Below are 57,611 nucleotides of genomic sequence, written 5' to 3'. Positions count from 1 at the left end.
CCTACTTTGATAATTTTTTTAAAATTGTTGAAATTGATTCTTTCAACAAGAATATAATATCCATCGGACGCTCCGATTTAAACGATGTAGTGATTGATTCATCCTGTATTGATGAAAACCACTGCTCCCTGAAAAAGGAAGACAACCAGTGGTACATCTATAATCACAGTAAATCGGGGATTTTTGCAATGGAAGCACCATAAGCAAAAAGAATCTTATTCCCTATGATACTTATGTAATCGGAAATTCACCCGAAACCATGAGCAGAGCTGCCATTATTGTAAAGCCAGAAGATCCCTATGACAATGTTCTGGAAAACTTCGAAATAAGGGGAGTTTCAGAGATCACCATAGGAAAAAGCGAATCCTGCAATATAGTTTATTCGGACAAACTGGTCTCAAGTGAGCATGCCAAGATATATAAATCCATAGACGGAAAATATCATATTGCAGACCTTGAGAGTCTAAACGGTACCTTTTTGAACGGAAAAAGGTTTATGACAGCGCTTTAAATCAAGGTGATATAATCCATATCTGCGGATATAAAATAGTTTTTGAAGGCTCTTTTATTTCTGTGTACCACATGGGAGACGGAGTGTATGTTAACGGTCTTAAGGCAGCCTTAAAATCAGCCAAACCTCCGTATCCTTATATACAGCGTTCTCCAAGGCTTATGCCTGAAATGCCGGAAGGCGAAAAAGCAATACCCAATCCCCCGTCGGCAGCATCCAAACCAACTATATCATGGCTGGGCATTTTATTGCCTCCGATAATGATGTCTATTATATCAATTATTACGGCCGTTATTGGCAAATCAACCCATATGCTGCTTTCGTTTTCAATGACCTTTGTATCAGTAATTGTATCAATATCTCAATATATATCTCAAAATAAAAAATTTAAAGACGATACCGAGTTGAGAAGCAAAAAATATGGAGAAATCATCCACTCAATACGTAAAGAACTTGAAATAGCCCGGGAACAGCAAAAAAAAGGTATGCTTATTATGAACCCCGACCCCACCGAATGCATCAGACGTGTTGAAACCATAGACAGAAGGCTTTGGGAAAGAACTCCCCAGTTCAATGATTTTCTTTCGGCGCGGATAGGTATAGGAACCGCACCCTTGGCGATCAAGATTAATGTTCAAAGCCAGCCGCTTAGTATTGATAGTGACCCTTTAATGTCGGAACCTCAAAAGCTCTATGATGAGTTTAGTCTGGTTTCGGATATACCTGTTTGTGTCCCTTTATTTTATTCGGGTACAGCAGGAATAATAGGCTCAAGAAGTGAAGTTTTAAAAAATGTCAGAGCTTTAATTATGCAACTGGCAACCTTTCATTCCTATGAAGAGGTAAAAATTGTGCTGGTCTATCCCAAAGAGGAAGCCGACGAATGGGAATGGATTCGCTGGCTGCCCCATGTATGGAATGAAAATCGTCAAATCCGTTTTCTTGCAAATGATAAGGAAATGGCACACCAGTTATTTAGTTATTTCTATGATATAATAAAAGAGCGGGAACAGCGTACCAGCCATGATAAGAAGGATACACCTCCAACTCCTGTAAATTTACCCCATTATGTATTCATTCTGGCCGACATTCGTTTGATTGAAGATGAGCCGATTATGAATTATTTGGCTCACAACAATCAAGCCCTTGGTGTATCAACCGTTTATCTTTTTGATAGAATTGAGTATCTTCCGAAAGATTGCCAGGCCATCATTGAGCTTGCTCCCAAATCCGGCCATATGCTGCAAAGAAGCCAGGGTTCTTCCCCTATGCCCTTTTTACCGGATACAGTGTCTATAAAAGATGCCGAGCAGTTTTCAAGAAGAATGGCTCCAATACGCATAAAAGAATTGATGATTTCAACAAGCTTGCCTTCATCAATAACCCTTTTGCAAATGTATTCCGTCAGAACTGTCGAAGAATTAAATGTGCCGGAGCGTTGGAAAAAGAACAAGGCTTTCCGCTCATTGGCGGCACCCCTTGGAATACGCACCGGCAATGAGTTAATTTCCCTTGATCTTCACGAGCGCGGACAGGGACCCCACGGTTTGGTGGCAGGTACGACCGGTTCCGGTAAAAGTGAACTTTTACAATCCTTTATAATTTCTTTGGCAATAAACTTCCATCCCCATGATGTGGTTTTCGTGCTGATAGATTATAAAGGCGGAGGAATGGCAAATGCATTTCTTGATTTGCCCCATTTGGTTGGAACAATTACCAACCTTGGAGGAAATCAGCCAACCGTGCCCTTGTATCCATTAAAAGTGAACTTAAGAGGAGACAGACAATTTTTGCCCAATACGGGGTAAACCATATAGACAGCTATCAAAAGCTTTACCACAGCCAAAAAGCTAAAGAACCTCTTCCACATCTTGTCATAATTGCGGATGAATTTGCCGAATTGAAAAGCGAACAGCCGGATTTCATGAGGGAATTGGTAAGTACCGCAAGGGTTGGACGAAGCCTTGGTGTACATCTTATTCTTGCAACTCAGAAGCCGGCCGGAGTAGTTGACGATCAGATATGGAGTAACGCGCGCTTCCGTATTTGTCTTAAAGTTCAGGGACCTCATGACAGCCAAGATGTCATCAAACGCCCCGATGCTGCAGATATCAAATTGCCCGGAAGAGCCTACATCCAAGTCGGAAACGATGAAATATTCGAGCTTTTTCAGTCCGCATGGAGCGGAGCAGGATACACTCCCGATGCCAGTGAGGAAATCACTGCGCAAAACGATATTTCGGAGGTCGCTATAAACGGCAAACGCCACCAACTTTATACAAGATCTGCATCACAAATCAGCAAAGCTGAGTTCACTCAACTTCAAGCTGCTGTTTCTCATATAGCAGGTGTGGCACAGCATGAAAATATAAACCGTCTTAAAGGGCCATGGCTTCCGCCTCTTCCTGAACAGCTTTATCTTGAAAGTCTTCTTGCTGATGTAAAGGGATGCTGGGACGGTGAAAAGTGGACAAAGGCAGATACTTGGCTAAATCCCGTCATCGGACTATTCGATGACCCGGAAAATCAGCTTCAGGCTCCTTTGACAGTTGACCTTGGAAAAGAAGGACATTTAATCGTATACGGTTCGCCGGGATATGGTAAAACCACATTTTTGCAGACATTGATTATGTCCTTGGCATTAAACTACTCTCCTTCCGATGTAAATATCTATATACTGGATTTTGGAGTAAGAACTTTAGGTTTATTCTCCGGGCTCCCCCACGTTGGAGGAACAGTAACGGTTGACGAGGAAGAAAAACTGAACAAGCTCTTCAAATTCCTTATAAAAGAAATGGATACCCGCAAAGACCTCTTCTCCGACAAAGGGGTCAGCAGCTTGACAGCATATAGGGATGCCTCCGGAGAAACTCTTCCGGCAATTGTAGTTGTCATTGACAATTTCTCCGCCTTCTCTGAAATATACTCCGAACACGTGGATTATATTATTCAAATTTCCCGAGAAGGAGGCAACCTTGGCATACATATAGTAGTGACAAGCAGTAGTACATCATCAATCAGTTACAAATTGAGTTCCAATTTCAAGCTGGCTGTCGCCCTTCAGATGTCCGACAAAGGTGACTATTCGCTTATTGTGGGAAGAACTCAAGGTTTGGAGCCAAGCCCTGTAAACGGACGAGGCCTGATAAAGGGTAATCCTCCCCTTGAATTCCAGACAGCCTTGCCAGCGGAAGGTGAATCGGAAATCGAACGGACAATTAAACTTAAGTCGATTTTAAATGCAATATCCAAAAGCTGGACAGGACCTAAAGCCAAGCCTATTCCTGTCATGCCCGAAATCGTGTACTACAAAGACCTTATCATAAGAGATGAGGTTAAAAAGACCCTTGCCCGCAGGCCTGCGTGCATACCTTTGGGAATCGAAGAAAATGATATAGAGCCATGCTTCGTAGACCTTTTGGAAACACCCCATTTGTTGGTACCCGGAGATATTCAAAGCGGTAAAACAATATTCCTTCAAGCTCTGACCATTACCCTTGCTCTTAAATTTTCTCCGGAAAAGCTGGCAATACACATCTTTGACTCAAGCTCTATGGGGCTTTACGCACTAAGCCAGCTTCCCCACACAAAATCCTATACTAACGACGGGCATAATATAAACGAGTTTGCAGAAGCTCTTCAAAATGAAATTGACAACAGGAAATCCGAACTTAACGAGGAAAGAGTTCGGGCAGGAGGACTGATTAATGAAAAAGAGTTTATCTTGAGCCGTCAGCTCACTCTTATCCTGATTGACGACTTTAACGACTTTTTGCAGTATGCGGATCCTATTACCAAAGACCTGTTTGAACGACTGGCAAAAAAAGAACGAAATCTTGGTATAAGTATTGTTATGGCAGGGCATACCCAGGATATCGGTTCTAGCTGGGAGAGCTTTGCAAAAGCTTTTAAGGACATGCAAACAGGTGTATTACTGGGAAGTATCTCAGACCAACAGGTGTTTTCCGTCAGACTTCCCTATGGAACAACTGAAAAGGCAATAAAACCCGGTGACGGCTATCTTGTTAATCGAGGACGTTTTTGCAGAGTTAAGACAGCTATGCTGGAAAGCAATATTTTAAAGGCATGGATAACACAGATAAATAAAAGCTACAGCAAAAAAGACAATTCGTCTGTCGAATAAGGTAGTCGGATTGCTAATAATAGAATTATCTATTGATTTTTACTTATTTTTCTGAGATAATAGTATTGTTTGGTACAGTCTTCATATAGTCGAAATTTATACCAAAATGAAGTTTAAAGGGGGATAATAATATGGCAAATGTTATTCGTATTACACCTGTAGAAGTTAGAAACTCAGCTCGAAGAATAAAGGATAAAAGTACAGAAGCAAGGATATTTCTCGATACTGTTCAAAAGGAAATAGACAGTCTTAAGAGTATTTGGGAAGGTAAAGCTGCTCAAGCTTATGTAGATCAGTTTATTGCATTGAGAAAAGAGCTTGAAGGAAAGCTCAATAAATGTCTTGAAGATCTTCAGTTATCTCTGAATTCAGTTGCTGATGCACTTGAGCAGGCTGATCAGGAGATAGCAAATAAACTTCGCAAATAATACTTTTTTTAGTTACATAAATACACGGGATTATATAAGGGGCATCAAGCCCCATCGTTTTTTCCTCTTTCATTTACCCCAAGAGGCCAAATCGTAAAGGGGCTATGTAAAACCTGCATAGCCTCTTTTTTAAAGTGAGGATGTAAAGTATGAACAATGTAATTGTAACAGTTAAATGCAAAAATAAAAAAGAAACTCGTGATTTGGAACTGCCCACTGATATACCGGCAAAGCATCTGTCATCGTTAATAGCTTACGCTCTTCGCCTTGACGATGACCTAACCAGTGTTACTTCGAAGTTTCATTTGTATGCTGAGCCTTTAGGACGGGTTCTTAGAGATGATGAAACACTTGAAGATGCCGGAGTGTGGGATGGCTCCACCTTAACAATTCTATAATTAATATATAATCGTAATATTGTTTGCTTTATATAACTTTAGTATGAAAGGACAAGCCATGTATAGTGAAAAAAATATAATACTTCGGGCTTCAGCTGCAACAAATGTTGGCTTTGTGCGCAGCATTAACGAAGATAATTTTTATCTTAACGGCATCTATTTTTCTCCGTCTACCACAGAAAAGACAGTTCTTTTTGACATAAATGAAGCCGATTCTTTTTTCCTGTTTGCCGTAAGTGACGGCATGGGCGGAGAAGCCTTCGGTGATAAAGCTTCTCTTACTGCCATGCTCGAATTAAAAAAGGCCCATAACTTTATCAAAAACAATAATAACGGCAATATTGAAGGTTGCGTCAACAGAATTAATTCCTATATTAAAAACACCAACAATCTAATATATAACTTGGGAGTTGAATATGGTGCAAGAACAGGAGCAACCTTTGCTGCCCTTTTGATATACGGCGGCCAAGCAAAGGCACTGAACTTGGGCGACAGCCGAATATATCATGTGAGAGACAATGAAATAATCCGACTTACCAAAGACCATACAGAAGCTGAAAGACTCATAAGACTGGGCATTTTAAGCCTGAAGAAGCATCGAACAGCCCAAGTAAACACTTGCTTTACAAGTTTCTCGGCATACCTCCGGAAGAAGGAATTGTTGAAGCGGACGTTTCGGAAAGCTTTTCTCTTGAAAAGGGGGATGTATTTCTTCTTTGCACTGACGGCCTTACAAATATGGTTGAAGATGAGTTCATAAAGAGTACTATAAATACCGAGAACGATCCTTCTAAAATCGCACGAACACTTATAAACGAAGCACTAATAAACGGAGGTTCTGACAATATAACCTGTATTGTTGTCAAAATTGAAGATATCTTAATGTAAATCGGAATATAATTACACATTTCATTGTCTATATAGCGTATTTGATGCTATAATTTTATAGAAATATTATAAGCAAATTCCTTGGAGGTCCGAAAAATGCACGTTTCTTTTGATGATTATATAAAAAAATACGAGCTTGTGGGGCGCATGGCGTGTAGAATCCTTTATCGGCGAAGGAAGCTATGGGAAAGTATATAAGATTTTTAAAGAGGAATGGGGTTTTAAATACCAGTCTGCCTTAAAGCTTATAAGTATTCCCACCCAAGAACAGCACCGCGAAGCTGTTGCAACCATCGGCAATGATGACAATTCCTTGGAGCAATATTTTCAAAGTGCTGTTAAAAACATCGTTAACGAAATACATATGATGTATACCTTGCGCGGAAATACAAATATAGTAAGCTACGAAGACCATTTGGTACAAAAAAGCAGCGAGCGTTTCGGATGGGATATACTTATAAGAATGGAGTATCTCACAACACTTAATAAATACATATCCCAAAACGGTCTTACCCGAGCCGGTGTAATAAATGTTGCTCTGGATATCTGTTCTGCCTTGGAAATCTGTGAGCAAAAGAAAATAATCCATAGGGACATAAAAGACGAGAATATATTCGTTACCTCCGACGGTAAATTCAAGCTCGGCGACTTCGGCATTGCTAAGGAACTGACACGAATCTCGCTGGCTTCCTCTATACGGGGTACTCCTCTTTATATGGCACCGGAAGTCTACAGAGGAAGGCCATATGATTCAAGGTCCGATTTGTATTCCTTGGGTATTGTAATATATAAGCTTTTAAATCACGGAAGATTTCCCTTTATGCCTCCCTATCCTCAGGAGCTTAAGTATAAAGACAGCGAAGCAGCTTTGGATAAAAGGCTTTCCGGCGAGGCACTTACCCCTCCCCTTCAGGCCGGTGAAAAGCTCTCGCAGTTTATATTGAAAATGTGTGCTTTTGATCCCGATGCAAGATATTCCTCTGCCACAGAGGCGAAAAAGCGCTTTACGAGATTTTGTCGGAGATGAGCTATGAAGAACACTCATTTTGGGTTATTTCACCATCTGCTGCTGATAATACTGTAATGGATACTGAACTTATGCAAAACTCCCCTTCACAACACGATGTGATTATGCCGCAGATTAACAATGCAAACATGAACGATAAAAATATGGACGATGAGTGTATGGATACTGTATTGCTGGATGTTCAAAATCAGCCGGAAGCACCGAAAAAAACATTGGACAGAACAGTCAGTATCTTTGGAAGTTTACTAAGAAGAGAAATGGTTTACAACCATACGGGAAACCAATCCGGCAATATTTTAAACGGAGGACTGGTATGTACTCAAGGATCCTGGCTTTATTTTTCCAATGCCGGTTCCGACTTTAACATCTACAAAGTAAAGTTTGACGGAAGTGACCTTCAGAAGGTAAACAATGACGAATCCTGGTTTCTTAATGTTTGCGGAAACTGGATTTATTACACCGACCCAAACAATAATGACAACATATTCAGAATTGACCTCGAGGGAAACGGTAAGACCCAACTCAACAACGACCGTTCCTGGGACATGACAGTTAGCGGGGATTGGATTTACTACATAAATGAAAGTGACGGTTACAAGCTATATAAAATAAAAACCGATGGTACCGAAAAGACTAAGTTGAATAACGACTTCACCCACAGCCTGTTTATTAAGGATGATTGGATTTACTACAGCAACAAAAGTGACGGGGGTAAAATATACAGGATAAACACCATGGGCAAAGGCAGGACAAGAATTGTAAGTGATGAAGCAGCTATATCAATGTTTACGGTGATTATATTTTTTACTGCAATAAAAGTGACGGATTTAAGCTGTATAAAGCAAGCATTGACGGCCGTTCCAAAAACAAGCTGAATGATGATATATCCTATAATATAAATGTGTCAAACGGCTGGGTCTACTACTGCAACAAGAGCGACGGCGGAAGCATTTACCGAATCAGAACTGAGGGCACAGACAAGACAAAGCTCAACAATGAAAACTCCGAATTCATAAATTTGGCCAACGAGCACATATATTATAGCAGCAAAACCACTGGCGGCAAGCTTTATAGCATGTCTCTAGGCGGAAGCAATCGGACAAAAATAAGTATGGATAAAAATAATAATGAGGATAATGATGAGGGCTGGTTTTATCTATAAACCTGTCCTCTATTTCCTCACTTATAAAAGCATTAGTTTTCCATGCGGGCAAACATCGTTCTTTCTCTTACTAGCTCAAAGGAATTGTCCCCTACAAATAGCTTTAAGTAATTTCTTTTAAATTTGTAGTTCGTTGTGACAATAATATGGCACTTATCGGGGTTTTCCTTGTCATATTGGAATTCAACTACAAAATCATTGTATCTTTCATTTTTTGATTTAAAATATACTTTATTATCATCATTATCTTTCAAATCCTCATACTCCAACTTGAGGGTGGCAGCAAAAACTTCGCAAAAAACACTGATAAAGTTTTCGTCTTCGCTGTCCATATCAAAATTAAACTTTTTTTCCAGATTCCTGATATCCGTCAATTTAAAGCCGGACAATCGTGCAGATTTTGCTGCCGACTCTACGGCAGAATCTATCTGTGCCTTCTCCGCAAAAATCTCAACCATTTCAAAAAAAGGCTGAAATAGAATTGACGCAAGTACAATAATCAGGACCATTATCGCCAAATTTTTCATAAAACCACCTTTTTGCCTTTATATCGGGTCCTCATCTATATATAGAGAATCAATACTTTTATCAAAATACAGGCACGTTGTCTCAACCGTAAAAGATACAGGCCAGTCACGCTCTACTTTCACAAACCCCATATCCATACGAATAGGATACCTCGCTGTTATAGTAATACTAAACTGAGCCCCTCTCTGCAAAATCCCAGGTTCGAACTGTCCTTCTATGTCACTTAAGCTAATAGGGTTCTCTTTGAAGAAGGGCTTTTTATTCAGGTTTTCAATTATCATCAATGCCTCATCTTCATCAATATAGTTGTGCTGCGCCGCCAATGTTGATAAGTTATACGTTTCATAAGCCAAAGTCATGTACCAGGGAAAGAAAAAAATGAAATTTGTTGTTATCAAAAATACAGTGCAAACCAGGAGTACAATTACTATACTTTTTGCAAAACCCGTCATAGAAAATCACCCGGTGGTTCTATTGACATAGCCGGGTATAACCTCCTTGCATACAATTATTAACAATTAACCCATAAGTTTCTGTATCTGCTCCCATAAAAACTCCCACACAGTGTTTACCATTTCATTCAATAATCCATTCCTCAATATGCTAAGAATAAGCCCGATAACCACAATTACCGCTACAGTAATAGCAATCTGCTTTACTCCGAACTCTCCCCTCTCATCTTTTACAAACTTTTTGATTGAATTTTTAAGTAAATCCATATTTACTGTCTTCTTCATTTGAAATAACCCCCTCTGGTTTTAATTATTTTTTATATATGCTTTAAAAACTCTAATAATCTAATTTTAACTAAATAATTTGATGGCATCAACAAACATAAAGTAATAGTAAATTACAACATAAATCACCAATACAAGAATCAAAACAAACTGCATTCTTGCATTCTTTTGTTCCCTTCTGTTTAGCTCATCCTCTAAGGACACGACTCTTAAGTCGTAAAGCTCATTTTTTAAATATGTCATCTGAGAGATATTGTCATATCCCCTAAGCCTTGTTTCCATTATATCACAAAACTTGATAATATGTCTTAACGGAACACGTTTTTTTAACTGCTTTAATGCGTACTCCTCTCCATACTCAACGTTATCCAGAAAAACCTCTAGCTCTGCAGCCATATCCTCATTGGCATTAGGAAGAAAGTCTTTCACCACATCCGCCAAATAAATATTAATAGATCTGGCATACTGATAGTAAAGCATGTTGTAAAACGAAGGAAAGTCTGCCAGTATATTATTGTTCTTTTTTTCTATCATCTTTTCAAGTTCATCAACCGGATAGAGCCATCCCAATACAATAAATATCAAACATCCATAGCCAATTAGAGTATTAATATTCATGGCAATCATGGATATGCCTATGGCACCTATTACATACAAAACCTGTTTTAACCTTATCTCTTCCGGTGTTATTCTTAAATCCAGCCTTTTAATCAAGAAATTGTATTCATTTCTCTTTACATCACTAAGCAAAAGCTTGTTTGAAAATCTCCTTAGCACTATATCTTTAAAGTACAAATACTTTTCAGCTTTCTTCTGATCCCTCTTCCTCTTAATAAAATCTCTGGAATGTTCCTTTCTTCTGCGGGTCATGGGCCTAAAAAGAGGGTATATTAATGTAAATGCAAGATAAATTATCGCTGCCAAAGCACATAGTTTAGAAAATATTACCATTTATTCTCCCCTCCAAAACTTCCTATGTCGGTCTGCAACGCCTGACATCTTGCAAAGCTCAGACAGATGGAAACTATGGTAAGGGTAAGAATAAAGCGCCCCGGTGTGCTCTCCAGCAAGAAACTTCTCAACTCCGAAATTGTCATTGAATAAGCGACAAATATAACTATCAATGCTGTTTTCATTATAAAATTCATATTCATCTTTTTAAAGATTCTATTCTTCCTGGCGTTTATTTCCCTTAAAGCAGCATTCTCTTCAACAATATCAAGAAAAATATCGGCCATACCCTTACGTTCATTGTACTCGAAAATAACCGCTTTTTTAGCAAAGTTGTCAAACTTCGGGCCCAACTGGCGGTTTAGTATTTCCATTGCCCTTTTGAAAGAATAACCGTAGTTTTCGCAGTTTTCCACGAACTGAATGAAAAACGGTCTTATGTCGGCATTAATATATTCATCAGACTCCAAAACCTTTTTTATTGCCACAAGAACTCCGTCCCTTGCCAAAGGACAAATCAAGTCCTCGGCATCCATAATACTTTCAATCTTAGCCGCTTTTATGTTCCTTGACCTCATGGTAAAGTATGTAACCGCACCAACCAACAAGGAAACTGCAACCAATGCTGACAGCGTAACATCCTTTAAAAAAAGCACGATTACCAAAACTAATATGGCAAAAAGTATGCTGATAAATGAGTTAAATCCCTCCAACGTCAGCGGCAGATTATAATCGAAAATTATATTCTCTACTACCCTGTTATATTTTGAAATAATGTTGTCATTTGTTTTAACAATTTTATTTCTTTTTATTCTCTCAAGGTATTTCTTAGTGTTATGATTGGCAATGGCATCTATTATATATGTAAAAAGATTCTTCAAATCACTAAGAAGCCTGAGGTCCAGTAGCGTATTCAGTATAATTAACAGCACTAGCCCAATAACTACACTAAATATTGCATTTAATAGCATCTATATCGTAAACCTCCTCTTCATCGGGATCAACCGGAAGCGTGAGGAACTCAAATTTGCTTCGCTTAATTCCTGCTTTCATCATTCTGTCAATAAGATCTTCCGATATACAACCTACCCTTTTGTGCTTGCCTATTATTGCTCTAACCTCACCTGTAACAGGGTCATCATCAACATCCTCAGGAATGAATTTATATATCTGATTTATAATAGGCTTTAAGCCATCGGAACCTCTAATCTCCGAAATTGATGTAACTTTACGGGTTCCGTCCGCAAGCTTTTCTTGGAATATGACAAATTTAACTGCGTTACATATATTTCTCAATGCCAATTCTGCAGGCTCTTTGGATTTTATAAGGTATGCGGTGAGGAACCTGTAAATAGCCTCCTTATCGCCTTCAGCATGCAGGGTCGTGAAGAAATAGTGACCGGTCTGTGCAGCCCGCAGAGCAGTTTCAAACTCTCCGGGAGAACGAAGCTCACCCGGACCTATCCAGTGAGGAGACTGTCTCATGGCATTTATCAATAGGTTTTCCATTGTTGCAGGGCTGCTGTCATCATCATCGGGAACGCACTCATACTGAAGCACGTCATTTATAACTCTTTCATTAGGATCGTCGTTTTTATGCCTTAGGAGTCTGTATTCTGCAGGGTTTTCAATTGTTATAATACGGCAAAGTGGATCTATCTGCTTTATCAAAACTTCATTTAGTGTAGTCTTTCCGCTTCCGGTTGGCCCCGCTGTCATCCAAGAAAGATTCGCCCTAGGTATCAGCGAAAGAAGCTTAAACATATTCACCGAAAATGACTTCTCCTGTATCATCTCTTGCGGGGTTAGCGTATACTTTTTAAACTTTCTGACCAAAAATGCCGGATTTCCGTAAGGCGAAATATCCGCATGGGTAGCATTAACCCTGTAGCCCTCTATAGTACGGGCATTTACCATCGGAGTTCTGGGCGTAAGCCTTACCTTTGACACTCCGATGAGCTTGGCAATTATTCTTTCCATATGCTCCCTGTCGGTAAAGCACTTGTCCCAAATCTCGGTTTTTCCCCTCTTTTCCACAAATATCTGCTGCGGTCCATTTGCCCTGATTTCATCTATCAAAGGGTCTTCCATGGCATCCGTAATAGGACCGTATTGTGTTATCTCATCTATAAGGGCATTTCTTAGCACCGAAAGCTCTTCATATCCTTCAACCTCAGGTTTCTGAGTTTCAACATAGTCAATTATGTACCTTTCCGTCATTTCCCTTTTTTTAGCCGGGTCTTCAATCCTTCTGTAGAAATTTGTTGCCACATTACTTATATACTGTTGACACTGCTTTAGACATTCCTCAAAGGTCATGGATGTCAATTTGCTTCCCGAAGTATTGGTTCTATGTATATATTTTGCTTTCTTTTGAAGTTCACTTACAGTACTTCTTGATAACATTTCAAGCCCTCCAAAACCTTTAGTGTTTCGTCAATAAGTTAACTAATAAATTCATCGATTCCTTGTATTTTTTGTTGATTATCAAGCTGTCAGCAATATATACTCTTCCCTCTAAGGAAAGATCAATGGCACCTGAGACAAAAGGAAACTCTGCAATAAGCTTCATCTTCATATCTTCTATTATTGTTTTGTCATACTTAATGCCATATAAATTATTCAAAATTACATTCATAAGCTTTGACACACCAATTCCCAAAGACCCTATAAACTCCAAAAGCCTGCTGGTATTCTGAGGACAGTCAATCCGTTCCCCCCATATAAAGAATCCCACATTGCAGTTTTTAAGAGATGAAACGCAAAATTCCAATGGCGGAATATTGGGAATATCTATAAGTACAAAATCAAAAGTCTCCTTAAGAGAAGTTATCACACGGTCCACGTCATCCAACTGAAAGTCAAAATAGTCCTCCATAGGGTCGGAAGGACTCGGAGACAACAGATACAAGTTCCTATATTTGGTCTCGTTAATCACATCTCTTATATCAACTTTGTCGCTTCTGCAAATCCTTATAAGCCCCTTCCCTGCAGGATTTGCTTCACAATCAAGCAGCTTGTATATATTAGGGTAAAAAACCTTCGCATCTAAAATACAAGTATTAAACCCCTTTTGAGCAATTGCCACTGCAAGATTGACAAGGAGAATGGAAGAATCTGAACAATCCGAAGCAGGAATAAACCCTATAACATTATCAATAATTCTATTAATCTCCATTTCGTTGTATATCTTATCCCTTGGGGACAATTTCTCTAGAAGAGATTTTAATTCTACTCCTTCGTTTCGCCCTCTGTTATCCACGACTCTACCTCCTTCTCTATTACAGGAAGCTGGTCAAATACTTCATCATTTCCATCCCTGGTCAGTATGGTAAAAGTAAACACGGCATCCTGCTGCGCCTTAAACTTTGCATATTTGTTTACCTGTTCTTTTGTAGCTGCCAGAAGCAATGATTCAGCTTTAATATTTTGCATGAACTCACGGCTTTTCATTACTTCCTGTCTTTCCTTTTCACTGAGCTTGAAAACCTCTTTCAAGACTTCATAAATAGAACGCCCCGAAGAGTTGATAAGATCCTTTACACGAATACTGTCAAATAATATCTCTGTCTTCTTTTCCTTTTTCGAAGTGCCGTATATCATACCGTCTAAGGACTGTGATGCAGAGCTTTCATCGGTATATGTAACCCTAACTCTTACCAAATCCCCCGGACGCAATATATCTCCACCGCATTCGAGATAATTATACTTTATGGTAAGAACTTCATAATCATTTTCCAGCTCATACAGCCATTCGGTTTTACGCGGTTTTTCATCTGTGAGCTGATCAAAATAGATAGGATCACCATTTCTCAAATAATACAGACTGTACATATTTAGGACACTGTCCACTTTATCGTAGGTAATCATATCATTCTTAAATTCTTTTCTGATAATGGAGTATTTTCCAATATTATCTTTTGTAATAAGAGTGTTTGCAGGTATACCACCTGAAGATTTGACCACAACAATATCAACAGTATCCTTTGCAGAATCGTTTAAACCATTAAGATAAATAAAGGCTCCAACAATAACTGCAATACTTACAAATATCGCCAGTAACTTTTTCGGAAGTTGATTGCCGGGCTTTATACTTTTTATACTGTTAATGTCCATAATTGTACCCCCTGTTTAAAATACTGCATAGATTATTTTAAGGAATTGGCTTTTTTTCTCTAAATAATGACATAAAATAACAATATTCATGCCCCATAATATAAATTATACTAACTATAGGAATCTTTTTCAATATGAATAAAAAACTTTTATGTAGTACAAAAATATATGCAATATTACAGCAAATTCTTAAGTATTGTAAAATAATGATTTTTATAAGCCTTATTAGTCGAAACAATTTTTTGTCCCGAATCAATTTGAAGATCAAATTCTCTTGAGTACGGAACAACTCCAGCCGGATTTAAATCACTGCTATATCCTCCTAATTCACACATGATTTTACATGTCAACTCCGGAGTAAAGGTTTTGCCGTTATGTCTGTTTGCTTCATTATATTTTGTCAAGACCGGTCTGGACTTTACGTTAAACAAAACCAGGTCCTCCTTGACGAAAAGGTCTTCGACAGTCCTTACGGTACTGATTGCCGAATACAAATTATTATTGACACACAAAGCTATACTGTCTATCTGTGTTAGCAATTGGGAATACTTGCTTAAAGTGTTTATTGGCATATCAATCAAAACTACATTAAATCTAAGCCTTAAGAAATTAATAAATGCCGAAAGCTTTTTTATGTCAATTATCTCCAATAATTTATCTTTTGATGATATTGAATAAGCCAAAGTAGTAACAAATAAATTGTCATTAATTCTACATGAATTTATATCATAAGAATCCGGTTTTATAATACATCTAATCAATGAATAAGACAAATCAGGGTTATACTCAACTTCATCCCCGAACTTTGAGAAATATAAATTTATGCCCCTATAATCAATATCTAAATCTACTACTATTGTAGAAAGTCCTTGCGCACTCGACTCTATTGCAAGATTTGCTACCGTACTTGTGACGCCGGCTCCCCTGCATCCCGTAACTACAATTACCTTTCTGAAATCTTTGGACACAAGAGATATTTTTTGCTTAGGATGCGCAGCATTATCTATTATTGTGCTTTTTGCCCCTCCGCTTTCAAAGTTATCCTCATTTGCATTCGTTCTTGAGAAAAAGGGCAATTTTCTTCCAAACAAAGTTCTTGACTTTCCGGATAATGTCTGAGTCAGCTTCCCTTCCGAAGTTTTGGAAGGATCGGCCGGTGCTTGATTTTCTATCTGCCGAGCCCCTGAAGGTTTTTGGTTCTGATTCTTTAAACAGACTTCCTGAATATATGTTATCGGTATACGCACATTGTCAACAAAAAACACTTCAAACCTGCTGTCCCCCGATACTACGTTGTTATATTCATTAAGATAAGCCGGATCCTTTGTAATGAACTTTAATGTAATATACGGATATGAGCTGTTCATTAATTCTTTTAAAGTATTTAATGTATCTGTAAAACTTTCGGTGCCTTCGACAATGCCGGCATCCATCAATAGTATGCTGTCAAAATCCAAGCTGTTTCTTATTAAATTGTTAAGAGCATCATCGAAAGTATTGCCAATATGTACCACTTCGATGTCCCGATTCTCTTCTAAGGATTTCTTCAGCATCTCGCTTTTTGAACCAGCAATAAGGTATAACTTCATTACAATCACCTTTCATATCATATTTCCTGTTATACTAAATAGATTCGCCAAAAACTAAACTGCCCCTACTAAACTCGCCAAATAATGAACCAATATAATGAAAAAGTATACCATGATAATTATTCCATTTCAATTATCACATTAATAAAAACTCAGGATATCGAGTGCTTTTGTCTCTCTCATTTCGCCTAAAGAGGCAAAAGTTCGGGAAATCGAGTGCCTTCGCTCTTGCCTCTTTCATTTCATTTCCAGATGCAAAACAAAAGAGCCGTCCTGCTTTTTGGACAGCTCTTATCAAAAGAGTATTTCAAATATCAAATTATTCTACAGGAAATTTATCTATAACACGAAGCAGATATCTATTCATTAATGTAACATCGCTGGAGTTGACATTGCCATCTCCGTTTAGATCTGCAGCCTTTAATTTAATTGGGTCTGTTATTATAGAAAATTTAATTACATGTCTTTTTAACATTGTATAGTCTGTTGAATTAATCAAACCATCACCGCTTATGTCACCAACTTTATATTGGGCTGGAGTTGGAGTAGGAGTAGGTGTAGGTGTAGGTGTAGGTTCAAGGCCGCCGGGAACTTCTCCAAAAATTCTTGTAGACCCGTCAAAAACAGGCATGTATTTAGTCTTTGTTACCTCTTTGGTAAGCCCTTGATACGAATAGTCGTTTGTCGGATCCCAGAATTTTGTGCCCTGAGGCGCTGAAATACGGAACTGAAGCTCTGCAGAATACTGCTCCTGTCCTATCGGACATATGTTAGTTCCGTCAACATACGCTATATTAATATAGTAAATATTGTCATACAAATGAGTAATCGGTGAAATATTAACATCCATTCCGCTTTCACAATAACCTACTTTTACTGTAATATCATCAACAGTATAACCTGCTTCGAAAACCTCAGTTAAATCCATGTAGTAATTGTATGAAAGATCTTTAATAAGTCTTGCCGGCCAAGATGAGCGGTTATTGAGCAATGCTTTTATTTCGGTATAATGCTCTCCGGCTTGGTTTATACCCGCTTCTACGAAAAACTCATCATCTCTTTTTTCCGGTGGTGGAAAGTTTGCCTGAGGAGTTCCGCCGTATTCTGCAGTCAATCTGCAGAGAGTACCGACAAAACCTGCATTATAGTCAGTTGCAACTTCATTTTGAATATAATCTTCAATATCATCTTTGTAGTTGTCACTTCTTCCGGGACCTCCAACCAGAGCACCGTAAAGTACGTGTCTGTGTTTATCGGGAATATCCCTCTTATCCAGCCATGTTCCGTGAGCAGTTCTGTGGTGAGGACGCTCAGGCGGATTGTTTCCAAATCCTATAACATAGCTTCTCTTGTCCGGATTTGAACCCAACGCATAATCAACCTGACTCTTTGCAAAATTATAATATTTTTGCTTAAGAGCAGAATCATTTATTGAATCTGCATATACAAAAGCCAGGAATGCAGCTGTTGTAGCATATCTCAACGGTCCCCAAGTATCGAGATGTGCAAGTCCTCCCGGAGTATATGTAACACTCTTGCCGTTATAACCTTGAGGTGTCCACCAATCCAGATGCATCTGTGCAAATTTATGATACTCCTCTTTGCCGGTAGCCCTTGCAAGCAAAATTATTGCTCCATAGTGACAGTCATCCCAGCAATGTGCCCATTGATACTCTATATCTGTAGTCTGGTTCTGACGATTTAATTTTGGAATATAAGATTCAGCTTTATCAAGATAGGACTGATCACCAGTTGCCAGGTAAAGCCATGTTGAAGCCCACAAAAGTTCATCCCAGAATCCGCTGTGAGAACTGTAAAAACCATTTGCTGCAGTATAAGTACTGTCGCTCCTTGTTGCATCTGCAAGTTCGAAATATTTCTTTGCATATCTAAGGTATGTATCATTTTTAAGAACTATAGAACCTACAGCCAAAGCTGCAGCCATCTGACCTACAACGGCGGATCCCTTTCCAACAAAGAAAGGTCTTTCCATTTCTTTTTCAATAACTTCTGCAGAACCCCACCATTTATGGTCGCCAGCACCGTCACCTATCTGGTAAACAACGCTGTCTCCTCTGTCGCATGCTACCAGATAATCAAGGGCAAAAGCAAGGTTTCTTTCGAGGTGCAGTCTCTGTCCCGATGCCTCAATATCATCACCGTACTCATAAAGGGCCCAGCCAAGCATTGCCGCAGAGTAGGCCATAGGAAGGTTAAACTTAACATGGTCACCTGCGTCATACCATCCTCCAAGGACTTCATCATTCATTGTTGCATCGCCGCGCCACTCAACACGGTTCCATTCAGGAAGCGGTCCTGCCTGCTGACACTCATAAAAGTAAATAGCTTTCTGAAGAGCTTCTGCATAATTGTAGGTTCCTGCTGCGGATACTATCCCTTGGGGAAGAATAAATGCCGTCAGCATAACCAAAGTCAGTACAAAGCATAATGTCTTTTTCACCATAATTCCTCCTCTAAAATAATAATATATTTGTTATATTTATTGGTTTTATTTTATATAAACCACCTCCATAAGGAAAAACTCCAAAAAATATATAAAGTTATATAAAAAAATATATAACTTTAACCCCAAAATTTGAACTGCAAAATTTGCTTCAACGAATAATAAAGACTCAATGCAAAATAGACTTGCTATATATGATATTCTCAAGAAATTAGTTGGTGTATTAAAATTTCTATTCAATATTATTATATCACAATTTGTCTTCCTTTACATAGTATAACCTTTGTAAAGCTATTAAAAGTTTAGGACATTTATATTTCCCTCTAAATATTAAATCCGAGTCCGTATAAATTTTTAAGTGGGTCAATCATCCCGCTTATTTCTCCTTTTTAATAAAAGGCTAAAAAAAGCATAAGAAAGGAGAAACCTTATGGCTTCTCCTTATATATTAGTTGAGTTCAATGCAAATTAAGTTTGATTTATCGAATTAAATCTCTTACCAATCTATAGCATCTACATAGAAAGTAAATTCGCCTTCCCCTGTAGTCTGTACCTGTATACCCATCTGCTGAGGCCAATCCGGATTTACATCTTCAGGAAGAGTCAGAGTAATTTCATTCCAGTCATTTGTTTTAACCATAGTGTATCCCTTCCATGTTGAATTCCAGAGTACTTCCGACCAATCAGGTGTATGAGGCATAATGTATGGCTGTATAGCAGCAATAGGTGCACCGGAAGGTATCCAGATTCTAAATGTTACAGTGGTACCTGGAGCTACGATAGTACCTCCGTCCAATTTCAACTCTGCAGTTCCTTCAGCATCGCTTGTTACAGTCCATTTAAGAGCTTTTTCTCCCTTAAATACCTTTTCGCCGGTGTTTTCTATAACAGACGTTGAGTATGTTCCGGATGTTGTAAAGCCTCCAAATGTACCATCTTCAAAGCTGAATTTGGAATTGTCTCCGGTAGCGGATGTTACTGTCACTGTGCTTGTAAATAAGCCTGACGCTCCTTCATTATCTGTAGCAATTAATTTTACTTTATATGTTCCAGGGTTTTTATACTTATGGGTAATAGTAGCAGATGTCGAAGTTCCTTCAAATCCGTCACCGAAATCCCATACATAGTAGGCAATTCTTCCGTCAACATCTATTGAATTTGATGCATTAAATACCACATTATCGTCGGTAGTCGGTTCCTCAGGTGAGAAAGTAAATGTTGCTTGAGGAGCCTCATTTTGAGGAACATACGGAAGAACTCTTATAACCCTTAATAGATATTTCCATAGTACAGTATAGTCAGTTGAGTTCACATTTCCGTCAAGGCAAACATCAGCTGCTGCTACATTTATATCTTCTCTTATTCCCAGCAAATATTGCTTGAGCATCATAAGGTCAATAGAATTTACTTTTCCATTGCCATCCAAGTCTCCAAGTAATACGGAACCATCGGTTTCAAGCACTATATGGCATGCTGTCAAAGCGGGCACTGTGTATGTGAAAGCATTGTCCTTTATGCCTAGTATAGGAGTCCTTGCAGTAATTTTATAGCTTCCTCTGTCAAATGCCCATACATTTCCAATTGTATAGTTCTTGCTGCTATCAATTGAGAAATTGAATGTTGTTGGTTTGTCATAGCTCTTGTTCAAAAGAATAATATGGAGCTTGCCTTCATCTTCACCAACAATTGATGCATAAGCGGAGCTTACTTCTATGTCGGATGTTTCACACTTAACGGATGTATCTCCAAACTTACCGCCTTTACCGTCGTAGTTTGTATAGAGGTTTATACCGGCTTCTGTATAATTGTCGCTTGCATCTCCCCAGAATGTTGCAAGGTATACGCCGTATTTACCGAATATACCAAGAACATCGGCTTCTGCAATACCTCCGGTAATATGATCTCCTCCACCATAGTCGTACTCGGTTATTGCAAGTTTTGTTCCCGGATAATAACTTTCAATGGAATCGAAAATATTTGGCAACAGCGGTAAGAAGTCTTGTTTCCATTGACCAATCCAGCTATTTTCAATATATGTCGGATCCCATAATGTTCTAGGTGCCTGCAACCTTGCCTTGTTGGTCTCAATATTTCTTGAATCCTCTCCAAAGCATATTCTTGCACCGCCGCCTGTTGCTTCCGGATACCAGTGTACGTCAAGTACATCTAAGAGTCTCTTTCCTTCTTCATCAGAAGCCTCTTTCATTTTATCAAGGTAATAGTCCAAGAACCATCTGTAACCTTCTCCTTCAGTTTCCCAGTCAGGAGCTGACTGCAACGATTCATATGCAGCAAAACCATAGAGAGCAGGTCCGAATATTTCTGCATACGGATCTACATTTTTAACTGCCTTGGAAAGCTCTACAGATTTTTCAACGAGCTCTTGACAAGTTACATTATTCGGATGAATTCTTGGATGAGTATGGCTCCACAATGCCGGCTCATTATCTATGGAATAACCCTTTATTCCGGTTTCTGTGGATGCATTTCCGTATTTGTTTACGAGATAATTTACAAATTCATCCATATAAACATAATCATCATCTGTATCCGGAGTAAGTGAGAAAGGTGCTCCCTTTGCAAACTTAACTTCTTTCCATCTTGAAGATGGTGCAGTTTCCGTCTCAGATACAGGACCGTTTCCATCTGCAGAAACATAACCTGCAGCCTGGAGAGTTATGAGTGTATAAGGAACATTCTTGCTAAGTGCATTATCATGGAATGTAGTAACTACAGAAGCAGGTGTATCCCACTCTTCCTGAGGTACTTTACCGTCCATCAAAAGATAAGTATCGCTGTAATGCAACCAGTCACTTCCTGCATTCGAGAAGTTATTTTCCCAGTTGTATCCGGTTGTTCTGTTTCCGCCGAATCTTCTTGCAGTCAATGTAGCATCAATATCCTGATTGCTTCCGTAAATATACGGGCTGATAGCCTTTCTTTCAGCTGATGTATCTATCTTGACGTCAACTACTTTTGGAGCTTCTGTAGGAGTCGGAGTTGAAGTTGGAGTTGGAGTTGCTACGGGTGTAGGCTCCGGAACAACTTCCGAACCTTGATTTGCAAAAGCAGACATAAATACCAATGCTGAGTTCCAGTAAACTGTATGTTCGTTAGCAACCCAGTCACCGGTGCTTCTTGTGTAGCATTTCGCTGCAAATCTTGACAGTCCTGCTCCTTCATAGGTATTTGGTCCACCAGCCATATAACCCTTTGGAATTCCGGGTTTACCGTCCAAATTGTAAATATTACTGAATACTCCTTTTACAGAATCCTCTCCATATCCCGACACAAAGCTAAAGCGGAGCGGATTTGTACCGAGCAGCCAGTTAAGTGAGCCAAAGCCAAATTTTGATACTCTGTCACTGTATTTATCAAGAAGTTGTGAGCCTATGATAGCATCCATAGGAACATTCATAACCTGCATATTGATTCCCCAGAAGTAGTTTCCGGGAACAATTGCATTCTTCCACGGATTGATTTCGTATCTTGAAAGTATATTTTCAAGCCAAGTTTCAAATTTATCATCAATCCAATTTACAACCCCTGCATCCTTGTTTTCGGATTTCAAGTATGAAAGGAATGCTGTAAGCCACATATCCCCCCATGTATGAGCATATGAGGTCGTACTTTCAAACTTCTGTGCAAAAGATTTATATTTTTCTTTGAAATATGTATGATATACTTCTTCACCGGTAGCTCTGTAGAGAGAAGCTGCCGCCCAGAGTCTGTCACCGCTGTCATCATATACATTGTATGGACCCGGAGGTGAAACAATATTTTTCGGATTGTTTTCAAGGAATCTCCATGCATCTATTGCCGCATCAAGGCACTCTTGTGCAAAGTCAGCATCAATATCCTTGTAAATCAAGTAAGCATGAGCAAGTACTCCGGCAGCACACGCAGTATCATCTGTAGTACAGCCGTTTTGATCCCTGATTATTCTTGATTTTATGTTTTCGTCATTATCGGACTGAACTCTAGGATAGAATCCTCCGCTTTGCTTGTCCTGCATTTTAAGCATCCATTCAAGCTCCCAGCGAGCTTCATCAAGGATGTCCGGTATTCCGTTTCCGCTTTCGGGAATGTTGAACTGACCGTCAACAAACTGAGACGGGAACATTTCATATGCCCAGAACAAGTCTGAAACAGCAGTTGCTCCGGCATTTACATACTTACCGAAATCTCCTGCGTCATACCAACCTTTTGTTATGTCTATAGGAGATTTTGTACCTGATGCAAATACCGCCTGTGCATCCTGAGGAGTAATGTCCTTACGAGGATATCCAAGGGCATAAGGTTCTTCAAGTTCTATACCCTGGCGTTGATAATAGAAATATCTTGCAGAGTCGGCAATCAGAGAACTGTAGATATCTTCAGCGATTTCAAACTTAGGTGAGTCATCAAGCCCTTCAATACTAATGTAATATTTGCCGGGTGTAGTCAAATCGCTGAAATCTGCCTTCAGTATTTTTTCACCGGAATCGACAGGTTCATACTCTGTTACAAGAGTTAATTTTCCAGTATAAGCAGCGGAGCCGTCCGCAGCATTCACTACTGTAAATCTGTCACCTTCCGATACCGCAAGTTCTTCTGCAAATCCTGTAACCAATGCATACTTTTCAGCTTCAGGAACAAAGCCCAGTTGGTTAACTTTAATTTCAGGAGCAGACTTTTCATCATCTTCCGATGTAATTTTTATATCACTAAACCATACTGTAAACGGATCTCCATGTCTCTTTGAAAACACTAGACAAGTAACCGAAGATGGGTCAAATCCATTATTAATGCGCATCAAATCTCTTAATGGAATCTTAACATGCTGCCACTCTGTGGTTATTGTTGCATAATTTGTAATTACTGTACTAACATCGATTTCAAGTCCATAGGTGCGTTCATAAACCTTATCCCTGAAACCTACAATGAACTCTTCTCCGCCATCTTTACCCTTGATGTCAAACTCAAGGTAACCGTTTTCAACATACTGGGAAAGGTCATGAGTGTTCCATCCTCTTACTGTCAGAAGAGAGATCCACCATGCAGACTGGAGCGGTGTCTTTACGCTCAGCCTTAAAGTCGGCAAACCCTTGTATGTAACAGTTGTATCAACGGGAAGGGTATCATTGACAGTATCAAGTTCACCCATACCACTTCCTGACCAGCCAACTACAGGAGAATCCTTAAATATCTGTACATCTTGAAGCTTCCTGTAGCCTTCAGGTGCAACAGTTGCGGCACTTGCAGGCAATTGCGGAACCAAAATTGTAAGCATCATAGCAAGTACCAAAAGTAGTGATAACCTTCTCTTTGCCATATTTCACACTCCTTAAATAATTAATTTTTTTATTAAAATTTACGCAGATGTTGACATACAAAAACACCAATATCAAAATGTATCGTTTTGAGAAATACTTTTTATGCAAACTGGAAATATTGAAATGAAAATAGAGCAAATTCGCAAAATAGAACCGACTTTTACAATAATGAGCTTCATAGAGAACATTATGTGTCACAGGCTCTTAAAATCAACAAGCCCATGCCATGGATATTCATTGCAACAAAGAATCATCCAAAGATTTGTCCGATAGTTTTCCAGATAGCTAAAATACCTTGTCTATAAACCTCAATAACAACCAGTTGCTTTCAAGTATACTTCCCAAAACCCATTTCCAATTGATGATTAATGTAATACCAACATAGTGCGCAAGTTTTATACTTGTAAAGCAATTGATTAATATTACTTTTATATTTTTTAATATTATTTTTTTATATACAGCTATATCCAGCTAAATATTATCATATTTTTATAGCATAATCCATATGATGCAAAGATAAATTCGCATTTATTTTTTTATTTAAGGGGGCAAAATACAAAAATTATAAAAAATATAAATCAAAATATAATATAAATAGCCTTCATTTATCAAATATTACATTTTAAAAATTGATTTATATAAATATTTGCACCGGATAAATGAAGGCTGTAAATTAAAAAAAACACTCCTTAAGGCAGCTGCCTTTTATATTCCTCATTGGAGATGTTATCCATTCTGTCAACTATTCCCTGTTTATCAATCTCATTCGTATAATATTCTTCAAAGTCATAATAGCCTCCCATATCCTGGGGCGTATCCGAGGAGCCGTATTTCAAAAGGTCGTTAAACTGGTCCAAACCTTCATTTTCATCATCTTCCCGCTTATTTAGGTACTTTCTGCCCAAAGGCGCATCCCATATCAGTTCCTCTACCGGCCTTTGTCTTTCCAGATTTTCCATTGATATCTCTTTACTGTTTTCACAATCTATGCAAAGTCTTGTATAAGGTAATGCCTCAAGTCTTTCTTCACCAATTTCCTTTGCGCACAATTCGCATTTTCCGTAATTTCCTTCATCAATCTTTATTAAAGCATCATGAATATCTTTCAGCAAATGTTCTTCATGAACCTTCAGCGCATTATTGAGCTCTGCCTGGAAAAGCTGGGTTCCCAATTCTGCAGGGTGGTTATCATAGGCTGACAACTCATCGGCAGACTCCATGTTCTGCTCACCTATACCATGTTCTTTCATAAGATTTATAGTTTTCTCCAAACTCTTTCCCTCTTTTATAAGAAGCTGTCTGAAAAATTCTTTTCTGTTGTCATCCACTGGATTTTCCTCCCTTAGTATACTTATTCGATATACAATAATTATTTTGATGTACAGCAATAATAATTTCAAAAAACTATATGATAATATATTTAGATTGGCATGAAAAATCTATTTTTATTGAAGGTTTATGATGGAAGAACAGCTTTATAAGATTTAATTATGCAATTTAATAATGTAATTGAAACTTTATACTTTTATAAATATAATAAGTATATTAATATCAATAAATTTTTACAGGGAGGTTTGCAATGAATTATAAAGCTGATATCGGTGTTTTTGGCGGCTCAGGTTTTTATTCTTTTCTGGAAAATGTTGAAGAAATAGAATTGGAAACTCCTTATGGTAAACCCAGTGACAAAATTGCAATTGCCAGCTATGAAGCAAAAAATTGCTTTTTGCCCCGTCATGGCAAAAACCACCAATTCCCGCCCCATATGATACCTTACAGAGCAAATTTATATGCTATGAAAAAGCTGGGAGTAAAGAAAATTTTGGCACCTACATCTTCAGGCAGTCTTCAGCCGGACATTAAACCGGGAGATTTTGTTATCTGCGATCAGTTTGTCGACAGGACAACAGGACGTAAGGACACCTTTTATGACGGTCCTGTTACCAAGCATATAAGCTCAGCGCATCCTTACTGCCCTGAGCTTAGGAAGATTGCAATAGAAGTAGGCAAAGATCTGGGAATAACAACCCATGAAAAAGGTACTGTAGTTGTCATACAGGGACCAAGATTTTCTACTGTAGCCGAGAGCAGATGGTTTAACAAAATGGGCTGGCATGTAATTAATATGACCCAGTACCCTGAAGTCTATCTGGCTAGAGAACTGGGCATCTGCTATGCCAACATAGCTCTTATTACCGACTATGATGCAGGACTTGAAGGCCGCGATGACATTGAACCGGTTACTGAAGAAGCTGTGCTGAAAGTCTTTGCGGAAAACAATGAAAAAGTTAAAAATATGCTTTTTGAAGTAATCAGGAGAATCGACCTTGAAAATGACAAATGTACTTGCTGTAATGTTGATCTAAGTGGTATTGACCTGTGATTTCAAGATGAATATGTTTTATAAATTTTTCGATTGAAAAGGAGAACTCTATGAAGCCGTTAGAGTATTGTGATGGAATATTAAAGTTAATAGATCAGACTTTACTTCCGGTAGAACAAAAGATTGTAGAACTGAAAAACTATGTTGAGGTGGCAAATGCGATAAAAAATATGATTGTAAGAGGTGCTCCTGCTATAGGTGTAACTGCCGCCTACGGTGTGGCAATAGCTTCAAAGGCAATAACCACTGATTCAAAAGATGAATTTTTCACCGGCCTTGCTAAGGTATGCGACATAATTAAAGGCACGCGTCCTACAGCCGTAAACCTGTTTTGGGCCGTTGACAGAGTATACGGTAAAGCTGCCTCAAACCGGGACAAATCCATAGAAGAAATCAAAAAGCTTATTGAAGAAGAAGCTCAGCTTATGGAAAAAGAAGATATTGAATCCAACAAGAGTATTGGCCGATTTGGCAATGAGTTGATAAAGGACAATTGGACAATTCTAACCCATTGCAATGCAGGCGCTCTGGCAACCTGTGATTACGGTACTGCTTTAGGAGTTATTCGGGCGGCCCACGAGTCCGGGAAAAACATACAGGTTTTTGCGGACGAAACAAGACCTTACCTTCAGGGTTCAAGGCTTACTGCTTGGGAATTGATGCAGGATAATATTCCCGTAACTCTTATATGCGACAATATGGCAGGACATTTTATGAAAGAGGGATTGATTGACTGTGTAATAGTCGGTGCAGACAGAATAGCTTTAAACGGAGATACTGCTAATAAAATCGGTACATATTCCGTTGCTGTTTTGGCAAAGGAAAACAATATACCATTCTATGTTGCAGCACCCACAACAACCATAGATTTTTCCATAGAAACAGGGAATCAAATTCCCATAGAAGAACGAAGTCCCGATGAGATAACCCATATAAAAGGTATTAGAATAGCTCCGGAAGGTGTAAAGGTAAAAAATCCTGCCTTTGATGTAACACCAAGCAAATACATTTCAGCAATTATAACTGAAAAGGGAATTATCTACCCGCCATACAATGAAAATATAAAAAATACAAGTAAGCAAATTGTGAATAAAAGCTCGGGACATCGAGTCCCTTCGCTTTGGCCTCTTTCATTTCATTCCAAGAGGCCAAATAAACAAAAAGCCTCAATTTCTAATAAAATTTGAGGCTTTTTAAGTCTTATATTTTAATTATTTATCCTTTTTCTGACTTTCCAAATATGCTTTTTTTATCATTTCAAAGCTCATTGGACTAATTACATGTTCAATGCGGCAGGCGTCTCCCTTTGCAGTATCTTCATCCACTCCCAGGGAGATAAGATAGTCTGTCAGTACTTTGTGACGCTCATAAATGCGCTCGGCAATTTCCATTCCTTTATCGGTCAATGTTATATATCCCGATTCATCCATTAAGATGTATCCGTTTTCTCTAAGCTGCTTCATAGCATAACTGATACTTGGCTTGGAGAAATTCATTTCGTTTACTATATCAATGGACCTAACCTGTCCTATCCTCTGCCTTAGTATGAGAATGGTCTCAAGATAATTTTCAGCAGACTCCTGGATTTTCACCGTAATATCACCACCTGACACGAGAAAAGTACATTTTATATGTTATCACAAATTCATCCTTTTAACAATAGAAATTCTGCTATATATGCCACTGCTATATATGACATATTTATAAATTGTTAAATAATTCTGCTTCTTATAACGCAAATTTTCTAAAAATCAATTGAAAAAAATTTAACATACTTATTGACAAATTAAAACTGCATTGCTAAACTGGAGGTAGATAGTCTTGACTAACTATATTTTTTGGTTATGAGTTAGTCACATCTAACTTGTTAATATAGAGTTTATATACTCCAAGAAAGGAGAAGGTGTATGTCCAGTTTAAGAAATGCCAAGTGCGGTCAAACAGTTAAAGTTGTCAAACTCCATGGCGAGGGAGCTTAAAAAGACGCATTATGGATATGGGAATCACCAGAGGCTGCGAGATTTATATCCGTAAAGTTGCTCCACTCGGTGATCCGATTCAGATAAATGTAAGAGGCTATGAGCTTAGCCTTAGAAAATCTGCCGCAGAAATGATAGAAGTAGAAAAGCTATAACTACATAAATTCTGTCAATGCAAAAGCCGTATGTTGTGCGGTTAGTCTAAGCTAACCAATTTTGAGGAGGTAATTTTATGTCGATAAAAATTGCTCTTGCCGGAAATCCCAACTCCGGTAAGACTACTATGTTTAATGATTTGACGGGAAGTAACCAATATGTCGGCAACTGGCCCGGCGTCACAGTAGAAAAAAAGGAAGGAAAGCTTAAAGGTCACAAGGATGTTATTATAACTGACCTGCCGGGAATTTACTCTCTCTCCCCTTATACTCCGGAGGAGATTGTTTCAAGAAACTATTTGATAAACGAAAAGCCTGATGCAATTATTAATATTGTGGACGGGACAAATATTGAAAGGAACTTATACCTTACCACTCAGCTTACCGAAATGGGTATACCTGTGGTTATCGCCCTCAATATGATTGATATTGTGCGCAAAAAAGGCGATAATATTGATATTAAAAAGCTTTCTAAAAAGTTCGGTTGTGATGTAATTGAAACCTCTGCATTAAAAGGCACCGGTTCAAAAGAGGCCGTATCAAAAGCAATCGCCCTTGCAGAACAAAAGGTAAAAACAACACCGCAGCACAAGTTTTCGTCATCGGTTGAAGATTCGTTATCAAAGATCGCTTCCTACATCGAAAACAGTATAAGTCCGCAACTTTTACGCTGGTACAGCATCAAACTTTTTGAGCGGGATCAAAAGGTATTGGAACAGTTATCTTTGGATGAGAACATTAGAACCGAAATTGAAAATATTATTGCCGAATGTGAAAAACAGCTTGATGACGATAGCGAAAGTATTATCACCAACGAGAGATATAAATACATTGTTGATGCTATAAAAGACTGCTACGTAAGGAAAAATACTTCCCGGGAAACGGTATCCGATAAAATAGACAAAATTGTTACAAATCGACTGCTTGCATTCCCTATTTTCGCCGCTGTCATATTCCTTGTCTATTTTATTTCTGTTACCACTGTAGGAACCTGGGCAACCGACTGGGTAAATGATGTATTGTTCGGACAAATTATCCCCCCTGCAGTAGAAGGCTTTTTAGAGTCCGTTAACTGTGCCGGTTGGCTGTCATCTCTGATTATTGACGGTATAATTGGCGGTGTGGGCGCTGTACTTGGATTTCTTCCTCAAATGATGGTATTGTTCCTGTGCCTGTCAATTCTTGAAGACTGCGGATATATGGCACGAATCGCCTTTATCATGGACAGAGTATTCCGAAAATTCGGTCTTTCCGGTAAATCTTTTATACCGATTATTATAGGAACAGGTTGCGGTGTGCCGGGCGTTATGGCCTCTCGAACCATTGAAAGCGAAGAAGACCGAAAGCTGACCATCATGACCACAACGTTTATTCCTTGCTCCGCGAAGCTGCCGATTATTTCGCTCATAGCAGGAGCATTTTTCCCAGGCTCTATTTGGGTAGCTCCATCCGTATATTTTATCGGTATTGCAGCAATTATTTGCTCGGGAATAATCTTAAAGAAAACAAAAGCTTTGTCGAGTAGTCCTGCACCTTTCGTTATGGAGCTTCCTGCTTATCACTTACCGGGAATTAAGAACGTAGCCTTTCAGATTTGGGATAAATCAAAATCCTTCATTAAAAAAGCAGGAACAATTATATTCCTGGCCAGCGGACTTGTATGGTTCCTGTCCAACTTTAACTGGCAGCTTCAAATGGTAGATGCTCAAGATTCAATACTTGCAACTTTGGGAGGTATTGTTGCTCCTATTTTCGTTCCTCTTGGCTGGGGAACTTGGGAAGCATCCGTTGCAACGCTAACAGGTCTTGTAGCAAAGGAAAATGTCGTCGGAACATTCGGAGTCCTTTACGGATTCCACGAAGTTGCTGAAGACGGTGTAGAAATCTGGGGTAGCCTGCAAGCTTCATTTACAGCGCTTTCAGCGTATTCGTTACTTATTTTCAACTTACTCTGCGCGCCTTGCTTTGCTGCCATTGGGGCTATCAGAAGAGAAATGAAAAGTGCAAAGTGGACTTTTATAGCAATTGGATATCAAACAATTTTGGCATATGCAGCTTCCTTTTGTGTATATCAGTTGGGTATGCTGTTTATGGGTAATGGGTTTAACGTATTCACTGCCATTGCAATTCTAGTTGTTATAGGATTTATTTACCTGCTTCTTCGCCGGCCTTATAATAAAGACGCCAAAAATTCTTCTACCAAAAAAGTCGGGAAAGCAATGTTGGGAGGTGCGAAATTATGATTAAAGCTATAACTGAAAATCTTGCTAATATTATAATAAGTGCTATTTTGATATGTCTTGCTGTTTTGGCAGTTTTAAAAATTCGTAAAGACAAGAAAAAGGGCTCCTGCAGCTGCGGCTGTTCAGGATGCCCCGAATCTCAAATTTGCCACAAAGATTAATTTACAGCTTATTATATGCTTTAAAGCATAATTTTAAATTTAATTTATTCTTGTTTTTTGCTTCTTCTTTTTTGAAGCCATTCCTTAATTTTTAATTCATAACCGTTTGCGCTAGGATTATAATAAACAGTCCCCTTAATTTCTTTAGGAAGATAATCCTGGTCAACAATATTGCCGGGATAATCATGGGCGTATTTATAGCCCTTTCCGTATCCTAGCTCTTTCATTCCCGATGTCACAGCATTTCTGAGGTGCATCGGGATTTCTCCTGTTCGTTTGTTTTTTACATCCTCTAAAGCACGGTCAATTGCCACATAACTTGAATTTGATTTTGGACTGGTAGCTACCATAATTGCAGCCTGAGACAAAATTATTCTTGCCTCAGGCATACCTATCATATGTACAGCCTGCGCCGCTGAAACTGCCAGCTGCAAAGCAGCCGGATTTGCCATACCCACATCCTCGGATGCACATATCATTATTCTACGTGCCAGAAACATCGGATCCTCCCCGGCATACAATGCCCGTGCCAGATAAAACACTGCCGCATCCGGATCACTTCCCCTCATGGACTTTATAAAGGCACTGATATTATCATAATGCTCCTCACCGGATTTGTCGTACCTTGCAGCCTTCTTTTGGACGCATTCCTCAATCAACTGCATATCAATATGAAATTTACCGTCACTTTCAACAGGGGATGTCAAGACGGCTAGCTCAAGGGCATTTAAAGCTATCCTGCATCTCCGTCGCAGATATCCGCCAAATAGTTTAGCGCATCCTCTTCCATTTCAATATCCAAATTGCCCAGCCCACGCTCTTTGTCTTGGATGGCATTTTTGATTATTCTTTTTATTGCATGACTACCAAGGGGCTTTAGCATAAATACCGAAGACCTTGAAATCAACGCTTTATTGACTTCAAAAAAAGGGTTTTCGGTAGTTGCTCCCACAAGAATAACCGTACCGTCCTCCACATATGGAAGGAGCGCATCTTGCTGAGATTTATTAAACCTGTGAATCTCATCAATAAACAATACTGTTTTTCCCTTAGGATTTAGTATCGGGTTCTGGGTATCCGCCACAATCCTCTTTATATCCGCCACACCGGCAGTAACAGCATTTAGCTTTTCAAAATTTGCTTTAGTGCTGTTGGCAATAATCCTCGCCAAGGAAGTTTTACCCGTTCCGGGCGGACCGTAAAGAATAATTGAGGAAATCCTGTCAGCCTTTATCATTCTGTTTAAGAGCTTTCCCTCACCAACTATTTCTTCCTGTCCGAAAAACTCTTCCAAGGTTCTGGGCCTCATTCTGTAGGCCAGCGGCTCTTTTTTTATATCCATAACACCATCCTTCTTAAGCTTATGGACAAATATAAACTAAAGCTTGTAAACCTTGTCGGAAGACAAAACCTTCACACCGGCCTTTTCAAGCATTTCTACAGCTTTTTCCGGATTATCAAGCCTAAATATAACCAATGCCTCATTTTCTGCTTTTCCGACAAAAGCATACATGTATTCTATATCTATAGATTCTGTTTCTAAAACGCTTAATACTTTTGCAAGTCCACCCGGCTTGTCGGGAACTGAAACAGCAATAACATCGCAACAGCTAACTGTAAAACCGTTATCCTTCAAAGTCTTTTCCGCAGTTTCCGGATCATTTACAATGAGTCTTAAAATTCCAAAATCTGTAGTGTCGGCTATTGACAGAGCGCTGATGTCTACATTACTCTCTGCAAGAACTCTTGTAACCTCTGCAAGTCTGCCGGATTTGTTCTCTAAAAATACGGAAATCTGTTTTACAAGCATGTCTTATCCCTCCATTTTATTTTGGAATAGCTCTTAATATTGAGCTTAGAACTTACGCTTGTCAATAACTCTTTTTGCTTTTCCTTCGCTTCTTTCAATGGTCTTTGGTTCAACAAGCTTTACTGCTGCATTTATTCCAAGGGTCTCCTCTATAGCCTTTCTTATTTTCTTTTCACTATCTTCAATCTTCTTAACCTGATCGGAGAACAACTGCTGGTTCATTTCCACCCATATTTCCAATACATCCAGATTATCTATTCTATCAACTATCAACAGATAATGGGGAGCCGTATCTCCAAACTCAAGGAGGACAGACTCAATCTGTGACGGGAATACGTTCACACCTCTTATTGTAAGCATATCGTCAGTTCTTCCGATACCTTGCTCATTCTGACAGTAGTTCTTCCGCATTCACATTTTTCGTAGTTGAGGGAGGAAATATCCCTTGTTCTGTATCTCAATAGAGGAATTCCTTCCTTAGTAATGGTTGAGAATACCAACTCACCTTTTGAGCCTGGAGGGAGAACTTCTTCAGTCACCGGGTCAATAATTTCAGGAATAAAATGGTCCTCCTGTACGTGAAGTCCGCACTTGCAGCAACACTCGGTGGAAACACCAGGTCCAATTATTTCACTTAATCCATAAATATCTATAGCAGTTATTCCCAGTCTTTCTTCAATCTCTTTCCTCATATTTTCAGACCATTGCTCTGCTCCAAAAACACCTGCTTTGAGCTTCAAATCTTCTTTCTTTATGCCGAGCTCTTCCATTTCTTCTGCCATATACAAAGCATATGAAGGGTACATGCCAAAAGAGTAGTACCAAAATCCTTCATTATCTGAATCTGTCTTTTTGTGTTACCGCCGGAAATAGGTATAACCGATGCTCCAATTCTTTCAGCACCGTAGTGTATTCCCAATCCTCCCGTAAAAAGTCCATAGCCGTAGGCAACCTGAATAAGAGAGTTTTTATCAGCACCGGCAGAAACCAAAGTTCTTGCCGTAACCTCCGACCAGGTATCAATGTCTTTTCTTGTGTAACCGACTACGGTTTGCTTTCCTGTTGTACCGGAAGAAGCATGTATTCTTACAATTTCACTTAACGGAGCAGCAAACATTCCATAAGGATATGTATCTCTCAAATCGTCTTTGTACGTAAAAGGAAGCTTCTTTAAATCATCCAGCGTTTTGATATCCCCAGGTTCAATACCCTTTTTTTGCATCTTTTCTCTATATGCCGGAACATTATGATATATTCTCTTTACAGTTTCAATCAGCCTTTCAGTTTGAAGCTTCACCATCTCTTCTCTTGACATACATTCACACGAAGGATTCCAGTACTGCATATAACTACCCCCTATACACTTTATGAATTTTATAGTAAATACCTTGGGAACTAAGCCCATCGGTTTTATTTACATGACTTAGTGTTTGCGTTTATATTAACCTCTGCTATAGCCTTCTTCAAAAGCCTTAAGGTTTACATCAAGCGCCTTTTGAGGAACTACTTCCTTAAGCGACTCAATCCATACTTCCTTATCAATACCCATTGTCTTTGCCAAAAGCCCAATCAAAACAGTATTTACTGCCTTTATGTTTTTACATTCCCTGGCTATTTTAAGGGCATCTAAGGAAATAACGTTTTTATAGTTTTCCCTAAGTACTTCCATTATGTTTTCCGGATATTTTTCTTTTCCTATGATAACTGGCATAGGGTTAATTCTTTGCTCGTTGACCAAAAGCTTTCCATCATCTTTTAAATACTCTGCCCATCTTAAAGCCTCAAGCATTTCAAAGGCAATAATTATATCCGCCTCACCCTTTTCAATTATGGGAGAGTAAACCTTGTCGCCTATCTTTACATAAGTTACGACACTTCCACCACGCTGTGACATTCCATGCACTTCAGAAACTTTAACGTCACAATTTTGCTTCAGCGCAACATTGCCTATGATTCTGCTTGCAAGCAATGTCCCCTGTCCGCCTACTCCTACTATCATTATATTATATTTGCTCATTATCACTCACCAGCCTTTTCAATCGCATCAAAGTTACATACTTTTGAACATAATCCGCAGCCCACACATAAAGCATCATTTATTTCTATATAGTCCCCCATGTCAACGATAGCAGGACATCCTATTTTCATACACATCTTGCATTTTTTACACTTTTCAATGACTATTCTGTGAGGACCTTCAAATTTCACATGTTTTAATAGAGCACACGGTCTCTGGGAAATCACAACCGAAGGTTCATCAGCCTCAATCTCTTCCTTTAAGGTCTTTTCAAACTCTTTTAGGTTAAAGGGATCAACAACCTTGACTCTGTCAACTCCGACAGCATTGCAGAGCTTTACAAGATCCACCTGTCTTGTGGGCTCTCCTTTTATTGTAAAACCGGTTGTAGGATTATGCTGATGACCTGTCATACCGGTAATGGAGTTGTCAAGTATTATTACTGTAGAATTTCCTTTGTTATAAACCACGTCAACAAGCCCGGTTATTCCCGAATGCACAAATGTGGAATCTCCAAGTATTGCAACAGTTTTTTTGCCAAACTCCTTGCCCCTCGATTTCTCCATACCGTGAGCTGCACCAATACTTGCACCCATGCAGACACAGGTATCCATTGACTGGGTTGGCGGCAATGCTCCCAATGTGTAACATCCGATATCTCCGCTAACTGTAAGCTTTAGCTTGTTGAGAACATAAAACATTCCCCTGTGCGGACATCCGGGGCACATTACAGGAGGTCTTACCGGTGTGCCGATTCCCTCAATCTTCTTTCCTCCGCTTTGCTTTCCAAATACCTTTTCTCTGATAAGGTTGGCGCTGTATTCGCCCATAACAGGCAATACATCCTTGCCTATAACCTTAATGCCCAATTTCTTTATATGGTCTTCAAAAAACGGCTCCAATTCTTCTATAACATATAATACTTTTACTTTCTCAGAAAACTCTTTGATTAATTTGTCCGGAAGTGGATAAATCATTCCAAGCTTGAGATATGAAACATCGCCGAAGGCTTCTCTTGCATACTGATAAGCAATCCCGCTGGTTATAACACCAATATCCGTGGTTCCCCATTCAATCCTGTTTAAAGGAGTCGTATTGGAGAACTGGGCCAAAGCTGCCATTCTATTTTCTACCGCAACATGTCTTTTGCGTGCCATTGCCGGCATCATAACATACTTATCAGGATCCTTTTTATATTCCTTAAGCGCTATTTCCTCCCTTTCCCCGACTTCGACAATACTCTGGGAATGGGATATCCTTGTTGAAAGTCTCAAAATAACAGGAGTATCAAACTTTTCGCTAATTTCAAAGGCTGCCTTTACATATTCTTTACACTCACTACTATCGGAAGGCTCAACCATAGGTACTTTTGAAGCTTTTGCATACATTCTGCTGTCCTGCTCATTTTGTGAGCTATGCATACCCGGATCGTCCGCAACCATGATAACAAGTCCTGCATTGACTCCGGTATAAGATGCAGTGAACAAAGGATCGGCTGCCACATTAAGCCCGACATGTTTCATTGAGCAAATGGCTCTTCCGCCGGCAATCGCTGAACCTATTGCTACTTCAAGAGCAACTTTTTCATTCGGTGACCACTCACAATACACTTCGTCGTATTTTGCTATATTTTCTGTTATTTCGGTACTTGGAGTACCGGGATAAGCAGTTGCAACCCTAACTCCTGCCTCATACGCTCCTCTGGCTACTGCTTCGTTTCCGAGCATTAGTTTTTTCATCAACAATCCCCCATCTAATTATAAATATAGAATAATATTATTTCTATCTTATCACATAATCCAAGCATATTAAACCCTTATATTATTATCTTTTATTAACTTATTATTGTCAATTATTAATTGCTAATAGCTTGATTGTATTACGCTTCGAACTATGATAAAAAGCAAAACAGCCGAAAAATACACTCCGGCTGTCTTATCAACACAAATTGGAATTTTAATTATTGTTAGGAGGCCAGTTTCTGCTTATTGTCCTCTTCACCGTATATCATATTAATATGTGTACTGGGAAGCTTTGCCGTAAAGAAACTTACCACAGGTACGACTATCAAAGATACGAGCATTGCTATAGCTCCCACATTTGGCGCATTCTTTAAACCAAAAATCATTGCGCCACCTACGGAACATAAGAATCCAACTATCATACCTGACCATGCTCCAACCTTGGTTGTACCCTTCCAGTACAGGCCATACAAAAACGGAGCAAGGAATGAACCAGCAACAGTTCCCCAGGATAATGACATAAGGGTCAAAATAGAGCTGGGTCTTACAGCAACAATGAAGGAAAAGGCTACAAACAATGCACAAAGCACTCTCATAAGAACCATAACCTTTTCACTCTTCATTTTCGGGAAAAATACTCCCTTTACAAGGTCCATAGAAATTGCCGAGCTTGATACAAGTACCAGTGAAGAAAGAGTTGACATCGAAGCCGAAAGCACAAGAATAATCACTATACCCATCAAATAATCCGGTAATGCCTTTTCAAGCATTGTAGGTACGATTCTGTCAAGATCTCCGCCTATTTCATCCAGTGAAACAAAAAGCCTTCCGAAAACACCTATAAAATAAGCTCCACCGGATATCAATGTTGCAAAAATTGTCGAAACAATAGTAGCTTTCTTTATGGAATCATCGTCTTTTACCGCATAAAACTTGTGAATCATCTGAGGTAATCCCCATGTACCAAGGCTTGTAAGTATGATCAATGAAAGTAGGCTTAAAGGCTGAGGTCCAAAAGGCTTAACCAGTCCATCACCCACGTCCGGAATTTGTGAAAGCCTTGACAATCCTTCGGTAATTCCTCCAACATTCTGGTGGTTTACGACAAAAGCCACCATTAGAATAATTCCAACTATCATTATAATACCCTGAATCAAGTCATTAATGGCAGTAGCCACATATCCTCCAAGCAAAAGATATATTCCCGTTAATGCAGCCATTATCAGCATAATTGCCTCAAAAGAAATCGTAATTCCAAGAGTTGCTGCTAAAGGCTCTGCAATTGTTTTTTCAATTAAATAGCTCAATCCCTGGTAAACCGATGCCGAATAAGGAACAAGAAATACGAAAATAATGATTGATGCAACTATTTTTAGACCCTTGCTGTCATATCTTTTTTCAAAAAACTCGGGCATTGTCGAAACGTTCAAATCATGAGTCATTTTACGAGTCCTCTTAGCAAGGACAAGCCACGAGAGAAGGCAACCTAAAATTGCATTGGCGACTCCGATCCATACTGCGGAAATCCCAAAGTTCCATCCGTTTTTGCCTGCATAACCTATAAAAATAACTGCCGAAAAATATGTCGTACCATAGGCAAAAGCAGAAATCCACGGTCCCATTGTCCTTCCGCCCAATAAAAAGTCCTGTGCGTTATTTACTTTCTTTTTGCTGTAAATTCCGACACCGATCATAATGGCAACAAAAATACCAAAAAATAAGAATTTCATTAACATAATCCTACCATCCTCCAAAAATTAAATTTCAATACCTGCCATGCTACCAGTGATTCATCTTTATTTTACAACAAAGGTCAAAAAATAAAGAAGGATTTTGAACTTCTTTATTTTTAATATAACATATTAATATTTTCACATTTATTATTTTAACGCCTCTAAAATCGACTTTTCTATATTCTTTAGTTTTACCAACAACTCATCAATCTCAAGATCCGTCTTCTCCTGCTTTAAGTCTGATTTTAATATGTATGACAGTTCATCCACCTCTTCTTTAATGCTCTCAAGCTTCTCAACCACTTGAAGCCTCTTGAATGAATTGTCGGGTCTTACTTTTTCGTCCGTTTCAATTACATTGCGGGCATTTATTATAAAGCTTTCTCCTCTGGAAGGTATGATAGTTTCAATATTGAATCTTCTGTTAATTTCTTCTGAAAACTCGACCATCGAATCTTCTTCGCCATGCACTATAAAAATCTTTTTTGGCTTTCTGTTAAATTTTCCAATCCAATTTAAAAGCCTTCCTTGTCCGCATGACCTGAAAAGCCTTCAATCATCTCAATCCTTGCTTCTACCGAGATTTCTTCACCAAACAGCCTTACTTTCTTCGCACCGTCTAAAAGCCTTCTTCCAAGCGTCCCTTCCGCCTGATATCCCACAAAAATTATTGTACTGTCTTTCCTCCACAGGTTGTGCTTCAAATGATGCTTTATTCTTCCTGCCTCGCACATACCGCTGGCAGAAATGATTATCGAGCTCTCTTTTCTTTCATTCAATGCCTTGGACTCGTCAGCTGTGCGGGTAAATTGAAGTCCCGGAAAGTCCAAAGGATTGTCGCCGTTTTCAATATATTCCCTAGCTTCCTCGTCATAGCAGTCCAGATTGTTTCTAAACACCTCTGTTGCCGATATGGCCATAGGACTGTCGATATAAACCGGAGTAGCAAACAGCATTTTTAATTTTTCATCACATACTTCTTTCTTTTTATTCAGTTCATATATGAGTTCCTGCGTTCTTCCCACTGCAAAAGAAGGTATTATGACATTTCCGCCCTGCTCAATTGTAGCATTTATCAAGTCCAAAAAATGCTCCGCTTTGTTTACACGCTCTTTGTGAAGCCTGTTGCCGTAAGTTGATTCAATTACAAGATAATCCGCACTCTCTATTATCGAAGGGTCCTTCAATATCGGCATATCCCTGTTTCCCAAATCGCCGGAAAATACGATTTTTGTCTCTTCACCTCGTTCGGTAATCCACATTTCAATGATGGCCGAACCCAAAATATGCCCTGCATCTTTAAATCTTACCCTTATTTCGTCATTTATTTTCACTACTTCATCATAAGAAACCTTTCTGAAGAGTTTCAAACAATCCACTGCATCCTGATATGTATACAAAGGCTCAACCGGAGGCTTACCTGCACGAATTCTCTTTCTGTTGGTCCATTCGTTTTCAAATTCCTGAATATGACCACTGTCAGGGAGCATAATGGCACAAAGCTCTACCGTCGGCTTTGTAGCAATTACCTCACCCTCAAAGCCTTTGATATAAAGCCTCGGAATCCTTCCGCTATGGTCTATATGCGCATGGGTAAGAAAAATATAATCAAGTTCTTCTACATTAAAAGGAAAATCTTCTTCATTTAAGGCATTGTTCTTGGAGTATCCCTGAAACATACCGCAATCGACAAGAAATTTGGAAGACGCTGTCTCCACAAAGAAACATGAGCCGGTAACTGTTTTTGCAGCCCCCAAAAAGGTTATCTTCATTTCGCACCTCACAAATTCTTTGTTATTTTTTCTATACTGAATTTATTCTACACAGGAGCATTTTTTACCTTTAAAAAAATGAAGTTTTTCAATTTTTCTTTCCTGCCATGGACCTAATTCAGCGATTCGATTATCTCCTTTGTTTTCCTGCAAAAGATATCCATTTCTTCATCAGAGCCTATGCTGACGCGAAGGTAATTGTCAATTCTCGGGCTGCTAAAATGCCGAACCAGTATATTATTTTCTCTATATTTTTCAAACAAGAGCTTAGCGTTTATCTTCGGGTGGCTTACAAAAATAAAGTTGGCCTTTGATTCAATCACTTTAAAGCCCATAGAAGACAGTTCCTTTGAAACCCACTCCCTAGTATTTATTATTTTATCTCTGATTTCGCAAAAATACCCATGATCCTTTATCGCTTCTTTGGCACCAATCAGTGCCAATCTGTCCAAGGTATAAGAGTTTATAGAATTCTTTACACGATCCAAACCCTCTATCAACTGTTCGCTGCCTAAAGCAAAACCCACACGAAGACCTGCCAAGGCCCTGGATTTTGATAATGTTTGAATAACCAGAATATTCTCAAATTCTTTTATCAATTCGACAGATGAACGGGCTCCAAAATCAACATATGCTTCGTCAATAATAACAACTTTATCGGCATTCTTTTCAAGAATTCTTCTTATGCTTTCAATAGAAAGAGCTTTTCCTGTGGGAGCATTCGGGTTTGCCAATATTATCCCGTCATTTTCGGTAAAAACTCCTCTACCGGTACGTTAAATTCATCATCCAAGGAAATTAACCTATAATTTACGGAAAACATCGAGGAATATACTTCATAAAAACTATAAGTTATATCCGGAAAAATAATGGTGTCTCCCGGGTTGAAAAAAGCCATAAACGAAAAGGCCAAAAGCTCATCCGAACCGTTGCCTACAAATACTTGCGACGCTTTAAGCCCGTAATACTCCGCCAAGGTATTCCGTAGACTTTCGCATGTGGGGTCCGGGTATAACCTCAGGCTTTCATTTGCCTCCATTGAAATGGCCTTTAGAACTTTTTCCGAGGGCGGATACGGATTCTCATTGGTGTTTAATTTTATGTATTTTTTGTCCTTTGGCTGCTCACCAGGAACATAAGGCTTATTTTTCTGACAATATTACTCCAATACTTGCTCATAAACATAAACTCCTTAAAACAGTTTTATCGGTTTTCTTAAATATCAACTCTGTATAAAATAATATAAACTTCTTTAATTCAAAATTTTACATAATAAACCAGTGAGTAAATTTACACTTTCAGTATTATATCACAGGTTACCATTATATTAATATCCTTTAATTGAAAATATTCCTCATTAAAAGGCCTCCTGCTCTAAAGTCAGGAGGTCATTTTTTATCAATACCGGCAGATGGCCTCAACCAATAGCCTGACAGCATTATTAATATCCGACATATTGGCGGTCTCTACAGGGCTGTGAACATACCTTACCGGTATGGATATGGCTCCCGAAGGTATTCCACCTGCAGTCAAGTGTATTGAACCGGGATCGCTTCCCCCTGCCTCAAGTATCTCAAGCTGATAGGGAATTTTAATCCTCTTTGCGGATTCCTCCAGTAGCCTTCTTACCTCAGGATGGCAAAGGACAGAGCGGTCCTTTATTTTAATTGCAGGTCCGCCGCCGCACCTAACCTCCATAGGATGCGATTCGGGAGTATCTCCTGTCATTGTAACGTCTACAGCTATGGCTATATCCGGCTTTATACCGAAAGCTGCGGTTCTCGCTCCTCTTAATCCAACCTCTTCCTGAACTGTGAATACAAAGTATATTTCATTATCCGTCTCTTTCAGATCCTTTATCGCCTTTACCACAACCGCACAGCCGCTTCTGTCATCCAGCGCCTTCGATATTACGATATCCCCCTGCTGCACCGCATCCCCCACAAAACAGGCAACATCTCCGATATTTACCATCTTTTTGGCCTCTTCTTTGCTTTTTGCCCCAATATCTATATACATTTTGGAAAGCTGCAGATTCTTCATATCGTCAAGCTTTTCCTCGTAGTAAACAGCGCCGACAACTCCGTTTTTAAACTTTACCCTCTGACCTATGGAGTCATAACGGCTGACTCCTCCTATGGCCGAAAACCTCAAAAAGCCTTTGTCGTCTATATATGTAACCATTATGCCAATCTCATCCATATGAGCTGCCACCATGATTTTTTTACCTTTGCCCTTTTTGACGGCAATGAGGTTTCCTAGGGTATCAACTTTTATTTCATCAACACAGTCTTTAATTTCCTCTATTATAGCTTCCCTTATTTCTTCTTCATTTCCGGATACTCCAACGATTCCTGTAAGTTTTTTCAGCAAGTCAAACATATACTATTCCTCCGTTTTCTATGATTAACATATTTGGGCCAATACTTTATGCTTTAAAGCTTTCAATCAAATTCTCGTTGCTGCCCATCTCATCCAACACAGCTTTTACAAGCTTTAAGCAGCTTTCATAATCCCTTCGGTTCATGACCGATACCGGGGAATGTATATACCTACAGGGAACAGATACCGATGCTACCACAACTCCTTCTCTAGTCAATTGTATCTTGCCTGCATCATTTCCGCCGGTAGTGGTTTGTTTGTACTGAACCGGTATGTTTTTATCTATTGCCGTCTTGTACATGAATTCAACCAGCCTTTTGTTGGGATAGGAAGTCCTGTCCATTACGGTTAGTGCCGCTCCCTGCCCCATCACCGTTGAATACTCATGCTCGCGGGCCCCCGGTACATCGGAGCAGGTAGTTCCCTCCACAACAATTGCAATATCAGGATTTACTCTAAACGCAGCAATACCTGCGCCTCTTAAGCCTATTTCCTCCTGAACGGTAAAGCAGACATACAAATCAAACCGATATGTCTCCTTTAATATTTCAAGGAGTATTGCACAACCGATACGGTCATCTAAAGCTTTTGCCTTTATACATCCATCTCCAAACTCCGTATACGGGCTATGAAAGGCTATGTATTCTCCAAGGGGAGCAAGTTTTTCAGCTTCCTCCTTTTTTTCGGCACCTATATCTATATACATATTTTTTTGCTTTATATTATTGCCCCTTTCAATCTTCTCCTGAAGATGAATAGGTTTGGAACCTATAACACCGGGAATTCGTTTGTCCCCTACCAGTACCCGCTTTCCGGGAAGTATTCTTTCATCTATTCCGCCAATGCTTGCAAATTTGAGCAAGCCATCTTCATATCCCGTTACCATAAATCCAACCTCATCCATGTGGGCGGACAACATTACACGGTACTTTGAAGACATGCCTTTTTTATAGCAAATCAGATTTCCCATGGAGTCCTCAGTAATACTATCTGCATACTTTTCTGCCTCTGCTTTTATAAACTTTCTTACCTCATCCTCATTTCCCGATACACCGTTTAACTCTGTCAACTCTTTTATCAGCACAATCCTTCCTCCATTTCGTTACCTGTCGTTGAAATAAACCTGGCAATCAGTCTTCCGGTATTTTTTATATCATCTACGTTTAAAGTCTCAATTACAGTATGCATATACTTTAGAGGAATTGAAACCAAAAGTGTCGGAATTCCTTCTCTTGAAACCTGTACAGCCCACGCCTCAGTACCTGTGTCCCCGGGCTCTACATCTATCTGGTAAGGTATATTCTCTTCCTTTGCAACCTTAATCATCTTTTTTGTATATCTTCTATGAAGATTCGGTCCGACAGCAACAGCCGGTCCCTTACCCAACGGAAATACGGATTCTTTCGGCGTTCCGGGTATCTGCCCGTGGCAAACATCAATCACTATTGCCAAATCCGGATTTATATTATAGGCAGCAATATTGGCTCCCCTAAGACCCACTTCTTCCTGAACGGTTGCCACAAACCATATATCATCATTATGGTTTAACAAAGTCAAGTTTTCCATTATATCCAGCAAAGCAACAACCCCTGCTCTGTTGTCCAAGGATTTCGAGCTAAATCTGTTGTTCTGAAGAACAAAGGGTTCTACCTTAAAGGTTACAATATCGCCTATTGATACATTTTTTCTCACTTCTTCAGCGGGAAGTCCCGTATCTATGGTCAAATCCTCCATCTTAACTGCCTTTTTAATTTCTTCCGGGGTAAGAAGATGCGGAGGTTTTGCACCTATGATACCGTATATCTCTTTTTTCCCGTGAATTATAACTTCTTGAGCCAAAAGGACTTTGCTGTCCACACCCCCAATGTTTGACACAGTGACAAAACCCTTTTCGTCAATACTCTTTACCATCAAACCGATTTCGTCAATATGAGCTGTAACCATAATTCTTCTGCCTTGTTTGCCTTTGCCCTTTTTTATCCCTATAACATTATAGAATTCATCTATTTCCACACTGTCACAGTACTTTTCAAACATCTTTGCAATGTACCCGGAAAGTTTGTCTTCCCGCCCGGATACTCCGGGATATGTACTTAAATCCTTTAATATATTTATATAATCCATGTATTCACCCCGCCAAGTTTTAGAATAATTTTATTAAACCATACTCTATAAATTATAACAAATAAAATGGGATTTATTTATTATTTGAACTGTTAAATTTTATAACACACCGTTATTTTTAAGCAATTCACGGAACAGTTTCCCTAATCCGAATCTTTTCGCCGTAAGTTTTTAATACCAAAGCGCCGGACATGTCGGTTCTCAAAACATAAATATCTCTTATATCCATACGCTCAAGAACCTCTTTTGAAGGATGTCCGAAATTGTTTTTACCCACACTTATAACAGCCACATCGGGATTAACGCTGTCCAAAAATTCTTCTGTTGAAGATGTTAACGAACCGTGGTGTGCCACTTTCAGCACATCTGCCGATAGATCAACCCCATCTTCACAAAGCAATCTCTCAGCCTCCTTTTCAATATCACCCGTAAACAGTATGCTTACATCCTTAAAATTGAGTTTTAAAACCAAAGAGTTGTTGTTTACGTCAGACTCATTGAAATAAGCGCCTTTCTTGGGATGCAAAACCTCAATATATGTCCTTTTGTCAAGAGTTATAACATCGCCCTTTTCGCACTTTTCAACCGGAATTTTTCTCTTTTGGGCAATTTCAAGCGCATCCGAAAATCCCTCATTAATATCAACATCGGGAATTATCAGATTTTCCACCTTGAAGTTTTCAAGCACAGGCAAAAGCCCTTTATAATGGTCGTCATGCCCATGGGTCACAACCACAAGGTCAATTTTTGCCGCACCATAATCCAATAAAACGGGACAACAGAGTTTTCTCCGGCGTTTTCCGGCCCTCCGTCAATCAAAACCGTCTTGCCTCTATATGTTCTGATAAAAGCACCATCTCCCTGTCCAACGTCCAAAAACACCACTTCCATTCCTCTTGGCCAGAAGATACTTAGCGCTATTAACATCACAGTTACAGCTCCAGCCAATGCGCAATACCTGTAGTTCAACTTTGTCTTGTGTTTCGGCCTGTACCAGAATAAAAACAGTATAACAATATAGTATACTATCACAAGGGCTATGGAAGGCGTTGATACCGTTATAACGGAATAAGGCAGCTCTGCCGTCGTTTTGTGACAAAGAGCACAAAACTCAAAAGGGCATTGTTGCAAAAACCAATCAATACAGAAAAAATTATATGTATCTGCCCCAAAAGAGCCATCAAAGAACCCATAATTGTAATAAATTCCACTATTGGCGCAACTATGAGGTTTGATAAAATTGATACCAGAGAAATTTTGTTAAAGTAAAATACCGTTATAGGCAATACCCCTATTTGGGCGGCCAGCGTAGATGCCAGCACATCAGTTATAAATTCCGGAAGAAAGCCGAAACTTAACATGTTTTTTAAATTGGAATAGAACAAAACGAGTGAAATTGTTGCTGCAAAGGACAACTGAAATCCAATGTTAAATAAGCTTCCGGGGTTTAATAAAAGGAGCAAAATTGCAGCAAAAGCTATGCTGGTAAAAATATCTGTCTCCCTTTTTAAAATCTGCCCCACAAGGATAATTATTGCCATTATTACCGCACGTAGTACGGAGGGTTCAAATCCTGTTATGAAAGTAAACATCACCAGGATGCCTATGATTATAATATTGTAGATGTTTTGTCTAAACTTAAGCTTCTTAAAGATAAAGATAAGAGGCAGCATAATAAAAGCAATATTGCTCCCGAAACTGCCATCAAGTGAGTAAGTCCGGAATTACTGAAAGCATCTTCCACTTCCTTAGAAAGACCTTCCCTGTAGCCTATCAACATACCGTTTAATAATCCCGCCTGCTGGGGCGGAAGGCTTTGATTTATAACATTTACTATCCTTTCCCTGATGCCCAGGCCAGCTTTGACAAATATATTGCCTTTAACGCTTTTTTGCGGGTAAATATTTCTATCAACAACAAAAATAGTTGCAGAAACTCCCGAATGGTTCAGGTATTTTCTATAATCAAATCCCCCGGGATTGGTCCTTCCTTTGGGAATGTTTATTTTCCCCGATATTCTAATTTCCCTTCCATACTCAAAAAGCTTCGTATCGTCACTTTTTTGCATGGAAATCAAAATTTTTCCCCGAACTTTCTTTTTCTGGCTCGAATCTCCCTTTAGCCAGATTTCCTCCGTCTTTAATATATATCTAATTGTCGAATCCCTTATCTCCGGCGCCGAATCAATATATCCCCTTATGATAACATTCTTTCCGGCAAACTCTTCGTATTTATAAAGATTTCGGTTGTAGCCATACAAATAATATACCGCACCAACAATGTAAAACAATACAATTCCGCCAATTATAAATTTGCTGTTATCCCTGTCCTTTAATAAAACAAACACAATTATGCTAATAATTGCACAGGACAAAACTGCAAACAAGTAAGAATAAGTTAAATTGGTACAGATAATTCCGGCTATAAGAGATAAACTAAAGCAAACCAGCGGTCTTTTCATTTTGCATTGCACCTTAAAAAGCTCCTTCAAGGAAGGAGCTTTTCCTCAATCTCCTATATAGTTTTTTAGTCAAACCACTAATTCAAAACTCTTCTTCCAGTCATATAGCTGTTGGCATAAAATCCGCTTGAAAGGTCGCTTATAACAACAGCCCTTTTGCTGCTTCCCGATGATGCATGAATAAACATTCCGTCACCTATGTATATGCCCGAATGGTTGATATAATTATGTCCTCCATCGGTATCAAAAAATACAAGGTCTCCTGGCAGCAATTGATCCTTTGAAACCCATGTACTGTTTGGCCTGACTTGCCGCAACTCTTTCAAGATTAATGCCAAAGTTGCTGAACACATATTTTACATATCCGGAGCAATCAAATCCCTGAGAAGGGGAATTTCCTCCATATACATATTTTACTCCTAAGAATTTCTTGGCATATTCAACTATCTGTCCCCTTACATCGGATACATCACTATTCTTAGGAGATGCCTGGGCAGAATCCTCAGCAATTCCTCCCCTTGAAGCAATTGTAGTATTAACATTTACATATGTACTGGAAACCCAACCGGTAGAACCGTTTGCCAGCTTGATTTGATACCAGCCGGACTGTTCGTTTACTATATTTACCTTTGCTCCGTTCGGAAGCTTATCAACAACACTATAAGAAGTACCTGCTCCTTGCCTTACATTTAGAACCGAAGCCTTAACAATTCCTGTTTTTACAACGGTGTTTTCAGCTTTTTCTGCGGATGCAGGCTTTTGATTCGGTTTTTGAATGGTTTCATCAATTACTTGATTGGATGAAGATTTATTGGTGGTAGAGTTATCGTTAGAAGAATTATTTGCGGTAGAATTATTCGTTGAAGAATTATTTGAAGAATTATTATCGGTTAGAGAAGATCCTTTATTCAAGGTTGCAACTATCGTTTCATCCACAACTGCAGGCTTTGGTGTCTCTGTTACTTTAACATAAGAACTGTAAACCCATCCTGTCTTACCGTTATACGAAACTTTATACCATCCGTTTGAAGTCTCTATTATATCCACTTTGCTTCCATTGGGAATCTGGCCTATAACTTTTGTAGAAGTACTGGGATTTTCGCGCACGTTAAGCATACTTGCAGTAGTAACTCCCGTCTTATTCTGCTGGGCAAAAGAAGTGCATGTCCACAAAGAAACCGATAGCGCCGAAGCTGTTATGTACATAAAAACCTTGTTAAACTTTAACATCCTTTATCCTCCGTTTCTTTCTTTCCTACCCCTTTGACAATTTAAATTATTTAAAAATCGTCCCACATAAATTTAACTAAAAGCATACACATGAACACAAATATTATATATTTCTAATTTCCATTTGTCAAATTAACGGTCATAAATCTGCAAACCCAGATGTTTGACTAATGAAAGGCATAGGATGTTATATAATATTTATCGACAATTTCCATATTCAAAATTTATATATCTTTATACATTATTAATATGGTATTGCATTTATTTTTATAACCGTAATCTCTGTTTATCCTCTTTAATGTCTTAAAGCTCTGTCGCTTCCAAAAAAGCATTCCCTTGGTGTTTTCTTCTGCTACCGAAAGATACACTCTTTTTACACTGCAGCTTTCTTTTATGTGCCGGATAAGTAAATTCACAGTTTTACTGCCGTATCCCCTTCTCTGAAAGTCCGGGTCTATTATTATGGAATTAATCCATGCCGATAAATCTCCGTCACAACATAGCTGTCCTTTCAGAACCCCGATCATATCACTTGATGCCCGTATGTATATTCCGGCAAAAAAATCTTTTGAGGAAGCCCGGCTTTCAAAATATCTGTTTAGCATTTCCCTTAAGGTATTGGCTGATAAACACCTGTCGCAAATGCGAAATCATTAATATTGTTGTACCATTTCAACAAATGCGGCAAATCATTTATTTTCAAATCCCTAAGGTATAACTCCTCACCGTCAATGTTCAAAGGATACATTTAGGACTCCTCAACAATCAATTTAACGATAATTATGCATTTCGCTACAATGTTATATATTTCTCCATAATCAATTAAAAATCCTTTTAAAATCTTATTTTCCGTGACCTATACAATAATTTTTATACAAAATACATAAAACCTTATTATGTATTTTGTATTATTTTCACCAAAAACAAGACCTATTTTATTTAATTATTGTTCAGTTTACCAATTACCTAAAGTATATAGATGTAATATACTAGTATTGTACTTGAAAACTTTTTAACATACTTTTTCCTCTATACATTAATATATATTACCTGCGGCGTAATTAACAGCTGCAGTTTTTTGTATAAAAACCTTATAGCAAGCTCCTAATTAATATAAATAGATACTAGATTCCATAATATGAAAAACAAGGGGTTATCCCCCTTGCCCCCTTGATTTTTCAGTCTTTATGAATACGTTTCATATTTTCGTTTCAAAGAATAATACTTATATTTTCACCCTTAAGAGCCTTGTTTGTATTCCTTATGGCACACATCTTGCCGCACATGGTACATGTATCTTCATCTTCAGGCATAGAGCTTTTTCTGTACTTTTCTGCCTTTTCTTTATCTATCGCAAGTTCAAACATTCTGTTCCAATCAAGGTTTTTTCTTGCTTCACTCATCCGGTAATCCCAATCTCTTGCGCCCTTAATACCTTTTGCTATATCTGCAGCGTGTGCCGCAATCTTTGACGCTATTATTCCCTCTTTCATATCATCTATATCGGGAAGTCTCAGATGCTCTGCGGGAGTAACATAGCACAGAAAATCCGCACCGTTTGCAGCAGCAATAGCTCCGCCAATTGCACTTGTTATGTGGTCATATCCCGGAGCAATATCCGTAACAATCGGACCTAATACGTAGAAAGGCGCACCGTGCAAAGTCTTTTCTCCAAAACCATATTTGCGGCAATTTCGTTTATAGCCATATGTCCCGGTCCCTCAATCATAACCTGTACGTTCTTATCCCATGCTCTTTTTGTAAGCTCACCCAAAACAATAAGTTCCTGTATCTGCGCCGCATCGGTGGAATCATTTATGCTTCCCGGCCTTAATGCATCCCCAAGACTTATTGTCACATCATACTTTTCAAAAATTCCAAGAAGTCTTTCATACTGTTCGTAGAAGGGATTTTCATTTCCTGTAAGCTCCATCCATGCAAATATCAAAGATCCTCCTCTGGACACTATATTGGTAAGTCTGCCGTTTTGCTTAAATCTCCTGGCAGTTTCCAGATTTATGCCGGCATGAATTGTCATAAAATCTACGCCGTCTTCGGCATGCTTTTCCACCACTTCAAAAAATTCTTCAGCAGTGATGTCTTTAAGATCTTTGTCATAAAAGCCTACAGCATCATATACCGGCACAGTACCTATCATTACAGGAGACATTTTCACAAGCTGCTGCCTAAACTCCCTGGTTTTACCGTAGGAACTCAAATCCATTATCGCTTCAGCCTTAAACTCAATTGCTTTTTTAGCCTTTTCCAATTCCATGTCAAAATTGCAGCAATCTTTTGATATTCCGATATTAACATTGATTTTTGTCCTTAAACCTTCTCCAATCCCTTCCGGAACAAGGTTTTTGTGGTTCTTGTTTGCCGGTATGATTACCTTTCCGGAAGCAACAAGCTTTAGCAATTTTTCAACCGGCATATCCTCTTTTTGGGCCACTATCCTTATTTCATCGGTTATTATCCCTTTTTTTGCAGCATCCATCTGAGTTGTATACATTTTATAAAACTCCTCTCGAAAACTTTGATTTTACTCTCCCAATTTTTTGTTCAATATCATCTGCACCGACAATCTCGGTAACCATAGATATGCAGCCGGCACCCCGGGCCAAAACTTCATCCATATTGTGCTCTTTAATACCGCCTATGGCAACATAGGGAAGCTTTATGTTTTTTATCACATAGTCAAGGTACTCAAGACCCACCGGTTCACAGACATTCTCTTTTGTATATGTTCTATAAAGAGGGCCCACTCCTATATAGTCTGCTCCACGCTTTACCGCATCCTCTGCCTGTTTTGGCGAATGAGTGGATACCCCGATAATCATTTCATCCCCGACAAGCTCTCTAACCCTTTCTATAGGAAGATCATCCTGCCCTAAATGTACCCCGTCAGCCCTCACCATCATTGCAATATCAACATTATCGTTTACAATAAATGTAACGTTTGAAGCTAAAGTCATCTCCCTTATTTTTTGACACTCATTGTATTTTTCCAGAAGACTTTTCTTCTTTTCTCTATACTGAATTATCCTGATTCCGGCCTTTATCATTTTCTCTACTACCTCAATATTGCTGCGGCCTTTAGAGTGTTCTTCCGACGTAATGCAATAAAGACCGGTCATTATTTCATTCAATCTATTTCTCTTATTTCCGCCAACCATGAATTTAAAATACTCCTTTTCAATACTGTATACCTCAAACCTGTAGCCTTCATATAGTTTGGAAAGTTCATTTTCATTGACGACCTTAAGGCTTTCCTCTATAGTCCTTAAAGCCTCCTGAATACGTTTGAAGTTTGCTTGGGCAAGCTCTGTTAGTGAGGTTTTCCGGTCAATGTCCAGTTCCATTGATGTTTTTAACCCCACATCATTTGCCGAATCCCTGCTTTCTATAAGGTTTGGGAGCAGCTTTGAAATATTCTTTCTTATACCGTGTCTCAATTCCTTGAGCTTTTTTGAAAACGGTCTGTCATCATAGCAAAATCTTGCCAAATCCTCCAAAACCCTGAGCCCTTCAGATGCTCTGTTTATATTGGCATCCAGTACCCTATAAAGATTATTCAATCCCTTCACCTCCCCCAAAGTTTCATATTCTAAGTATCATTTATCACACTTCAGTTCAAAGAAAACGGTATACACCATTTATAACCAGTGGGAGACATCTATTGCACCGTTAAAAAAAAGCTCAAAATCAAATCCGCCTGTTTTGCTGCCGCAATATTAACTCTAGGAGAAAAGGGAGGAACGCCTTCTTTAACTCCGGTCACAAAATCCCCGACCATATAAAACTTGTCATGAATTTTTCGAATTTTTATCTCATCACTGTTTCCCCAGCCGGCAAGTCCCGATGCACATACAAAAAACTTTCCCGACGAAGCGAAAGTCTCCACCATCATGGTCTTACACTCCACCTTGTCAAACGCCTCCACCACAGCATCGCAGTCATCGAACAACTCCCTTACATTATTTTTATCCACCTTTTTATGTATTGCCTCTATTGTGATGTCAGGGTTGATCCGGGACAGATTTTCCTTTAAAGCCAAAACCTTAGGACAACCCAATTGGTCCAAGAAGAAAAACTGCCTGTTTAAATTGGATGGCTCCACCACGTCAAAATCTACTATCTTTAAAGATTTAAAACCGCTTCTTACAAGATGTAAAGCACAATTGGAACCAAGTCCCCCAGCGCCTGCAATCCCTATTTTGACTTTATTGAGTTTTTCAAGCCTCTCTTTTCCAAGGTAGGACATAAGCCCATTTTCAAATTCATTCATAACTGCCTCCAAAACTTTATATTGCCTGCCAGTCTTTAAATACCGGCTGATAACCTTTGCTGTAAATCAGTTGCTTCATTTCTTCCACACCACGCCTGTCATTAATATCAAACTGTCCGTCACTTTTATCATCAAGGGTGTGTCCCCCTACCTGAGTGCTTGATGCAGCAGACATTTTGGTAACTCCGAGGCCTATAAGATTATTTCTAAGCTTTTCACTCTCCCTCGTGGAAATTGTAATCCCAGCCCTTGGCATAAACAGCCGGTGAGCTATCATTATCTGTACCAACTCTCTGTCCTCGACCTTGCAGTCAGGCATAAAACTTCCGCAGTGGGGTCTTATTCTCGGAAGGGATATGCTTATTTCTACATCCGTATATTTGTTTTGCAGATAATCCGCATGAAGGCCCGTATAAAAAGCCTCTCTCCGCCAGTCATAAAGTCCCAAAAGAGCACCGATATTTACATTCCGCATAGATGCCCTGCATGCTCTTTCCGGAGCATCAAGCCTGTATAAGTAATTTCTTTTTGGACCTTTTAAATGAAGAGCCTTGTATTTTTCTTCATTATATACCTCTTGATAAATGGTAATGCCGTCAACACCCTTCTCTACCAGCTCGGCATACTCATTTTCATAAAGAGGATAGACCTCAATCGATATGGACCTGAAGTATTTGCGTAAAATTTTGACACAGTCCTTTATGTACTCGACAGGACTTTCCTTTCTGGACTCTCCCGTTAGAATCAGAATATGTCTAAGGCCCGTTGAGGAAATTGCCTGAGCCTCTCTTTCAACCTCTTCCAAAGAAAGTTTCTTTCGTTTTATATTGTTGGTTATATTAAAACCGCAGTAGACACACTGATTTACGCAGTAATTTGCAAGATACATCGGTGTATACAGGAATATGACCTTTCCGAAATTCTGCAGTGTAAGCTTGTTTGCCTTTTGAGCCAGAAGTTCCAAGTACTTTACCGCCTTATTTGAAAGAAGCATGAGAAAATCAAGCTCTGTAAGGCGCCTGTCTTTATTAATTATGTTAATAATATCCCGGTCCGTTACCTTTTCCAAAAAACCTTCAAAATCAAAATTTTTATACTCCAGATACCTTTCATAAAAGCTCATTATTCATTCCCCATTTACTATGCAAATAATTCATTAACCTGTCATACAAGAAATCCCGTAAGAGGCGATGAAGCTTCTGCGTATTCCTTTACCGGACCCATACCGGAAAGAAAAGCTTTTCTTCCGGCTATGACCGCATTGGCAAAGGCTTCGGCCATTATCACAGGGTCCCCTGCCGTAGCAATCGCGGTATTTACCAAAACAGCAGCAGCACCGAGTTCCATAGCTTCACAGGCATCGGAAGGCTTGCCTATTCCGGCGTCCACTATCACAGGGATATCAATTTCATCAATCAGAATTCTAATCATTTCCTTCGTTTTAAGCCCTTTATTGGTTCCTATAGGAGCTCCCAACGGCATTACGGCAGCGGCACCGGCATCTTTTAGCTTCTGGCATCCATAAGATCGGGATTCATATAAGGAAGCACCGTAAATCCCTCTCGTACAAGCGTCTCCGTTGCTCTTATGGTCTCAAGGTTGTCCGGAAGAAGATACCGATTATCCGATATAACCTCAATCTTAATAAAATCGCCGCATCCCGAAGCCCGGGCAATCCTTGCGATTCTAACAGCCTCTTCAGCATTCCTTGCTCCGGATGTATTTGGCATAAGAATGCAATCTTTCGGAATGTATTCCAGCATATTTTCATCATCAGAATCAAAGTCAATTCTTCTTAAAGCTACAGTGACGACCTGAGCTCCAGACATCCTTACAACATCAGGTATTATCCTGTTTGCAGAAAATTTACCGGTACCGATAAAAAGCCTGCTGGTAATTTCTCTGCCTCCAATAATCAATTTGTCGTCCATTTTTTCATCCTCCCCCTACAAATCGCAGTACTTCAAGCTTATCGTTTTCTTTTAGTACAACACTGTCCCATTCTTCCTTCCGAAGAACGTTCTGGTTGTATTCAATAACTACACTTTCCGGTTCAAGACCCTTGCTGCAAATTAAATCCATAAGTGATGTACCGTTAGCTACTTCAGTTTGCTTGCCGTTTAAAGTAATAAACATCCCGTCACCTCCCCAAAACTAAAATTTCATACAACTAAAAAACGCCTATCCCGAAGGATAAGCGTCAATAGACCAATACACCATATTTAAAGCTTCCCTCCGGCGGTACTAACCGCATCAGGTTCAAAGGGTTAAGAGACAAAGGTCTCTTTCTCAGCCATAACGGCACCCCTAGCACAAATGTTATTTTTTTATTCATTATATATCAATACCAATATATTGTAAAGCCAAACTAATGCATTTTATGAAAAAGATGATTCCTCCAAAATTTCCTCCCACAATTCATCTCTTCCCTGCTTTGTTTCCGAGGAAAGGAGATTATTTTTACATCATCTCGAAGCTTTAGAGTATTGCGTATGTCCGAAAGCCTCTCCTTTATTTTTGAACGCGGTATCTTGTCAAGCTTGGTAGCAACAACCACATAGGATCTTTTCATGGTTTTCAGCCATTCATGCATAAGGACATCATCAGAAGTCGGAGAATGCCTGATATCCACCAGCATAACAACCTTCCTTAGCTGTTCTCTTTCCGTAAGATATGTCTCAATTAAATCTTTCCAGCCGGATTTCATAGATTTTGACACCTTTGCAAAACCATAGCCCGGAAGATCGACAAAATAAATTTTATCATCAATATTGTAAAAATTTATAACCCTGGTCCTTCCCGGCGTTGCAGCAACCTTTGCGAGATTCTTTCTATTCAACATCGCATTTATGAGTGATGACTTACCTACATTAGACCTACCTACAAAGGTAATCTCCGGTATATCATTTTTGGGATACTGGTCAGGTTTTACAGCCGTAATCTCAAATCTTGCGTTGTTCAAATTCAATTTCAACTTCATCACTCCTTATATCAAAACTTCTATTTAAAAAAATGAACACAAACGGTATTATAACATTTATCCGGCAAATATTTAAGTACTTTGTAGATAGTTCATATACTCGCCAATCCCGCCATTAAAAATTCTGTTGATCTTATTCCCAAAAAAGCTCCTATACTTATTGGTTGCGGTTTCGCTGTTAAGAAGCACCACATCAATAGAAAGTTTTCTCTCTTTTCTGTGCCGAAGCTTAAGCTCGCAGATTTTAAGAAGGTGCTTGAATTCGTAGTCTGCCTGAGGAAGCGAATACCCGATAAAAACCCACTTTTCGGAGTTTGTAAGCATATCCTCAGCCCTATCCCATATATCCGGAAAAGAGTTTGTCCTAAAGGATTTTCTGTAACTTTGAGTTGCTATATGGGCCGATACATTATCTCCGCATATAAAGCATCGTATGTCCTCTAAAAAAATCCTGTCGGCCAACTCCTTCATCTCATCGAACAACTCAAAATCAGATTTTTTAAATCCTATTTTTCTTATGTTAGGCATCCGGGATAAGGTATCGTTTATCAATACCCTGCAGTTGTCGCAATAGAGCCAATTGCAAGAACCGTGCACTTTTACGACTTTGATTCTTCTGTCTTCATTCCTTTTTTCTTTAAAACGGCCATCTTCCGTCAGATACTTTCCTCCATTGCAATAATCGATTACTATACCCGGGTCAATCATAGAAATATATTTTTCCAACACCGTGTCCCAGTTTAGTACCAAAAATCCTGTATCCTCAAGCCCATGTTCAATAAAAAACCTTATGAGCTTGTCTACCTCCCGGGAATATGTGAAACTGTCTTCCAAAATCGAAAAAATTCTATAAATTATTAGCCTCTTAAGGGCTCTAAGATGAATAGGAGAGTACTTTATCCCCAAATGATGCTCTGAATTGGTTGATATATCCATACAAGTAAGCAAATCATCCAGCTCCGGATATATATCTTTTTCAAAGCCAAAAACATCCCTCAGAAACCCTTCCATCACAAGGGAAACTCTGTTTTCAAAATCATTATTTTCCCTAGCCTTTGTTAATAACGCAGGTATTTCAGATTGTATAGGCACTCCAGAATTTTTTGAAAAGCCTGCTCCAAGTATTAATGTCGTCTTCATGTCATCTCCACATATCATTATTCTTTGATATTTATATGTGATACAGTTTTATTTTTTCATAACCATTCAATATTTATCAAAGTTAAATGCAATTTTTTATATACTATCATCATTGCCAATTCTCCTGCCTTTTTCTCAATTGATTTTGTTCACATTTTATGATAAAATTCATTATTATTGCTGGAGGTGATAAAAAGATATGTGGCGAACATGGGTTTACTTGTTAGCTGTTGTTGCTATTCTTGGTGTTTCATTCTTTTTCCTTATGCGTTCTGCGGATAAAAAACTTGAAGATTTAAAAGCAAAATCAAAAAAGAAAAAAATAAAAATATGAATAAAGCTTAAGATAATAAAACTATATTAGAGTCATGTTGTCTTAAGCTTTATTTACATAATTTAAAATAGGAATATATTCCTATTATGGTCCTATTCACTGTAAAACATATTGATATAAAAATTTACCGATGCTATAATTTACTTATAAAATATATAGAAAACATAATACCAATAATCGTTGTTAACATACAGATAATCATTGTAATTGCATTCACATAAATTATTTTTTTACGGGGGGAGTATTTATGGAATCAATTCAACGCAACAAACAGCTAGTATCTAAATTCAATGAAATTCAAGAGGAAATTCTAAGAATTGGCTGGAACGGTATAATTCAAAAATACCATCCGGACATTAATTGTGACGACGAAAATTCCGCCAAAATGTTCAAAATGTACAAATGCATCTACGAAAACA

General features: G+C 38.8%; 46 protein-coding genes, 10 pseudogenes and 1 riboswitch (1 of these 57 only partly in view). Of the genes and pseudogenes, 17 read left to right on the top strand and 39 right to left on the bottom strand.

What is annotated here, in order from left to right; genetic code table 11:
- The 11 genes from JCM21531_RS19835 to JCM21531_RS19810 all read left to right on the top strand — a co-directional run.
- The coding region (locus JCM21531_RS19835; protein ID WP_038286721.1) for an FHA domain-containing protein at positions 1–203 on the top strand (203 nt) is incomplete at its 5' end.
- A 56-nt stretch (positions 204–259) separates the two neighbouring features.
- Positions 260–511: an FHA domain-containing protein gene (locus JCM21531_RS19830; RefSeq protein ID WP_243466997.1), complete on the top strand. Its 252-nt coding sequence runs from the start codon at positions 260–262 to the stop codon at positions 509–511.
- A gap of 71 nt (positions 512–582) precedes the next feature.
- Positions 583–2,319 carry an FtsK/SpoIIIE domain-containing protein gene (locus JCM21531_RS23395; RefSeq protein ID WP_279378948.1) on the top strand — a complete coding sequence of 579 codons (1,737 nt, stop codon included), beginning with the start codon at positions 583–585 and terminating at the stop codon, positions 2,317–2,319.
- Entirely contained in the window at positions 2,268–4,655 is a 2,388-nt protein-coding gene (gene essC, locus JCM21531_RS19825) for a type VII secretion protein EssC (RefSeq protein WP_369347549.1), read from the top strand. Before JCM21531_RS23395 ends, essC begins: the two co-directional genes overlap by 52 nt.
- A gap of 131 nt (positions 4,656–4,786) precedes the next feature.
- Positions 4,787–5,083 carry a WXG100 family type VII secretion target gene (locus JCM21531_RS00960; RefSeq protein WP_038286719.1) on the top strand — a complete coding sequence of 99 codons (297 nt, stop codon included), beginning with the start codon at positions 4,787–4,789 and terminating at the stop codon, positions 5,081–5,083.
- Between the two features lie 149 nt (positions 5,084–5,232).
- The gene (locus JCM21531_RS00955; RefSeq protein WP_038286717.1) at positions 5,233–5,481 is read left to right on the top strand and encodes an EsaB/YukD family protein; all 249 of its coding nucleotides are present in this window, start codon (positions 5,233–5,235) and stop codon (positions 5,479–5,481) included.
- A 58-nt stretch (positions 5,482–5,539) separates the two neighbouring features.
- Positions 5,540–6,241, top strand: coding sequence for a PP2C family protein-serine/threonine phosphatase (locus JCM21531_RS23390; protein ID WP_279378944.1), 702 nt, complete (start codon positions 5,540–5,542; stop codon positions 6,239–6,241).
- Entirely contained in the window at positions 6,139–6,369 is a 231-nt protein-coding gene (locus JCM21531_RS23385; RefSeq protein WP_279378946.1) for a PP2C family protein-serine/threonine phosphatase, read from the top strand. Before JCM21531_RS23390 ends, JCM21531_RS23385 begins: the two co-directional genes overlap by 103 nt.
- A gap of 136 nt (positions 6,370–6,505) precedes the next feature.
- On the top strand, positions 6,506–7,396 hold the full coding sequence (locus JCM21531_RS19820; RefSeq protein WP_243466996.1) for a serine/threonine-protein kinase: 891 nt from the start codon (positions 6,506–6,508) through the stop codon (positions 7,394–7,396).
- The gene (locus tag JCM21531_RS19815) at positions 7,393–8,271 is read left to right on the top strand and encodes a DUF5050 domain-containing protein (RefSeq protein WP_243466995.1); all 879 of its coding nucleotides are present in this window, start codon (positions 7,393–7,395) and stop codon (positions 8,269–8,271) included. The genes JCM21531_RS19820 and JCM21531_RS19815 overlap by 4 nt, the downstream gene beginning before the upstream one ends.
- A complete protein-coding gene (locus JCM21531_RS19810) occupies positions 8,175–8,558 on the top strand; it encodes a DUF5050 domain-containing protein (RefSeq protein WP_500784520.1) in 384 nt (127 codons plus the stop codon). Before JCM21531_RS19815 ends, JCM21531_RS19810 begins: the two co-directional genes overlap by 97 nt.
- A 32-nt stretch (positions 8,559–8,590) precedes the next feature.
- On the opposite strand, the gene JCM21531_RS00940 is transcribed toward JCM21531_RS19810, so the two are convergent.
- The 12 genes from JCM21531_RS00940 to JCM21531_RS00885 form a co-directional block, all read right to left on the bottom strand.
- The gene (locus JCM21531_RS00940; protein WP_038286715.1) at positions 8,591–9,085 is read right to left on the bottom strand and encodes a hypothetical protein; all 495 of its coding nucleotides are present in this window, start codon (positions 9,083–9,085) and stop codon (positions 8,591–8,593) included.
- An 18-nt stretch (positions 9,086–9,103) separates the two neighbouring features.
- Complete coding sequence (locus JCM21531_RS00935) at positions 9,104–9,409, bottom strand: hypothetical protein (RefSeq protein ID WP_243466994.1); 306 nt, start codon at positions 9,407–9,409, stop codon at positions 9,104–9,106.
- 195 nt (positions 9,410–9,604) lie between these two features.
- Entirely contained in the window at positions 9,605–9,823 is a 219-nt protein-coding gene (locus JCM21531_RS00930; protein ID WP_038286713.1) for a hypothetical protein, read from the bottom strand.
- A 66-nt stretch (positions 9,824–9,889) separates the two neighbouring features.
- Entirely contained in the window at positions 9,890–10,774 is an 885-nt protein-coding gene (locus tag JCM21531_RS00925) for a hypothetical protein (RefSeq protein ID WP_038286710.1), read from the bottom strand.
- Positions 10,768–11,745 (bottom strand): hypothetical protein, encoded by a 978-nt coding sequence (locus JCM21531_RS00920; RefSeq protein ID WP_038286709.1) that lies wholly within the window; start codon positions 11,743–11,745, stop codon positions 10,768–10,770. Before JCM21531_RS00920 ends, JCM21531_RS00925 begins: the two co-directional genes overlap by 7 nt.
- Positions 11,723–13,180, bottom strand: a complete 1,458-nt coding sequence (locus JCM21531_RS00915) for an ATPase, T2SS/T4P/T4SS family (RefSeq protein WP_038286707.1) — start codon at positions 13,178–13,180, stop codon at positions 11,723–11,725. The genes JCM21531_RS00920 and JCM21531_RS00915 overlap by 23 nt, the downstream gene beginning before the upstream one ends.
- Before the next feature lie 19 nt (positions 13,181–13,199).
- Entirely contained in the window at positions 13,200–14,036 is an 837-nt protein-coding gene (locus JCM21531_RS00910; RefSeq protein WP_038286705.1) for a MinD/ParA family ATP-binding protein, read from the bottom strand.
- Positions 14,006–14,890, bottom strand: a complete 885-nt coding sequence (locus JCM21531_RS00905; RefSeq protein WP_038286704.1) for an SAF domain-containing protein — start codon at positions 14,888–14,890, stop codon at positions 14,006–14,008. Before JCM21531_RS00905 ends, JCM21531_RS00910 begins: the two co-directional genes overlap by 31 nt.
- 176 nt (positions 14,891–15,066) lie before the next feature.
- Entirely contained in the window at positions 15,067–16,479 is a 1,413-nt protein-coding gene (locus tag JCM21531_RS00900) for a CpaE/TadZ family protein (protein ID WP_038286703.1), read from the bottom strand.
- Between the two features lie 319 nt (positions 16,480–16,798).
- Positions 16,799–18,943 (bottom strand): glycoside hydrolase family 9 protein, encoded by a 2,145-nt coding sequence (locus tag JCM21531_RS00895; RefSeq protein ID WP_038286701.1) that lies wholly within the window; start codon positions 18,941–18,943, stop codon positions 16,799–16,801.
- A gap of 496 nt (positions 18,944–19,439) precedes the next feature.
- Positions 19,440–24,257 carry a glycoside hydrolase family 9 protein gene (locus tag JCM21531_RS00890; RefSeq protein ID WP_038286699.1) on the bottom strand — a complete coding sequence of 1,606 codons (4,818 nt, stop codon included), beginning with the start codon at positions 24,255–24,257 and terminating at the stop codon, positions 19,440–19,442.
- Positions 24,258–24,947: 690 nt separating this feature from the next.
- On the bottom strand, positions 24,948–25,586 hold the full coding sequence (locus JCM21531_RS00885) for a TraR/DksA C4-type zinc finger protein (protein ID WP_038286697.1): 639 nt from the start codon (positions 25,584–25,586) through the stop codon (positions 24,948–24,950).
- 251 nt (positions 25,587–25,837) lie between these two features.
- Between JCM21531_RS00885 and JCM21531_RS00880 the strand changes: the two genes are divergently transcribed.
- On the top strand, positions 25,838–26,641 hold the full coding sequence (locus tag JCM21531_RS00880; protein WP_038286696.1) for an S-methyl-5'-thioadenosine phosphorylase: 804 nt from the start codon (positions 25,838–25,840) through the stop codon (positions 26,639–26,641).
- A 50-nt stretch (positions 26,642–26,691) separates the two neighbouring features.
- Positions 26,692–27,708, top strand: a pseudogene (gene mtnA, locus JCM21531_RS00875) (S-methyl-5-thioribose-1-phosphate isomerase); the annotation flags it as partial.
- Positions 27,709–27,852: 144 nt separating this feature from the next.
- On the opposite strand, the gene JCM21531_RS00870 reads toward mtnA, so the two are convergent.
- On the bottom strand, positions 27,853–28,233 hold the full coding sequence (locus JCM21531_RS00870; protein ID WP_038286693.1) for a metal-dependent transcriptional regulator: 381 nt from the start codon (positions 28,231–28,233) through the stop codon (positions 27,853–27,855).
- A 315-nt stretch (positions 28,234–28,548) separates the two neighbouring features.
- Between JCM21531_RS00870 and JCM21531_RS00865 the strand changes: the two are divergent.
- The 3 genes and pseudogenes from JCM21531_RS00865 to JCM21531_RS18165 all read left to right on the top strand — a co-directional run bounded on the left by JCM21531_RS00865 (position 28,549) and on the right by JCM21531_RS18165 (position 31,179).
- Positions 28,549–28,775: pseudogene (locus JCM21531_RS00865) on the top strand (FeoA family protein).
- 77 nt (positions 28,776–28,852) lie between these two features.
- Positions 28,853–31,018, top strand: coding sequence for a ferrous iron transport protein B (gene feoB / locus JCM21531_RS00860; RefSeq protein ID WP_038286691.1), 2,166 nt, complete (start codon positions 28,853–28,855; stop codon positions 31,016–31,018).
- Positions 31,015–31,179: a FeoB-associated Cys-rich membrane protein gene (locus tag JCM21531_RS18165; RefSeq protein ID WP_094184700.1), complete on the top strand. Its 165-nt coding sequence runs from the start codon at positions 31,015–31,017 to the stop codon at positions 31,177–31,179. The genes feoB and JCM21531_RS18165 overlap by 4 nt, the downstream gene beginning before the upstream one ends.
- Before the next feature lie 44 nt (positions 31,180–31,223).
- On the opposite strand, the pseudogene JCM21531_RS23380 reads toward JCM21531_RS18165, so the two are convergent.
- From JCM21531_RS23380 to JCM21531_RS00750, 26 genes and pseudogenes are all read right to left on the bottom strand, one after another.
- Positions 31,224–32,521, bottom strand: a pseudogene (locus JCM21531_RS23380) (replication-associated recombination protein A).
- A 36-nt stretch (positions 32,522–32,557) separates the two neighbouring features.
- Positions 32,558–32,989: an ACT domain-containing protein gene (locus JCM21531_RS00850; RefSeq protein WP_038286689.1), complete on the bottom strand. Its 432-nt coding sequence runs from the start codon at positions 32,987–32,989 to the stop codon at positions 32,558–32,560.
- 45 nt (positions 32,990–33,034) lie between these two features.
- Positions 33,035–34,334 (bottom strand): annotated as a pseudogene (locus tag JCM21531_RS00845) (phenylacetate--CoA ligase family protein).
- Between the two features lie 96 nt (positions 34,335–34,430).
- Positions 34,431–35,006, bottom strand: a complete 576-nt coding sequence (locus tag JCM21531_RS00840; protein ID WP_038286687.1) for an indolepyruvate oxidoreductase subunit beta — start codon at positions 35,004–35,006, stop codon at positions 34,431–34,433.
- Between the two features lie 2 nt (positions 35,007–35,008).
- Positions 35,009–36,745: an indolepyruvate ferredoxin oxidoreductase subunit alpha gene (gene iorA, locus JCM21531_RS00835; RefSeq protein WP_038286685.1), complete on the bottom strand. Its 1,737-nt coding sequence runs from the start codon at positions 36,743–36,745 to the stop codon at positions 35,009–35,011.
- Between the two features lie 227 nt (positions 36,746–36,972).
- Positions 36,973–38,484: a sodium:solute symporter family transporter gene (locus JCM21531_RS00830; protein ID WP_038286683.1), complete on the bottom strand. Its 1,512-nt coding sequence runs from the start codon at positions 38,482–38,484 to the stop codon at positions 36,973–36,975.
- 144 nt (positions 38,485–38,628) lie between these two features.
- Positions 38,629–40,253, bottom strand: a pseudogene (locus JCM21531_RS00825) (MBL fold metallo-hydrolase RNA specificity domain-containing protein).
- Positions 40,254–40,366: 113 nt separating this feature from the next.
- Positions 40,367–41,432: pseudogene (gene hisC, locus JCM21531_RS00820) on the bottom strand (histidinol-phosphate transaminase).
- Positions 41,433–41,651: 219 nt separating this feature from the next.
- A complete protein-coding gene (locus JCM21531_RS00815; protein ID WP_038286679.1) occupies positions 41,652–42,635 on the bottom strand; it encodes a M42 family metallopeptidase in 984 nt (327 codons plus the stop codon).
- A gap of 46 nt (positions 42,636–42,681) precedes the next feature.
- Positions 42,682–43,719 carry a M42 family metallopeptidase gene (locus JCM21531_RS00810; RefSeq protein ID WP_038286676.1) on the bottom strand — a complete coding sequence of 346 codons (1,038 nt, stop codon included), beginning with the start codon at positions 43,717–43,719 and terminating at the stop codon, positions 42,682–42,684.
- A complete protein-coding gene (locus JCM21531_RS00805; protein WP_038286675.1) occupies positions 43,713–44,759 on the bottom strand; it encodes a M42 family metallopeptidase in 1,047 nt (348 codons plus the stop codon). Before JCM21531_RS00805 ends, JCM21531_RS00810 begins: the two co-directional genes overlap by 7 nt.
- Before the next feature lie 127 nt (positions 44,760–44,886).
- Positions 44,887–45,525, bottom strand: coding sequence for a ComEC/Rec2 family competence protein (locus tag JCM21531_RS19785; RefSeq protein WP_243466991.1), 639 nt, complete (start codon positions 45,523–45,525; stop codon positions 44,887–44,889).
- A complete protein-coding gene (locus JCM21531_RS19780) occupies positions 45,486–45,791 on the bottom strand; it encodes a hypothetical protein (protein WP_243466990.1) in 306 nt (101 codons plus the stop codon). The genes JCM21531_RS19785 and JCM21531_RS19780 overlap by 40 nt, the downstream gene beginning before the upstream one ends.
- A gap of 26 nt (positions 45,792–45,817) precedes the next feature.
- Positions 45,818–47,220: pseudogene (locus JCM21531_RS19775) on the bottom strand (ComEC/Rec2 family competence protein).
- 77 nt (positions 47,221–47,297) lie between these two features.
- Positions 47,298–47,492 carry a C40 family peptidase gene (locus JCM21531_RS23375; protein ID WP_279378943.1) on the bottom strand — a complete coding sequence of 65 codons (195 nt, stop codon included), beginning with the start codon at positions 47,490–47,492 and terminating at the stop codon, positions 47,298–47,300.
- Complete coding sequence (locus JCM21531_RS00795) at positions 47,464–48,450, bottom strand: C40 family peptidase (protein WP_279378942.1); 987 nt, start codon at positions 48,448–48,450, stop codon at positions 47,464–47,466. Before JCM21531_RS00795 ends, JCM21531_RS23375 begins: the two co-directional genes overlap by 29 nt.
- 224 nt (positions 48,451–48,674) lie before the next feature.
- Positions 48,675–49,055, bottom strand: coding sequence for a GNAT family N-acetyltransferase (locus tag JCM21531_RS00790; RefSeq protein WP_243466989.1), 381 nt, complete (start codon positions 49,053–49,055; stop codon positions 48,675–48,677).
- Positions 49,056–49,060: 5 nt separating this feature from the next.
- Positions 49,061–49,198, bottom strand: coding sequence for a hypothetical protein (locus JCM21531_RS19770; RefSeq protein WP_243466988.1), 138 nt, complete (start codon positions 49,196–49,198; stop codon positions 49,061–49,063).
- 463 nt (positions 49,199–49,661) lie between these two features.
- Positions 49,662–50,962: pseudogene (gene thiC, locus JCM21531_RS00785) on the bottom strand (phosphomethylpyrimidine synthase ThiC).
- Between the two features lies 1 nt (position 50,963).
- Positions 50,964–52,037, bottom strand: coding sequence for a thiamine phosphate synthase (locus tag JCM21531_RS18160; protein ID WP_094184699.1), 1,074 nt, complete (start codon positions 52,035–52,037; stop codon positions 50,964–50,966).
- Between the two features lie 89 nt (positions 52,038–52,126).
- Positions 52,127–52,738 (bottom strand): sulfur carrier protein ThiS adenylyltransferase ThiF, encoded by a 612-nt coding sequence (gene thiF, locus JCM21531_RS00775; protein ID WP_038286673.1) that lies wholly within the window; start codon positions 52,736–52,738, stop codon positions 52,127–52,129.
- A 16-nt stretch (positions 52,739–52,754) separates the two neighbouring features.
- Positions 52,755–53,861, bottom strand: a complete 1,107-nt coding sequence (thiH, locus tag JCM21531_RS00770) for a 2-iminoacetate synthase ThiH (RefSeq protein WP_038286671.1) — start codon at positions 53,859–53,861, stop codon at positions 52,755–52,757.
- Positions 53,862–53,902: 41 nt separating this feature from the next.
- Positions 53,903–54,669 (bottom strand): annotated as a pseudogene (locus JCM21531_RS00765) (thiazole synthase).
- A gap of 4 nt (positions 54,670–54,673) precedes the next feature.
- A complete protein-coding gene (gene thiS / locus JCM21531_RS00760) occupies positions 54,674–54,874 on the bottom strand; it encodes a sulfur carrier protein ThiS (protein ID WP_038286670.1) in 201 nt (66 codons plus the stop codon).
- Positions 54,875–54,951: 77 nt separating this feature from the next.
- Positions 54,952–55,057: riboswitch (TPP riboswitch) on the bottom strand.
- 59 nt (positions 55,058–55,116) lie between these two features.
- A pseudogene (gene yihA, locus JCM21531_RS00755) lies at positions 55,117–55,718 on the bottom strand (ribosome biogenesis GTP-binding protein YihA/YsxC).
- 72 nt (positions 55,719–55,790) lie between these two features.
- On the bottom strand, positions 55,791–56,858 hold the full coding sequence (locus JCM21531_RS00750) for a hypothetical protein (RefSeq protein WP_038286669.1): 1,068 nt from the start codon (positions 56,856–56,858) through the stop codon (positions 55,791–55,793).
- Positions 56,859–57,439: 581 nt separating this feature from the next.
- On the opposite strand from JCM21531_RS00750, the gene JCM21531_RS00745 reads away from it, so the two are divergent.
- Positions 57,440–57,611 carry the 5' portion of a J domain-containing protein gene (locus JCM21531_RS00745; RefSeq protein ID WP_038286667.1) on the top strand. 29 nt of this gene lie beyond the right edge of the window, so 172 of the gene's 201 nt are visible here — the first part of the coding sequence; the start codon lies at positions 57,440–57,442; the stop codon falls past the right edge of the window.

It is taken from the genome of Acetivibrio straminisolvens JCM 21531 (genome assembly GCF_000521465.1).
Classification (GTDB): domain Bacteria; phylum Bacillota; class Clostridia; order Acetivibrionales; family Acetivibrionaceae; genus Hungateiclostridium; species Hungateiclostridium straminisolvens.
Note: the sequence above shows the minus strand (reverse complement) of the source record. Positions and strands in the feature narration are given on the sequence as shown.

Excerpts from the sequence above, each read along its gene's own strand:
- JCM21531_RS19830 (WP_243466997.1), top strand. The coding sequence starts at position 260 with ATGAGCAGAGCTGCCATTATTGTAAAGCCAGAAGATCCCTATGACAAT.
- JCM21531_RS23395 (WP_279378948.1), top strand. The coding sequence starts at position 583 with ATGGGAGACGGAGTGTATGTTAACGGTCTTAAGGCAGCCTTAAAATCA.
- JCM21531_RS00960 (WP_038286719.1), top strand. The coding sequence starts at position 4,787 with ATGGCAAATGTTATTCGTATTACACCTGTAGAAGTTAGAAACTCAGCT.
- JCM21531_RS00955 (WP_038286717.1), top strand. The coding sequence starts at position 5,233 with ATGAACAATGTAATTGTAACAGTTAAATGCAAAAATAAAAAAGAAACT.
- JCM21531_RS23390 (WP_279378944.1), top strand. The coding sequence starts at position 5,540 with ATGTATAGTGAAAAAAATATAATACTTCGGGCTTCAGCTGCAACAAAT.
- JCM21531_RS19815 (WP_243466995.1), top strand. The coding sequence starts at position 7,393 with ATGAGCTATGAAGAACACTCATTTTGGGTTATTTCACCATCTGCTGCT.
- JCM21531_RS00940 (WP_038286715.1), bottom strand. The coding sequence starts at position 9,085 with ATGAAAAATTTGGCGATAATGGTCCTGATTATTGTACTTGCGTCAATT.
- JCM21531_RS00930 (WP_038286713.1), bottom strand. The coding sequence starts at position 9,823 with ATGAAGAAGACAGTAAATATGGATTTACTTAAAAATTCAATCAAAAAG.
- JCM21531_RS00925 (WP_038286710.1), bottom strand. The coding sequence starts at position 10,774 with ATGGTAATATTTTCTAAACTATGTGCTTTGGCAGCGATAATTTATCTT.
- JCM21531_RS00920 (WP_038286709.1), bottom strand. The coding sequence starts at position 11,745 with ATGCTATTAAATGCAATATTTAGTGTAGTTATTGGGCTAGTGCTGTTA.
- JCM21531_RS00915 (WP_038286707.1), bottom strand. The coding sequence starts at position 13,180 with ATGTTATCAAGAAGTACTGTAAGTGAACTTCAAAAGAAAGCAAAATAT.
- JCM21531_RS00905 (WP_038286704.1), bottom strand. The coding sequence starts at position 14,890 with ATGGACATTAACAGTATAAAAAGTATAAAGCCCGGCAATCAACTTCCG.
- JCM21531_RS00900 (WP_038286703.1), bottom strand. The coding sequence starts at position 16,479 with ATGAAGTTATACCTTATTGCTGGTTCAAAAAGCGAGATGCTGAAGAAA.
- JCM21531_RS00895 (WP_038286701.1), bottom strand. The coding sequence starts at position 18,943 with ATGGTGAAAAAGACATTATGCTTTGTACTGACTTTGGTTATGCTGACG.
- JCM21531_RS00890 (WP_038286699.1), bottom strand. The coding sequence starts at position 24,257 with ATGGCAAAGAGAAGGTTATCACTACTTTTGGTACTTGCTATGATGCTT.
- JCM21531_RS00880 (WP_038286696.1), top strand. The coding sequence starts at position 25,838 with ATGAATTATAAAGCTGATATCGGTGTTTTTGGCGGCTCAGGTTTTTAT.
- feoB (WP_038286691.1), top strand. The coding sequence starts at position 28,853 with ATGTCGATAAAAATTGCTCTTGCCGGAAATCCCAACTCCGGTAAGACT.
- JCM21531_RS18165 (WP_094184700.1), top strand. The coding sequence starts at position 31,015 with ATGATTAAAGCTATAACTGAAAATCTTGCTAATATTATAATAAGTGCT.
- JCM21531_RS00850 (WP_038286689.1), bottom strand. The coding sequence starts at position 32,989 with ATGCTTGTAAAACAGATTTCCGTATTTTTAGAGAACAAATCCGGCAGA.
- JCM21531_RS00840 (WP_038286687.1), bottom strand. The coding sequence starts at position 35,006 with ATGAGCAAATATAATATAATGATAGTAGGAGTAGGCGGACAGGGGACA.
- iorA (WP_038286685.1), bottom strand. The coding sequence starts at position 36,745 with ATGAAAAAACTAATGCTCGGAAACGAAGCAGTAGCCAGAGGAGCGTAT.
- JCM21531_RS00830 (WP_038286683.1), bottom strand. The coding sequence starts at position 38,484 with ATGTTAATGAAATTCTTATTTTTTGGTATTTTTGTTGCCATTATGATC.
- JCM21531_RS00815 (WP_038286679.1), bottom strand. The coding sequence starts at position 42,635 with ATGTTTGACTTGCTGAAAAAACTTACAGGAATCGTTGGAGTATCCGGA.
- JCM21531_RS00805 (WP_038286675.1), bottom strand. The coding sequence starts at position 44,759 with ATGGATTATATAAATATATTAAAGGATTTAAGTACATATCCCGGAGTA.
- JCM21531_RS00795 (WP_279378942.1), bottom strand. The coding sequence starts at position 48,450 with ATGTTAAAGTTTAACAAGGTTTTTATGTACATAACAGCTTCGGCGCTA.
- JCM21531_RS00790 (WP_243466989.1), bottom strand. The coding sequence starts at position 49,055 with ATGCTAAACAGATATTTTGAAAGCCGGGCTTCCTCAAAAGATTTTTTT.
- JCM21531_RS19770 (WP_243466988.1), bottom strand. The coding sequence starts at position 49,198 with ATGTATCCTTTGAACATTGACGGTGAGGAGTTATACCTTAGGGATTTG.
- thiF (WP_038286673.1), bottom strand. The coding sequence starts at position 52,738 with ATGAATGAATTTGAAAATGGGCTTATGTCCTACCTTGGAAAAGAGAGG.
- thiH (WP_038286671.1), bottom strand. The coding sequence starts at position 53,861 with ATGAGCTTTTATGAAAGGTATCTGGAGTATAAAAATTTTGATTTTGAA.
- thiS (WP_038286670.1), bottom strand. The coding sequence starts at position 54,874 with ATGTTTATTACTTTAAACGGCAAGCAAACTGAAGTAGCTAACGGTACA.
- JCM21531_RS00750 (WP_038286669.1), bottom strand. The coding sequence starts at position 56,858 with ATGAAGACGACATTAATACTTGGAGCAGGCTTTTCAAAAAATTCTGGA.